At 58.2% G+C, this 41,354-nt stretch carries 29 protein-coding genes and 1 pseudogene; 16 read left to right on the forward strand and 14 right to left on the reverse strand.

Annotation, left to right across the window (positions count from 1 at the left end; translation table 11 throughout):
* Window positions 1-1,383: 1,383 nt before the first annotated feature.
* Window positions 1,384-1,938 (reverse strand): annotated as a pseudogene (locus L5014_RS32995) (SOS response-associated peptidase family protein); the annotation flags it as partial.
* A 101-nt stretch (window positions 1,939-2,039) separates the two neighbouring features.
* Between L5014_RS32995 and L5014_RS33000 the strand changes: the two are divergent.
* The 6 genes from L5014_RS33000 (at window position 2,040) to L5014_RS33025 (ending at window position 12,172) form a co-directional block, all read left to right on the forward strand.
* Entirely contained in the window at window positions 2,040-2,258 is a 219-nt protein-coding gene (locus L5014_RS33000; protein WP_238467987.1) for a hypothetical protein, read from the forward strand.
* Between the two features lie 209 nt (window positions 2,259-2,467).
* Window positions 2,468-5,194, forward strand: a complete 2,727-nt coding sequence (locus L5014_RS33005; RefSeq protein WP_238467988.1) for a P-loop NTPase fold protein — start codon at window positions 2,468-2,470, stop codon at window positions 5,192-5,194.
* Between the two features lie 368 nt (window positions 5,195-5,562).
* Complete coding sequence (locus L5014_RS33010) at window positions 5,563-9,570, forward strand: PIN domain-containing protein (RefSeq protein ID WP_238467989.1); 4,008 nt, start codon at window positions 5,563-5,565, stop codon at window positions 9,568-9,570.
* Between the two features lie 390 nt (window positions 9,571-9,960).
* The gene (locus L5014_RS33015; protein WP_238467990.1) at window positions 9,961-10,350 is read left to right on the forward strand and encodes a hypothetical protein; all 390 of its coding nucleotides are present in this window, start codon (window positions 9,961-9,963) and stop codon (window positions 10,348-10,350) included.
* 271 nt (window positions 10,351-10,621) lie between these two features.
* Complete coding sequence (locus tag L5014_RS33020; protein ID WP_338019370.1) at window positions 10,622-11,092, forward strand: surface-adhesin E family protein; 471 nt, start codon at window positions 10,622-10,624, stop codon at window positions 11,090-11,092.
* 459 nt (window positions 11,093-11,551) lie between these two features.
* Window positions 11,552-12,172, forward strand: coding sequence for a hypothetical protein (locus L5014_RS33025; RefSeq protein ID WP_238467992.1), 621 nt, complete (start codon window positions 11,552-11,554; stop codon window positions 12,170-12,172).
* 289 nt (window positions 12,173-12,461) lie between these two features.
* On the opposite strand, the gene L5014_RS33030 is transcribed toward L5014_RS33025, so the two are convergent.
* The 4 genes from L5014_RS33030 to L5014_RS33045 form a co-directional block, all read right to left on the reverse strand.
* A complete protein-coding gene (locus L5014_RS33030) occupies window positions 12,462-15,584 on the reverse strand; it encodes a type I restriction endonuclease subunit R (RefSeq protein ID WP_238467993.1) in 3,123 nt (1,040 codons plus the stop codon).
* A complete protein-coding gene (locus L5014_RS33035) occupies window positions 15,581-16,891 on the reverse strand; it encodes a restriction endonuclease subunit S (protein ID WP_238467994.1) in 1,311 nt (436 codons plus the stop codon). Before L5014_RS33035 ends, L5014_RS33030 begins: the two co-directional genes overlap by 4 nt.
* The gene (locus L5014_RS33040) at window positions 16,881-18,467 is read right to left on the reverse strand and encodes a type I restriction-modification system subunit M (protein WP_238467995.1); all 1,587 of its coding nucleotides are present in this window, start codon (window positions 18,465-18,467) and stop codon (window positions 16,881-16,883) included. Before L5014_RS33040 ends, L5014_RS33035 begins: the two co-directional genes overlap by 11 nt.
* Before the next feature lie 334 nt (window positions 18,468-18,801).
* Entirely contained in the window at window positions 18,802-19,092 is a 291-nt protein-coding gene (locus tag L5014_RS33045) for a DUF6471 domain-containing protein (protein WP_238467996.1), read from the reverse strand.
* Between the two features lie 247 nt (window positions 19,093-19,339).
* Here L5014_RS33045 and L5014_RS33050 point away from each other — a divergent pair, with 247 nt between their 5' ends.
* From L5014_RS33050 to L5014_RS33085, 8 genes are all read left to right on the forward strand, one after another.
* Window positions 19,340-20,110 carry a hypothetical protein gene (locus tag L5014_RS33050; RefSeq protein WP_238467997.1) on the forward strand — a complete coding sequence of 257 codons (771 nt, stop codon included), beginning with the start codon at window positions 19,340-19,342 and terminating at the stop codon, window positions 20,108-20,110.
* Window positions 20,107-22,140, forward strand: a complete 2,034-nt coding sequence (locus tag L5014_RS33055) for a transposase (protein WP_238467998.1) — start codon at window positions 20,107-20,109, stop codon at window positions 22,138-22,140. The genes L5014_RS33050 and L5014_RS33055 overlap by 4 nt, the downstream gene beginning before the upstream one ends.
* 20 nt (window positions 22,141-22,160) lie before the next feature.
* On the forward strand, window positions 22,161-23,120 hold the full coding sequence (locus L5014_RS33060) for a TniB family NTP-binding protein (protein ID WP_238467999.1): 960 nt from the start codon (window positions 22,161-22,163) through the stop codon (window positions 23,118-23,120).
* Window positions 23,120-24,967: a TniQ family protein gene (locus L5014_RS33065; protein WP_238468000.1), complete on the forward strand. Its 1,848-nt coding sequence runs from the start codon at window positions 23,120-23,122 to the stop codon at window positions 24,965-24,967. The genes L5014_RS33060 and L5014_RS33065 overlap by 1 nt, the downstream gene beginning before the upstream one ends.
* A gap of 146 nt (window positions 24,968-25,113) precedes the next feature.
* Window positions 25,114-25,449 (forward strand): hypothetical protein, encoded by a 336-nt coding sequence (locus tag L5014_RS33070; protein WP_238468002.1) that lies wholly within the window; start codon window positions 25,114-25,116, stop codon window positions 25,447-25,449.
* Window positions 25,430-25,747, forward strand: coding sequence for a BPSL0761 family protein (locus tag L5014_RS33075; RefSeq protein ID WP_238468003.1), 318 nt, complete (start codon window positions 25,430-25,432; stop codon window positions 25,745-25,747). The genes L5014_RS33070 and L5014_RS33075 overlap by 20 nt, the downstream gene beginning before the upstream one ends.
* Window positions 25,680-26,099 (forward strand): hypothetical protein, encoded by a 420-nt coding sequence (locus L5014_RS33080; protein ID WP_238468005.1) that lies wholly within the window; start codon window positions 25,680-25,682, stop codon window positions 26,097-26,099. Before L5014_RS33075 ends, L5014_RS33080 begins: the two co-directional genes overlap by 68 nt.
* 368 nt (window positions 26,100-26,467) lie before the next feature.
* A complete protein-coding gene (locus tag L5014_RS33085; protein ID WP_238468007.1) occupies window positions 26,468-26,671 on the forward strand; it encodes a hypothetical protein in 204 nt (67 codons plus the stop codon).
* 38 nt (window positions 26,672-26,709) lie between these two features.
* Here the strand turns inward: L5014_RS33085 and trfA are convergent, their stop codons facing one another.
* Window positions 26,710-27,801 carry a plasmid replication initiator TrfA gene (trfA, locus tag L5014_RS33090; RefSeq protein ID WP_238468009.1) on the reverse strand — a complete coding sequence of 364 codons (1,092 nt, stop codon included), beginning with the start codon at window positions 27,799-27,801 and terminating at the stop codon, window positions 26,710-26,712.
* A gap of 1,262 nt (window positions 27,802-29,063) precedes the next feature.
* Complete coding sequence (locus L5014_RS33095; protein ID WP_238468011.1) at window positions 29,064-30,836, reverse strand: SWIM zinc finger family protein; 1,773 nt, start codon at window positions 30,834-30,836, stop codon at window positions 29,064-29,066.
* A 351-nt stretch (window positions 30,837-31,187) separates the two neighbouring features.
* Here L5014_RS33095 and L5014_RS33100 point away from each other — a divergent pair, with 351 nt between their 5' ends.
* On the forward strand, window positions 31,188-31,646 hold the full coding sequence (locus tag L5014_RS33100) for a hypothetical protein (RefSeq protein ID WP_238468013.1): 459 nt from the start codon (window positions 31,188-31,190) through the stop codon (window positions 31,644-31,646).
* A gap of 90 nt (window positions 31,647-31,736) precedes the next feature.
* Here L5014_RS33100 and L5014_RS33105 read toward each other — a convergent pair whose 3' ends face one another.
* From L5014_RS33105 to L5014_RS33130, 6 genes are all read right to left on the reverse strand, one after another.
* Window positions 31,737-32,639 (reverse strand): plasmid partitioning protein RepB C-terminal domain-containing protein, encoded by a 903-nt coding sequence (locus L5014_RS33105; RefSeq protein WP_238468015.1) that lies wholly within the window; start codon window positions 32,637-32,639, stop codon window positions 31,737-31,739.
* Complete coding sequence (locus L5014_RS33110) at window positions 32,636-33,538, reverse strand: plasmid partitioning protein RepB C-terminal domain-containing protein (RefSeq protein ID WP_238468017.1); 903 nt, start codon at window positions 33,536-33,538, stop codon at window positions 32,636-32,638. The genes L5014_RS33105 and L5014_RS33110 overlap by 4 nt, the downstream gene beginning before the upstream one ends.
* Window positions 33,535-35,100, reverse strand: a complete 1,566-nt coding sequence (locus L5014_RS33115) for a recombinase family protein (protein WP_238468019.1) — start codon at window positions 35,098-35,100, stop codon at window positions 33,535-33,537. Before L5014_RS33115 ends, L5014_RS33110 begins: the two co-directional genes overlap by 4 nt.
* 161 nt (window positions 35,101-35,261) lie before the next feature.
* A complete protein-coding gene (locus L5014_RS33120; RefSeq protein WP_238468021.1) occupies window positions 35,262-35,705 on the reverse strand; it encodes a hypothetical protein in 444 nt (147 codons plus the stop codon).
* Between the two features lie 580 nt (window positions 35,706-36,285).
* Window positions 36,286-38,871, reverse strand: coding sequence for a bifunctional aconitate hydratase 2/2-methylisocitrate dehydratase (acnB, locus tag L5014_RS33125; RefSeq protein ID WP_238468023.1), 2,586 nt, complete (start codon window positions 38,869-38,871; stop codon window positions 36,286-36,288).
* A 749-nt stretch (window positions 38,872-39,620) separates the two neighbouring features.
* Window positions 39,621-40,100, reverse strand: coding sequence for an AraC family transcriptional regulator (locus L5014_RS33130; RefSeq protein ID WP_238468025.1), 480 nt, complete (start codon window positions 40,098-40,100; stop codon window positions 39,621-39,623).
* Window positions 40,101-40,595: 495 nt separating this feature from the next.
* Between L5014_RS33130 and L5014_RS33135 the strand changes: the two genes are divergently transcribed.
* Window positions 40,596-40,790 (forward strand): hypothetical protein, encoded by a 195-nt coding sequence (locus L5014_RS33135; RefSeq protein ID WP_238468027.1) that lies wholly within the window; start codon window positions 40,596-40,598, stop codon window positions 40,788-40,790.
* A gap of 23 nt (window positions 40,791-40,813) precedes the next feature.
* Here the strand turns inward: L5014_RS33135 and L5014_RS33140 are convergent, their stop codons facing one another.
* Complete coding sequence (locus L5014_RS33140) at window positions 40,814-41,131, reverse strand: hypothetical protein (RefSeq protein WP_238468029.1); 318 nt, start codon at window positions 41,129-41,131, stop codon at window positions 40,814-40,816.
* Between the last annotated feature and the right edge of the window lie 223 nt (window positions 41,132-41,354).

The following is a 41,354-nucleotide window of genomic DNA, read 5'->3' on the forward strand; positions in this document are numbered from 1 at the left end:
CGACTGCGGGAAGCCGCCGCCAGACTTGCCGTCACTGAGGAATCCGACGCATAATCCGCTCGTCCTGCCTGGGGGAATTTAGCCGCCCACAAGTGGAGGAGTTTGAGCTGCCCATCGGGGTCCTCAATCTCACGGAATTTCGGTTCCCGACGAGATTACGGACGGGCGCGAAGTTTTTGCCTATTACCTCAGTGCTCTCGTCCTTACTTCAATCTTGACTTCGCTAGACTTCAATGCAGAACGCAAAAGTCTCAAGGCCGCACATGGTGCAGTTTATGATGTTCGTATGCTTTCGGGGGTTGGAATCGAATCTCCCAAAGTGTTGTACACATTCTGGGACATAAAATTCAGGGCGGATGATGTAGCGGAGATTCAACTAAAGTGCCTTATGCTCGTATGGCGTGATGGTGAGCGCCTGCGGATTGAACGGGCTATCACATGTGGGGAAGGGGCGAGCCAACTATCAATCGCTGGTAGCCTTTCGTATGGCATTCGACCGCTGATTTCAGCCAGTAACGATTTCTCCGGCGACGTCTCGGAAAACAGACCGTGGCCACGTGAACATATTCCATACGCTGTTCACTATGTGGAGGTTACGCATCCGGGTGGCGGCGTGCTGAAATGTCAGTGGCCTGAACTACTCCCCGCCGGCAAGAGCAGTGAAATCATTAACTTATCGTTTGACGATAGTGGCTTACCGGTAGCAGCACACATAGACGGCCGCAGACTTTTGAACGGATTGGCCGACTCGCTCCCTGACCGAACTCACATCGACTGATTTCGTCCAGTCCGCGAACATGCACAGGGGCGTTAAGTGAGCATGCACCGAAGACCGAGCGCCGACATCAGGTTTGAGTGAGGGGGATACGACTGCGCAGCTCGGTCTTTCACAGTCACTGAAAGCACTTGCTTCATTACAAGGGCGCGAAGCAACCGGACCTTCTGAGTTCGCCTTCTCGCAAGTCGTGGCCGGCCTCAAAATATTTTTTGCAAACAATCTCGCCTAGCCGAAGCCAGTTTTTCGAGCGCATCCTGCAAATGCAAAATCATGACCACAGTCTCGCGGTATACGTATTGCTGCCCGTGCCGCGGTGCAGCCGCGCGACTGGTCGGACATCAACGGCAGCGGTCGTGGGACAGCCGGTACTGTGGGATAGTCTTGAGACACCGGACAGGGTGGCGAAGTTAGCGCCCTGAGACGAACGGCTGACGGGCGACGCTGGCTCCGAGGGGCATCTCATGATGCTTGAACGTGCCTGAAGGCCCCGCTCAGGATAAGGCGGGGCTCCTCTCCACCAAGGGGCATTCACAAAAACAGAAGATGTTCGCTAGAGAGAATGCTCAAACATTGCAAGGTGAAACAAGGGGGCGGAGTTGGTAGGTCTACGCCGCGAGTCGGTGTTCATAGAAGGGGAGTTGCCGGTCGTCCAGGATTGCGTAGAGCGAGGCAAGGTCCTTTGGGTCGGGATGCAACCAAGCTTCGACGTGCTCCGGCTTGATGGGGATGATGCAACGGTCATGGCCCGCCGCAGCGACTTCCGGAGGCGGTTCGTCGGTGATTGGCGCGAACGACAACAGATTCGGTTGCCCTAGAGCAGTCCAGCGGGACCAGAGGCAAGCTACAAACATCGGCTCACCATCCTCCGGGCGGAACTCAATGACCAGGTTCTCGTCCTTTTCGCCATTGGCCAGTGTCCTCCTTTCTGCCTTCGCCTTGCTCACGTTCTCGTAGAACACGTCAACCATTATGATGCCGTGGGTATGCCCGAAGAGCGGTTTCCAGAATCCACCAAGATTGTCGCGACGCGCGTTATACGTTCCCGGATACTTGACGTCGTAGTTCGCGGGCTTTCCGGCAATGCGGCATTGATAGCGCATCGGCTTGATAACTCGCTCGCCATCTTCGACGACGAGAAGGGGCGCGTAGTAGCCCGGATACGGTATATTTAGAGCGCGTTTCGGCAAGGAACCTCCCGAAGGTGTCAGACCGCCGCCATTGCCACAGGCACGTGGGTCGCCGTCGCATAGGGAAAGCGTGGATGCAGCAACAAACCTATCGAGGATATGTAGTCTGGGGTCATGCTATCGCGCATCAGGAAGGCTTGCTGTCGCCTGACCGATTTGCAGCGAGCGGGACTGTCACTCGCGATAATCGGTTTGTCGAAGCCTCCGGTGTGTTAGGTATTTTCGACACGGAGATAGAGGCACAAGACGTGGGTATCTCATGGGCACTTGCGTGGGTTGACAACCACGGCTGACAAAATTCACACCGATACCTGCATGTGACAAAGAAGGCTCAAAGCACGAAAACGGATGAAAACGAGCCTGTGAGAGACCAATTTGAACTTCGGCGCAAACCAACTGCCGCTGCCGTGCGGGCGTTCGGCCGCAACCGCGCCGACGTCTAGCCCATAGCGTGTGTGGCGATACTCAGAACCCAATATCAGACCTTCGTTGAAGAGGCAAAGTGCTAACCGTACCAAAACTGCTCATTGATGAACCGGCAACACGAGACATATTGGGCGGAGCGCACCAGCGCATTGCTCAGACTATCGCCTCTTTAGTTTTGACTTCCGAAGGTGGCCAGACAATTCGCCTAGATGGTACATGGGGCTCCGGAAAATCTACCGTAGTGCGACTTTTGGTTGACGCACTCGAGCAACATCGGACGTCAAGTCAAGCGAACGACCAGTCCGATGAAGAGATTGCAGTCTTTATGTACGACGCATGGGTGCATTCTGGCGACCCAATGCGCCGCTCTTTCTTTGCGGGGCTCGTATCAAAGATTGGCGTTACCGGTTGGCTATCAGAAGCGACCGGTTCCCATAGTCGCGGATACTGGAAGGACCGACTCGACCGGTTGAGCCGACGCTTCAAAACCACACACAAGAGGTCATCGCCCGTATTCTCGACGACCACAAAACTTGTTCTTTCCGGGCTCATCGGTCTGGGCGTGGTCTCTCCTTTCCTAGCTACCCTCGAAAAGCGACTCGCCGACCACCTTCACACTTTGCCCCTGGTCGCCTTCACGGTTCTGCTCGCAGGTATCGCGTTTGCCGGATTGCACTTGCTATCTGACAAAGCAATGGGTCTCGTCATCCGTCGCTCGTCCGAAGACGAGACCGTAGATGTACGAGAAGAACCAGAACCAACGTCCATCGAATTTCAGGAAGCATTCGGCGAGCTGATGGACGCAGTGCTGTTGCGACCGGGCCGGAAGCTCGTTATCGTTGTCGATAACCTCGACAGAATCGATGCGGCAGAAACAAAATCCGCTTGGACGTTGCTACGCTCGTTCCTCGACAATCCAGAGTTCTCCAAGCGTGCGTGGTTCAGAAAATTGTGGGTAATTGTCCCGGTCGCCGACGAGAACAAGTTGAAAGCGTCGGTAGCGAACGGACATGGAAGCAATACGTCAGACGCTCGTCAGAATGGGCCGTCGTTCTTTGAGAAAGTCTTTCAAATTAGACTATCTCTTCCGCCGCTTATGCTCCATTCGTGGAAGAATTTCCTTCATCAGTCACTGACAAGTGCTTTCGGTGAGGACCTTTCCGGCGAGTATGAAGACATCCTACGACTTTATGAAGACAGCCGCGCTGCACAAGTCACACCGCGAGCGATTGTCTCGTTCGTCAACGATTTGGTCGTTGCCAGATTGGAATGGCAAGACAAGGTCCCTCTCGCCGTACTCGCTGCCTTTATTTTGTACGGCTCGCAATTTCCCGCTGCAGACAATAGCCTGCCGAAAGCAGTAACGAAGATACTTCGGCAGTCTGACCTCGCTGGTCAATTCGCGATGTTGCATCATCGCGCGAACTCACTCAGTGAGGCTTCATACATCACTGTTCTGCCCCAACTTGAAGCTGCATTGGACGCTTCCGACTCGGAAAGAATCAGTCTGCTTGTTCAGAGTAGTCCAGCAACCGAGCACATTCTTGACCGGTTCATACGCGAAGGAATTCCCGAGCTTGCGTCGCAACAGGGGCGACTATTGCAAGCCACTCGAGCGCTAATCCCACTCATTTCATCGTCCGAAAGCGTAGGGAGCGCGGTCAAGCTATCTGCAACGACCGTAGCGCACCTCCGCAGCAACGTCCTTTCTGCGTTTGCAGATAGCCGGTCGCTTCGTCTCAATATTCCCGACCTAAAACTGGGCCTGCAGGCACTCCTTGATTTGTCGCCGAACAGAGTCGAAACCGCTCAATTGATTCTGCACATGCTTCGCGCCATAGTTGTAGTGTCTGCCGACTCGAAAGAATACTTAAACAACGCCGTTGCCAACCAGTTTGATACCTGGTCGTCTAACTTACGAGATTGTTTGACACTGACCGAGGTACGGGAACTCACCAGCAAATCCGACTTCGAGAATATCGTGCTTCCAGTCGACTCTGAATCGTGGTCGCAGCTTTGCGCGCGATACGTAAATTCCGAAGACGAGTGGATTCTTAACCGTTGCACAAGTCGAAGCGGTTGGACGTCAGACCTTGATTGGCTTCGCAGCCAAGCCTCCTCGGGATTCTCAGATGCGGCACTGAGCCTGCTGACACATCATCGCAGGCAGGGACGCGATGATTTCGTCGACGAACTCGGAACTGCAGTTGTTGGTCTCGTGCAAGACGCAAAGACCGACATTGATGCTGTCGTTAAAGGGGCGATTTTTCTATTCCAAGCAGACAGGGTTCGTGCGAGACCATATATCAAGGAAATTTCGAGCACGACATTCCCGATAGCTTTGACGCGATATGCGAATGGCAACGCATTTACAGAGGCTCTCGCGGCAACCATCTATCTTGTAATCTTTTCCAACGATGGCGAATTTGGCTTTAGAGCGTCTAGCGGCCTTACATCTGACGCACAGAAGCAAGGAATGCATGGCCTCAACATTTTCAAGATGTACACAAATGGACAACCTGGGTTGGACAAACCGCGAGCCGAGATTTTCGGTCGCGTGCTACGCCAGATGAACGCGTTTGAGATTCTGGATGTTTGTGCCGAGAAATGGGGGGTCAATAAGTTTGTGATGGAAATCGTTTCGGCACTTGCCGCCGATGTCAATTCCTCACCCAGTTCCTTGAACGGCGACGAACAGCACTCGTGGGAAAGTTGGTTTCGCAACGATTTGCTTCGCCTCGAATTTCAGAAGGCGAACGCTCTATACACGAACAGTCGCGAGACAACCGGTACCGTGGGATAGCCTTGAGACACTGGACGGGGTGGCGAAGTTAACGCCCGAGGCGAACGGCTGAAGGGCGACTCTGGCTCCGAGGGGCATCTCATGATGCGTTGGAACGCGTCTGAAGGCCTCGCCCAGGATAAGGCGGGGCTCAACTTCACAAAGGGGCATACAGAAAAACAAGAGATGTACACTAGAGAGAATGCTCAAGAAAGGAAGGTAAAACGAGGGGTTAGAGGCATTCGTCCGTCTCATGTATCGCCGGCTGAGAGTCACCGTCGCAATAAAATTCGCCGGCACGCCGTGCGGGAGATTTTTCAGCTTCGACAGTTTCCCGTTTGGGATGACGCGCGGTAAGCTTATTCACTAGATACGCAAAACGAGAGCACATGATTCCGTACAGCACCGGGGTGCAGCCGCCGCGTACAGCCGAAGATTTTGAGGACTTCTGCCATACCATTTACAGCGAGGTCTTTGACGACCCTACTACAACGAAGAACGGCCGTTCCGGGCAAAAACAGAACGGCGTCGACATCTTCGCGATGCGCAAGGAGAAGCGCTATGGGGTTCAGTGCAAGCGGAAGACATATGCCTCCTTGACGACCAAAATCGTTGATGAAGAGGTCGCGCTCGCGGACACCGGAAAAGTAAAAATCGAAGAGCTAATTGTTGCGACCACGGCGCCCAACGATGTCGCACTGGTCGAATACGCGGCAAATTTGTCGGACGCTCGGCACGCGGACGGGAAATTCCGCGTTAGCGTGGCCTTTTGGGACACGCTTGAAAACTATATCCGGCGGTTTCCTCGACTTCAGTTCTTGCTCGCTCCGCATATGCCGGGGGGAGCCTTCTGGGAACAACGTCAAGCCTTCGCTGAACAAAAGATTGGCTTCGAAAAGTTGGCGAGTGAAATGCGGACGACGTTGCAATCCGCCGAATCGTTGGCGCGCAGCATTCCGGAGGCCCGAGCAAGCTCGCTCGATAAGGTGATGGATGGGCATCTCGACGGAGTAAAGGCGCAGTTGCTTGCCGGTAAGTTCGATGACGCACTCGCCAATCTCAGCATTCTCGGAAGAGACCTGAGCGTACTCGACATTCATCAACGCGCCCGTTGGCATACGCAGCGTGCTCTCTGTTACTGGCAGAAGGATGACTTCGCCGCAGCCGCCGAAGAATTCGCGGCCGCCTATCGCCTCACGCCAGATGACGAGAAGATTGCCGGCAACGCTATCCGAGGCAAGCTGCTCCTCGGAGATTACCCGGCCGCTCTATCTCTCGGTGACGAACTACGTCGACGGTTTCCTGCGTCGGAAGGGGTGTTCACCGCGTGGGCGCAAGCGAGTGATAGAAGCGGCCTAACGCCGGATTGGAAGGCGGTGCCGCTTGAAATGCGAGAGTCTGCGGACGTCTTACACGTTTTCGCTTGGCTTGCGGTTCTTGCCGGCAACTTTTCGGAAGCAGGTCGGATGGCTGCTGCCGCCCAGCAAAAGGGAGACAGAAGTTTTGAAGTCAACTCGCTACGGCTGCTAGCGACGGTAAACGAGGCAACACAAGACGGCGTGCTCGCGAGTAACGGCATCATTGCGCCTGCGATTAAAACATCTCTGGCGGAGCAGATTCCTTCTTTCGAGCCAGTCGACAAGGTTTTGTGGAGCAGGCAGAGCGTTCATTCCCTGAGTCAGGCCGTCGGTTGCCTCGGTTATGCGTACATGATGATTGACCGTGCCGATTTGGCGCGTGAAGTCTTGCGTGAAGCTGTGAAACGTTTTCCTGGTGACGGCCAGCTTGGACGGGTTTGCCTTGAGAGTTGCTTCCGAGCTGAGTCAGGTGACGATGCCTTCGATTTCGGCAAAGAAAACATCGCCAATCTCGATAGCGAGGGCCGGCTTATCGTCGCTGAGATGGCTGCACGACGTGGCGATGTGCCAGTTTTCGAAGCGGTTGTACACGCGTTGAATGAAGAGGAGGAAGGTAAGCGTTACTCGGAAGACCTTCAGGCTTTCGGATGGCTCCTTCTTGCTCGACAAGGTAAGACTGCAGAACTGGCTGGCGCTCTCACCGAGGTGACTGCACAAGAATTGAAGTCGACTAGCGCGAAAGTCACAGCGCTTACCATTGCGAAGCAGGAGCAAATGCCTTGGGCTGATTCGGCAATTGACGCCCTATCTAAAGACGTTACACCCGCGGCCTCGACACGCGATGTTGTCATGGCTGCGCAGCTTTTCCTCTTTGCGAATCGATTCGACGATGTCGTCTCGTGCCTCGAAAAGCGTCTACCGACAGGGTATTTCAGCGAGCCCCACCGGTTGCTCTTCAGCGCACTGGTTCAGCGTGGCTCGCGAAAGCGCGCGCTGCAGATGCTCAACTCTTTCCCAGAAGCCGCGCTCGAAGACTCAAGCGTCCGAGAGGACGCAGTGGAGTTGGCCCGTGACGCCGGCGATTGGGAGCGACTGTCCAAACTCGCAGAGCTGCACCTGGCGGCACATCCTCAACGCGTAGACGCGTGGGGATTTAGGGCATCAGTCTTCATCGCCCAAAAGCGCGCCGGCGCTTTGCGCGAATTCCTCGCACAAGATATTCCCCTGATGCTGGAGGGCCCACTTCGGTATCGAACCCAGCTGGCGCGGTTGGAAATCGAATTCGGCGCCCAAGAGCGAGGTTTCAAACGCTTGTATCTTGCTTTCCGGGAGGCACTAACCAGCGCGGAAGCGGCGTCGGCCTACCTCAGCCATATCCTTATGTTGCCACCGGAGAGCGTGCCGACCGAGCCGACGCTGGTCTCTAGCGGTTGCGCGGTCACGCTCACGGATGAGTTTGGTGAAGCGAAGACCGTAGTTGTTGACCCAGACGGGCTTGGTAAGGTCTCGGACACGAGCAATTTTTTCTCGACCACTTCGCCTGTCTTCGAGTCGCTCAACGGAAAGCGTGTCGGTGACGAAATCGTCGTCTCTGATGGAATGGGCGCGCCCCAGCAATTCGTCATCTCCGGCATCACGTCGTCTTACCGCTGGCTGGGGCATCTTGCGCAAGAACTCATTCGAAAATCAGTCGGAAAAAGTGCAAGTCTGAAATCTGTAGACTTGCATAAAACTCCCGATGGTGAGTACGACCTGTCACGCATTTTGGAGATGCTCAAACAACGGAGCGACCGCGTACGCTACGTGTTCGATGCGTATCAGCGTGGTCAGGTCACCGTGGGTATGGTGGCCAAACTTCTAGGAACATCAGCCGCCGTGGTATCTGGAGATTGGCCGCAGAGCGTGGAGGCGAATCTGTATGTCTGCAATGGAACACCCAAGGAGCGCCTGGAGGCTGAGACTCATCTGAAGGCTAAAGACCAGGCCTTGGTAGTTGACCTTGCGACTGTGAACGAATTGTTGGCAGTCGGTCTCGAGAAAGTATTGGCCTACAGTCGCGTCGTATATCTCGCCGCTTCGGCATCAGGCCAACTAGACAACCTTATCTCAGAGGAAGAAGGCAACAAGAGCAGAGCGAATATGGCGGAGCAAGATGGCCGTATCGTCCTGACGGAACTCGACGAGTCCTATCACGAGAAGCGGCGTGCTTATCTCCTTCGCCTGCGCGGGTGCGTGGACAAATATTGCCAAGTCGTTCCCGTCTATGGAGTTGAAGACCCCCCTCCTGACCTTCTAAAGTTCCGCCAATTAATCGACGAAGAATCGTACGATGCGCTCCTCCTTGCTCTTGAGAAGAATGCTCTCTTTCTTACGCTGGACGGTCGTCTTCGGGAGCTGGCCAATATCGTCGGCGCCATCAAAGGAGTTTGGCCGCAAGCATACGTCACTGCCGCAGGCAACGCAGACTTGTGCTCAACCCGAGAGTATTCGCAGTTTGTGTTCACAAGCCTAATCAAGCGTCGGACGCACGTCGCGATAAACGCGATGGATTTCATGTGGCTACTATCGCAGCCCATGGACTTCCAGCACTTTGCGATGCGTGCGTTATTGAAATATATTGCCAACCCGTCCGTAGAGTGGAGAAGCGCTGTACTGTTTGTCGGCGAATCGCTCAATCGCGCGGCATTAGGTGGTGCGACGCTTGCCGCCCTAGGTCGAATTATCGAGACCTTCGTGCCGCTGCTGTTCGCGCGCGGGGACGCAAATCCGACCCTCGTGCATACCTCGCTTGATTGGGGCGTCGTCCAGATTGTGAAAACGGGATTTGAACCCGAGCGTGCGCATCCGATGGAGGCGCCGAAGGTGGCAGAAGAGCAAGCTTTGTGGCAGCGATTTCTTTCCGCGTCGATAGCTAAGGCTCGGCGTCTGGCGATTGAGCGAACAATAGATGAGCTTGCCGCGTGTTCGCTCAACGTTGCCCCCGTGTACTGCTGCGCTCGACCTATGTACAGGTTCAGCGAGTCAACCAACGCAGTCTAGGGCACTTTGACAAGCGCGTCGTCGGCAGCGGGTACGCGCCGTATAAGAGCATCGTCGGGCAGGTGCGAAGCCTCGAAGGTGTCGGGGCTCATCTTGGTGTGCGAGCTGGTCGGCTAACTGTTGGCACCACGCCTCACGGCGGTGAACAGGGCAGCGGCAGCTAGCAACGCTTCCGGCGGGGCTCGCCGGGGCAGCTTGAACTCGGTTCGCAAAATGAGGCGCCAACGTGCGGCGCGCCTCCGGGTGCTTAGCATTCGCACTAAAATCGCATTATTCTGAACGGTCGCATCAGTAAAGAGGCTAAGATTCGACGGATTTAATCAAGCCTCCATTGTTGCCCAACTTGGAGCGGCAAATGAGCCGCGCTGTTACATACTATCGGTGGCGCTAATGAAAGGATTCAAGCAATTCTTGAAAGAGGTTGAGGAGAGGGAGCGAAAACTGTCCGAGCTTTCCCTCGCGCTAGAACATGAGATTTACAAACCAATTCCGGGAACTCGAAACTCGTTTCGCGTGGACCCTGCGAATACCAATACGTTGACGCAACGTCACGCGCACGTGTATGCGAAGCCACACGGCGAGGGAAGGCAGCTTTACTCAGTAAACCTAGACGGCACTGGACACGATGGTTCTTCTGGAATTGCCATCCCCTCAAAGCACGCAGAGCATCTCCGCGGCCTTGGCTTTGCTATTCCTGCAAACTTGACGCTCGAAAGCCTCGACTATGAGACTCTTAGCTTCGACCTCTATGAAATCTGCATTCTTAGCGATGAGGAGTAAGAGGTCTGCTTAGGAAGGACGATAAGACGAACATTTTCACCCGGCAACTCGATGCCGGTTTATGAGGCACGGGCGAATTGGGCGACGCTATTGTGTGACCGCAAGCTCGTTGATTACAGCTTGCACAAGTGACGACCAGACTTGGTATGTTCAGAGAAGAGGCCATATGCAGCTAGGCTGGCCGCACCCATAAAACGACGGATATGCCAGCAAGTCTTAAAGCTTCTCTGCCCGCTTGCCGTTAACGTGTATTCTATTTAAGGAGTGGTCAATGGTTAAGCGTTTGCGGGGAATATTGGTGACCGTATTCGGGATTGCATGTTGTGCGTGTGCTTCGACGGGTTCGGTCGCAGAATGGTCCTCGTATAACTCATCGGCATACGGCATGTTGCTCGCAAACAAGGAGTCGCTTGTCAGGTCAGGTGATTCCGCCCGCGTCTGGGTGGCCCACGGCGCGACGACGCTGAAACCAGGGCAGGCCGTGTACATGAAGGGGCTATACGCCTTCGATTGTCGAGAGCATAAGTACCAGCTCCTTCAGGAGGTCGGCTACGACAGAGGCGGTCAAGCTTCGAGTATTCCTGTCGAGCAAGGCTTCCAGAATGTTGTGCCGGACTCAATGCAGCAAGCAATCGAACAGTTTGCCTGCAAGCCTACAAATGGCTGGTGGACGCCCGTGGTGCGCGTTCCTGAGACGCTTGAAAAACGTATCCAAGCCGCGAATGAGGGCTTCTTTGACTGATTGTTTTCCGACGCGAGAGCACTTCGGGGCCGTCATTGTGAATGCAGTGGCGTGGCGGACTGTCGCGGGCCGGAAATCGCTCTAGGCGATGACCTCGGCAGATTACGGCTTCAATTGCTGTCGCTCTGGCGGGCGAATCGATGTCCTTTAGCCGCGGCGAACAACGGTCAGATTTCGAGACATACCGGCTTGGGGAATGCCATCGTACTCGCATTTTGGCTTGTCGAAGCTCTCAGCCTGGACAACGGTGGCACCTAACTTCGTGCGAAACAAGCAGAAGGTCACCCCTGTAGTTTGTAATTGTCCAGCATGCGATTGTTGGGATGAGAGTTCGCATTCCCGTTGTTGATGAAGGTGCAACAAATGAGGACGTCTACAAACCGGTCGGCTATCGCTCGTCAACTACGCATCGTTTTAACATATTAGTGTCGTGCCACTGCAGAAAGGAAACTGAAGAAAATGACAGCATCGTTCACTTGGTGGGAGAAAACCGTCGAGTACGCGTTCATTCTCCAAACTGAAAAGAAAGTCGACTTCGCGGCGCCGCTTGCCGGTGTCGAGGAACGCGCCGGCGACGGTATCTTCGCAAGCGATTCGAGGTTGGTTCTGATTGAGTTTAAGCGCAGTTACGACACACTGTCATCGGAGCGTGGGAAATTTGCGAACTTTGCGAATGCGGCGGCGACACTCAGCGCTCGTGACGCTCATCATTTCATCGTTTATGGCTATGAAGTACAGAAAAGAGATGACGATAAACCGTGGCTAGGCCTAGCTGCCGAAACCTACTTCTCAGCGAAAGAACCCAAAACGCTCAACGCGATGTTTGACGCAGGGTTGTCGAAGGACAGTTTTAATGCTTATCTGGATGAATTTCTAAGGTTAAAACGTCCTGACGGCCGGAGTAGCGGTACCATCAGCCCGACCGCATACGCTTCGGTCTTCGGAGTATCTAAATCCCAAGGTGTGAAAACAGTTGCGATGGAGGATTACCTGATACACGAACTAAAATATGAGTACACGATGGAGCCGCCCCAAAACGCTCACGAGATTAGGCTGCCGGGGATGGGGGGCAGGTTCTAAATATCTGCGGTCACTGGATACGAGACGATTCCTCGTCGATGACGGTCTCGCCGTCTTTGTTGACACTTCAGTGCAAATCGCCACGCGGAAAGCGTTAGCGCCCGCGTGCTCGCTGACGAATAAGAAATGCTACTTCATCTACCGTCACAATTTACCTTTGGTATGGCGCTGCCAGAGGTGCGTCACGATTTCCTGCACGACCCGCACGATATCAAGGTCGACTCATACCCGTAGAACCTAGAATCGGAAAGGCCGCAATTCAGCAGTTGCGATGGCCCGCTTTTGCTCTCTATGCTCCGACCCAGGCTAGTGAAAGCGATTCCGCCTGCGACAGCACTGTGTCCGTCGCCTCCTCCTGCCGGTCCGGCGGGTATTTGTAGCGTTTGAGCAGGGTTTTGACCATCACACGCAACCTTGCACGCACAGTTTCCCGCTTCGACCAATCGACCGTGACCGAGCCCCGCAGCTTCATGACCAGTTCAACTGCGATTTTCTTGAGCGTGTCATTGCCCAGCTCGCGCACAGCGGCTTCGTTGGTCGCCAGAGCATCATAAAACGCCATTTCATCGGGGCTTAGACCCAGCTCCATACCGCGCTGAGCCTCAGCTTGGAACGTCTTCGCCATCACAATCAGTTCCTCGATGACCTGGGCGGTCTCCACGGCACGATTGCGGTAACGCGTCAGGCTCTGTTGCAATAGTTCCGAGAATTTCGCGCTCTGCACGACGTTGGTCTTAAAACGCGACTTGATTTGGTCTCTTAGCAGGCGCTCCAGCAGCTCGACGGCTAGGTTGCGTTGCTGCATGTGGCGCACATCCTCGAGAAAGCCATCGGAGAGTATGCTGATGTCGGGACGCTTCAGTCCCGCCGCAGAGAAGATGTCGATGACCTGGTCGCTGACCACGGCTCTGCTGATGATTTGCCGCAGCGCATGTTCTTTCTGCTCGTCGGTTAGCGCCTTGTCAGCGCCGTCATGCTTGATAAGCGCGGCCTTCACGGCCTGCAGGAAGGCTAGCTCGTCGCGATAGGCAAGCGCACCGTCAAGCGTGCAGCACAACGCGAACGCTTTGCTCGCGGCAAGCACGGTGTCGGCAAAGCGTTTCTTGCCGTCGCCTTGACCGAGTACATGGTTTGCCACGTCTGGCAGTAGTTGCCATGCCTGGGTGCAAAACGCCGTGTAATCGACGCCGTGCAGCATGTCGTGCAGAACGTCCATCTTCTCGGCTAGGATAGCCAAGGCTTCGTGCGCGTCGATGGTCGGTCTGCCGCGTCCGTGGGCCTGTGTGTAAGTCGCGAGTGCCGATTTCAGCTCGTTCGCAATGCCGATGTAATCAACCACCAGGCCACCAGGTTTGTCTTTGAATACCCGGTTCACGCGCGCGATGGCCTGCATCAGGTTGTGACCGCGCATCGGCTTGTCGATGTAAATCGTGTGCATGCACGGCGCATCGAAGCCGGTCAGCCACATGTCGCGGACGATGACAAGCTTGAACGGGTCGTCTGGGTCTTTGAAGCGCTTTTCGAGGTCGTCGCGTACCTTCTTCGCGTAGATGTGCGGCTTAAGCATCGTCTTGTCGGACGCCGAACCGGTCATCACTATCTTGATGGCACCCTGTGTCGGGTCGTCGCTATGCCATTCCGGGCGAAGCTGGATAATCGCGTTGTACAGATGCACGCAAATGTCGCGGCTCATCGCGACAATCATTGCCTTGCCGTCCATGACGGACTGGCGGTTCTCGAAGTGGCTGACGATGTCGGCAGCAATTTTCTGGATACGCGGCGGGGCACCAACGATTTTCTCCAGCGCAGCCCATCGACGCAGCGTCGCGACCCTGGTCTCGTCGCTTTCTTCGTCCTCGGTAAGTTCGTCCACCTCGTCATCGAGTGCGTCAGCGTCTTCCTCCTTCAGCTGTAGTCTGGCGAGACGGCTCTCGTAGTAGATGGGCACCGTAGCGCCATCCTTCACCGCCTGCTCGATGTCGTAGATATGGACGTAGTCGCCGAACACGGCGCGAGTGTCGCGGTCATCGAGCGATACCGGCGTGCCGGTGAATGCGACAAAGGTGGCTTCTGGCAGCGCATCGCGAAGATACTGTGCGTACCCATAGCGGACACTCATGCTTTCGCTTCTGCCGTCCGTATTCGGAAGGCGGGCGTCGAAGCCGTACTGGCTGCGGTGGGCCTCGTCGCAGATAACTACAATATTGCGGCGGTCAGAAAGCACGGGAAACGTGTCTTCGTCCGCGCCGGGGGTGAACTTCTGGATGGTCGTGAAGATGATGCCGCCGGACGGGCGATTTGCTAATAGGCGGCGCAGTTTAGGTCGAGTGTCCGCCTGTACCGGGGTTTCGCGCAACAGTTCTTTCGCCCCCGCAAACACTCCGAATAGCTGGTTGTCGAGGTCATTGCGGTCTGTCACGACCACGAGCGTCGGGTTACCCATGTCTTCGTGGGCCATCAGCGCACCAGCCAGACAGGTCATCTCAATGCTCTTGCCTGCGCCCTGCGTATGCCAGACGACACCGCCTTTGCGCGAGCCGCCGGGGGCTGAGGCTTGCAGCACGCTTTGCACGACCGCACGGACGGCGTGGAACTGATGGTAAGCGGCAACCTTCTTGCACAGTTGACCGTCGTCCTCGAACAGAATGAAGTGATGCAGGTACTCGAGCAGGTAGTCGCGCCGAAACAAGCCGCGCGTCAGAGTTTCCAGCTCATGCATTGCGCCGAGTGGGTCGGTCTCATGGCCGTCGATGGTGCGCCATGCCAGGAAGCGTTCTTTGTTCGACGTAAGGGAGCCCGTGCGGGCGGTGGTGCCGTCCGAGATGACCTCAAGCGCGTTGGCGTTGAACAGGTCGGGGATGTCTTGATGGTAAGCCTGAAGCTGGTTCCAGGCGGCCCAGATGTCGGCGTTCTTTTCGCCGGGGTTCTTCAGCTCGACTACGACAATCGGCAGGCCGTTGAGATACAGGACGACATCGGGGCGACGAACCTGCTTCGGCCCCTGGATGGCGAGCTGGTTGACCGCGAGCCAGTCGTTCGCGGCGATGTCAGTGAAATCGACTAGGCGCACGCGGTCGCCGCGTGTTTCGCCGTTTTTCTGAAACTCGACCGGAACGCCGTCCACGAGCCATCGGGAGAGCCGGCGATTGGCGTTAACGAGGCCGGGGATGTTCGGAGTCAGCACATGACGCAGCGCGTCGTCGCGTGCGACGGACGGAATGTGCGGGTTCAGCTTCGCGATGGCGGCGGCCAGGCGGTGGCGCAGCATCACGTCGCGATAGGTGTCACGTTCGGTACCTGGCGTCTTGGCATCCGGGGGAGAGATATCCGCGCCACGCGCGGCCTGCCAGCCGAGGGCGGCCAGCCATTCAAGCATTGCCTGTTCGACTGCGTCCTCGGTTATGCCGCTCATGCTAACGCCTCGTTGAGTTGGGCCTCCGCTTCTGGGAGGCGAAGTTTACCGGATATCAAGCGTGGAAGAAGCGCGTCACGCAGTTCGGCAAGCGTTTTCGCCTGATTGTCGTTTAACGAAATCCGGGCCTGTATATTGGCAAACTCGGCATTGATAGCAATGGCGATACGCTCGTCAGGAGGCGAGACCAGTGAAAACTGCTTCAGTCGCGATAGCTCTACACGTTGACGACCACTCGTACCCGTCATCGCCTGAATAGCAAACTGCCGGAATGGCTCGTACCTAGCCAGCAGATACGCACAGTATGTTGGGAACTTCGGCCCTGAGCGCAATACGATGAATTCAGTTGAGCCCCAGCCAATTTCACCTTCCCCAAGAAAATCAACAAATGCCGCTTTGCCGTTTTCTAAGCACGGGGTGATTTTTGCGAGCAGGGCATCTCCATTCATGAACTTGCAACCTGAGCCGAATGGCCGTGTTCCCACGCGCTCTAATGGACAATGTCCGACAGTCGGCGTGTTTGCCATTTCCAAATAAACGGCGTCTGTTCCTTTGACCAGCGAGCGAGTTGGATTCAATTCGAACGCATCGCCCAAAGTTGTGGTACTCCATCCCTTGGGAATTGCACCCAATGCCGAATCCTCGAACGAATCGGGAAATAACGCTGCCGTTCCCGCATCCATACCGTCGGGCTCGCGGCCCTCTGCTTTCGCACGCACCGGGTCGAAGTCGATGAGCCAGCTTTTGAACAGGACCTGGGCGATAGATTCGAGCGTAGCGTTAGTCTGCCGCAGGAGGTCGATGCGGTCGTCGAGAGCTCCGAGCACCGAGCCAATTTCCCGCTGCACGTCAATGAGAGGAGTCGGAATCTTCAACGATTCCAGAACGGGGATGCGAACATTACTTACCGTCGACCCCGTTCCTTCATTCCAGCCTATCTCGTGCTGTACTTGAGGAGATTGGAGGGCGTACAGCAAATAGCGGCCATCGACCACATCCGGGTTTGGTCGCAAAAGTACTTGTCGCTGTCCAACACAACATTCGAGCCCCTCGGGAATCATGCAAACTTCTCCCATCGGGGCTTCTCGGGTGAAAATTATGTCACCCTCAGTTGGCTTCGCACGTCGAATTCGATGTTCAAAATGCTCGGCATCAGTGAATGACGGTGACGACAAATCTAGTCGCCCGCCCTTGATATTCTGGTTTCGAATGACGAGATATCCTGAATCTGTCCATACAGGTGTACTGTGCGGACAGTCAGCGATGAGGCTACACAAATCTCGAAGTGGGCGTACGTCAGACGGCATATCCGACGCTCCCCAGCTTATCCCGAATTACCGCATCCAACTCCGCCGCCTTCGCCATTTGCTCAGCAAGCTGCGACGTCAGGAATTCCATCTTGTCGCCGAACGCCTCGTCGTCATCCTCGGTTTCTTCCGCACCGACATAGCGGCCAGGCGTGAGCACGTGCCCATGCTCAGCAATCTCGGCCAGTTTCACCGCGCAGCAAAAGCCCGGCACGTTGACATAGGGCTCATCGGCGCCATCCTCACCATCGGCACGCCAACGATGCACGGTCGCGGCAATCTTCGCGACGTCCTCGTCGTCGAAAACCCGCACTACTCGCGATTCCATGCGTCCCAACTTGCGTGCGTCGATGAACAGCACTTCGCCTCGCCGGTCACGAACCGGCTTCGCACCAGCAATCGGGGCACCACTCTTGTCTTTGGCTAAGAACCAGAGGCACGCCGGAATCTGAGTGTTCAGGAACAGTTGCGGCGGCAATGCAACCATCACATCAACGACATCGGCCTCAACCATGGCACGCCGAATGTTGCCTTCGCCGCTCTGGTTGCTGCTCATACTGCCGTTGGCTAGCACCACCCCCGCCTGACCGCGCGGACTCAGGTGGTGCATGATGTGCTGGAGCCACGCGTAGTTCGCGTTACCAGCGGGAGGCGTGCCGTGCGCCCAGCGCCGGTCATCTGCGAGACGCTCACCGCCCCAGTCGCTGATGTTGAACGGCGGGTTCGCCAGTACATAGTCGGCACGCAAGTCCGGATGCTGGTCACGGTGAAACGTATCGGCAGGCTCTTTGCCCAAGTCCGCCGCGAAGCCGCGAATCGCTAGGTTCATGGCAACCAGGCGCCACGTGGTCGGATTGGCTTCCTGGCCGTAAATGCTGATGTCGTCGGCGCGTCCGCCATGTGACTCAATGAACTTCTCGCTCTGCACGAACATGCCGCCCGAGCCGCAACATGGGTCATAGACCCGCCCCTGATGGGGTGCCAGCACCTCGACCAGGACGCGAACCACCGAGGCGGGCGTGTAGAACTGCCCGCCCTTCTTACCTTCGGCGGTGGCGAACTGACCTAGGAAGTATTCGTACACCTCGCCTAGCAAATCTTTCGCGCGGTGGCCTTCGCCGAAGCCTATCTTCGAAATCAGGTCCACCAGCTCGCCGAGCTTGCCCGGTTCGAGTTGCGTGCGGCCGAAACGTTTGTCGAGAATGCTTTTGAGGCGTGGATTATCAGCCTCGATGGCTTCGAGCGCGGCGTCAATCCGCACGCCAATGTCGGCCTGTTTTGCCTGCGCGCGTAGTGTTTCCCAGCGTGCTACCGCAGGCACCCAGAAGACATTTGCCATCGTGTAATAGTCGCGCTCTTCTAGCGCCTCGACATGGTCTGCAGCATCGGGCAGATACAGCTCGTCATTCTCGTCGGCAAATGCAGTAGAGAGTTGCGCACGCCGCTCGTCGAATGCATCCGAAATGTATTTAAGGAAAATCAGGCCGAGGACCAGATGCTTGTATTCTGCGGCGTCCATGGAAGCGCGTAGCTTGTCGGCTGCGGCCCAGAGCGTCTTTTTCAGGTCTTGGTTCATTGTGATGCCGAGTATCGGTGCGAAGTCAGGATGATACCGGGCCTGTCTCGAAACCGGCCTCATGTGTCGGCGCGGAATAGTCGCTGGCTGGAAGGGCATCTTTGATATCACCGCCCCCGGCGGAGAGTCCAACAAGCTTGAAAATTCCGGCAGCATTGCCTACGTTGGTAAACCCAAGCCGGTGCAATGCCGGCACGCAGTACCGCGAATGCGCCTTTTTGTCGCTTTGACCGCCCGCTAGGTCAGGCCCCCATTTTATGAGAGGGTACGGTGGGGGCAGGCGATGAAACTGGTCTGGCTGCGAGCGAATTCTTCGACATGGGGTGTCGGTCGCCTAACCCTTCGAATCCTGTCCCTGATTAAAGGAAGGCAGCGTCACTTTCTCCACGCCCATGGCACAGAGGCAGGCAATCAGGAAGGCCGCCGAGAATCGCTTACGATTGATTTTGCGGTTTACCTGGTCGGGCGACTCGTAGACGCCCAGCTTCTCGAGCATTCGCGAAAGCTGTTTGTAACGGATGCCGCGCCGCTGCATCTCTTCCTCTATCAGACCCTTCGCTTCTTCTTCCCACTGCCCGTGCGGCTCAGCTGGCAGCCGGCCACGCTCATGCGGCAGTCCTTCCATCGTTCCCCCTCGACCTTGTTTGAGCTTCTGCCTTTCTGGCGCCGGGATTCTCTCACGGGTATTTTCGGTCGTATACGACCGACGATAAGTGCCCCGCCCTACACGTCCTCAGCAAGCCAATTTTTTGCGAGGACAGAATGCTAACAACAACTTTACAAACCGGTGTGCCGGCCCGACGGGCCGCCATTGCACGCTGGTCGACCGGCCAGAAGTGCAGCCGGATGCAGACTACGGACGGAGGCGCGAAATGAGAAGCGCACCGTTTTACGGCGTCCGTAGTCGGCGGAGTGCTGCCAACCCGGGCGTCCGACTCACTGCCCGTACGTATGGCAAAGCCCGCATCGGTACCTACGCCGAAAAGGCCGCCGGCCACATCACGGTCGACTCTGACGCGGAGCGCATCGTAGCGCATCTGCTGTCCATCGACCCACGCGTGCGCTCTTTCAGGCAGCAACCGTTCACCGTCGACCTGGTCTTGGAGCGGCTGCTGTTCACGCGTGAGGAACTGTCAGAAGCTCGCAAAGCGCGCGGTGGTCGTGCAGGCGAGGCGGAGTACACACCCGACTTCGCCACTGTTCAGGCCGATGGCCTGCAGCGCGCATACGAGGTCAAGCTCGAAGGATTCGAGGGTGATGGTCGGTACTGGGCCAAGGTTGAGCGGGCTCGGGACATCATGGAAGCGTACTGTCATCCGCTATCCACGGTGGTCGTTCCCGCCGATGAACGGCACCCGGTCCTCGTCAACGCGCAACTGCTGAAGCCGGGGATATTGCGTGCGCGCGAATACGTGACACCGGACATCATCGACCGGGTCGCGAGCTATTGTGAATCGGGCCCGGTACTGCAGCGCGCGCTGTGCACCGACCTCCAGATTCCGACGGGCCTGATTCCTCCACTATTGGCGACCGGCGTGCTGCAGGCGGACCTCGCGCATCAGCACATCTGCTCGACTCTGCAACTGTCGGCCGCATATGGTGACCTGAGCCACCTCTGCCTGATTGAGGAGCTGCAGCCATGATGTCCGACCTGCGTACCGGAGACAAGCTGGCGCCCCCCGGTAAGCCGGACAGCTACTTCGAGGTGCTCGATAGTCGTTTGCATGCCGGCTCAATCCAAATCTTCGACGCAGAGAAATGTGAGTCCCGGTATGTTGATGAGTCACGCATACGAGTCGCGATTTCGGACGGTAGCCTGGTCCTGCATCGAAAAGGGATGCCGCGCGTCAGCATCGCCGCTCAATACGACAACACTGCACTGCACGACCAGGTCCGTGTGCTGAACTATGCTCTGCGGCGGATTGACGAAATCCGCGAACAACGGGGCATTTCGTTTGACGCAGCCATTCCTCTCGCCCGCGACGCCTACGGAAAAGAGCGAGTGGGGCAGCTACTGGTCCGTCCGTTTCCCTCGCGCGCGACCCTGTACCGGGCTCACAGGAATCAACGGCTCGGTCTTCCGGTCCTCAGAGGTGACAGGAATAAAGGCAATTCGACCGCCAGGTATTCAAAGGAGCTTTTCGAATTCGTCGATGACGTCATCGAGAGCGAATACCTGGTCACCGAATCGAAGTGGACCATTCTCGACACGACGAAATATATCGACCGTGAGGCTCGACGTCGCGGACTGCATGTGGCGAAGCACACTATTAGCCGCAAGTTTGTATGCGCGAGGATTCGTCACCTGACCGCTGATGCCGAATACGACCGGATGGACCCGCTCGACCGAGTCGCGGGCAAGTCATACGCGAAAAAGCGAATTCGGGCGGCGCTCCCATTCGCCCGAATCGAGCAGGACGCCCTGCACCTGCCATTCGTCGTGCGCACAGCCGATGGCACTGCCCGGACCGTCTATCTGGTACTGGCCATTGATGTCTGTACCGGATATCCCGTGGGATGGCATCTCGTCATCGGTTCGCCACGGGAGATGGATTCTCTGTTGTGCCTCGAAATGTATTTGACGCCCGCCAAGGGAGCCCGTTTCGCGGAGCTTGGCATTCTTCACGCGCTGAACATTTTTGGCACGCCCGCACAAGTGATTTTTGATAACGGCCCGGAGACAAAGGGAGGACGAATCTTCCGCCTCGAGCGGCTAGGAATGGACGTCAAGCACTGCAAAGCAAAAGAAGCTCAAGGCAAGCCATTCATCGAACGTCTGAACAGGTCGCTCAAGGAGGCACTTCAGCGTCTCCCGGGATGCACGCGCTTCGAGGGAAAGGATGGCGTGCGCGACCCGGAGGCGCTGGGCGACGAGTTGATGACCGTCGAAGCACTCGAGAAGTGGATTGTCAGGTGGCTCTATGAGGACTGGGTCAACAGCCCGCTCGAGCGGCTACGTTGGGACGAACTGCTGGTCGACTCGGTCAAGGGCAAGACGCCGCATGAACGCCTGACTTACCAGACCGAAGAAATGGGACAACCCATCACCATGCCGCCGCCGCGTCATGAATGGATGGCGGCACTCTTCGAGCACGAGGTGTGCACGTTGAACGCCCATACGGGTATCACCCTTAAACATGGATTCAGGTACAAGGGCGAAGCCATTTCGTACCTGCTGGCCAAGTATGGCGACCATGCGGAACTTCATGTGGTCTACAACCCTGACGATTTCCGCCAGGCGTATGTGTACGAGGGAAGTGACCTTCCGCTCGTCACGTTAACGCACGAACACGTGCGACCGGACACACCGGCCTGGACCTTCGCGGAAGCTAAGGCCCGAATCGATACAGGCATGAAAAACTGGACGGCTCCGGACGCGAAAGTCCAATTCGAGCGCGACATGGACGAGGCGGTCACCGGAAACGGAAAAGCCAGCAAGCGCAAGACCCGCGGTAAGCGCGAAGAAGACAAAGAAACGGTGCGTCGCGCCAGAGATGGCCTGGCAATTCAGCGCGCCATCGACCGGCCGCTTTCGGCGGCAGCGCCGTTCGCGCCCGCACCTTCACCTAATCCGTCGGTGCCGACGGTAGACATTGAGCCCGACGTCATCTCATACGACGACGCGCCCGTATGGAACATCGTGGATAGAAACACTGGAGAAAGCCTGCTGTGACACCAGCCCAACAACTACGCATGAAAATCGAGCGCTGCGAACTTCCGCACCCGGTATTCGAGGAGCACCTCACTGCACTCAAACGGCGCATCGATGACGCTCTGGCTGGCTTTGCCCCCAAAGTCGTTCGTGTGCCTGGCCCGAGTCGGGTGGGCAAATCTTCGCTTATCGCAAAGCTGTCACGTGACTACCCTGAAACCCACAACGAAGGACGGCGCCATGTCCCCGTGCTGGCTGTGAGGGTGCCCCACTCGGCAACGGTCAAACTGCTTCCCAAAAGTGTACTGCGTGCGCTGGGCATTCAGGTTCGTGGCGGCATGACAGAGAGCGCGATGTTCGACCTGATGGTGGAGCAGCTTCGCCTCGCCGGCACGCGTGTCGTCATTTTCGATGAGATATCGCACCTCGTCGATGAAGGGTCACGCGTGCCTCCGCGCGCAGCCAGCGACTGGCTCAAGACCCTAACAGACACGCCCGGGATGACGCTGATTCTCTTCGGCATTCCGCGTCTTGAGCGACTTTTTTCGGCTAATGAACAGCTGCGCAATCGGGCTTGTCCTCCACGCAATTTCCTGCCGTACGACGCCAGCGATACCGGGCAGATGACGGCATACGACGCGTGTGTCATGAACTACGCACGAATGTTCGCCGCAGCTGGTTACCCCATTGACGTGCGGCCTCGTGTGCTGACGCAACAAAGCTATCTGCTTACCGGCGGCCTCATAGGCGTGCTGGCTGACTTCATGCGCGAGCTGGCGAGCTTGATGGCGGACGAAGCACCGCGCGCCATTACATACGCTGACTGTCAAAAGGTGCTTGAAGAAGTCAACCACGCGGGGTCGCCGCACAGACTGGCCTTCCAGGATTCGGCTATCGAAGATGCGGGCGTGGAACCAGCGGCACTGAAACAGGCATACGTTCATGTCCTGACCAGTAATGCAGCATCCGTTCCAGTTCGTAAAAAATCAGGAGTTAAATAATGAGCCTCGTTGTTACATACGCACCCAGGGACGACGAGTCCGGGATGGGCTACTACCGACGCCTCGCTGCAGACAACGCCCTTTTCCACTGGCGTGACCTCGCTAGTACGGCGGGCGTCGAGCGGAATCGCCGTTCCTTGCTCACACGCACGGACGAAATGGCCCGTAACCTCGGCCTGGACCCGGCATGGACCGAAATTGCCGGACAGCAGGAAAACCTCTGCCGGGACTGGGGACGTCTGCACCGTGTTCAATCTGATGCTGTGTGTCCGGCGTGTCTGGCCGAGTCGCCTTACCTGCGACGCCACTGGGAACACGTCTATGTGACGGCATGTCCACAACATCGAATCCTGTTAGTCGACCAGTGCAACGCATGCGGGAAGCACCTGTCGCCGGAGCGGCTCTACATTGGACTGTGCTCGTGCGGTCATGACCTGAGCAGCCTGCCACGTGTGCCGGCGACACGGGCACAGCAGTGGTTGTCGGCGCTGATTGCGAGCAACGGTCGGCAGTCTGGCAGCATGAAACCGCTGCTCCACGGCGTCGACATCAATGTGCTGGTAAAGGTCATCCGCACGCTCCGGCAGCATGCGGACCCGACGCGCCCCGGGTTGCCGCGCGGCGCCGCATTGCCGAAGTTCGTCACCGAAGCGGTCGAACTTCTCTCGCCGCTCGAAGCCTTGCTCGCCGACTGGCCAACGGGCTTCCGGAATCACGTCGAGCAGCGCATTGCCGCCGGTCGCAAAGATGCCCGCACGCTGAACACGTTGCTCGGCGACTGGTACATCAGTCTGCGCAAGCTCTGCCTCGGCACTGCGCTCGAACCTCTGCTTCAAATTGTCATCGATGTCGCCGCGCAGAAGTCCGATTGTGTTCTGGGCATGGATTCGGCCAAAGACATGGCCGAAGATGCGACGGGATACATGCGCGCGCCAGCTGCTGCGAAGGCTATCGGCGTTAGCGTTTCACGTTTGCGTGACTCGATAGACGCTGGCGAGTGCAAGCACCGCGCGCGACGCACTGGCACCCGCGGCCAGCTGTTCGAAATTCCGTGCGCTGAGGTTGAGCGCATACAGCGGCAACGCGCCGGGTGGATTTCCGACAACGATGCCAGTGAACTGGCGGGCGTGCCACCCATCGTGCTCGAACGCATGAAAACCGGCGGCGTGGTCCAGTCAGACAAGCGCTGGCGCGAAGACCTGATGAAAGGCGGTCCGGTCGAACGTCAATCCGTCCTGGATTTGTATGAGCGTGTGGGCCGATGGGCGCAGCCTATTGCGGTGGCCGACGATGCGACACTCACATGGGCGCACCTGACCAGCCGGCGAATGGGTGACAGAAGGGCTATCGAGTCGCTGATGCAAGCCATCGCAAATGGCAACGTGAAAGCCGTCGCGCGTGGCCAGACGCTGGGCGAGATGACATTCCTGCGGACAGACGTGTCGCCGTATTTCGGCACACCGCTGCTCGAGGCTGGCATGTCGATTCAGCAACTGGCCAAAGCGACGGGATGGAAATGGGAGTCTATCTCACACTGGGTAGACGAAGGACTGCTGGCGTCGGAGCTGATTCAAAGACGTGGTCAGACTTGCCGGGTCGTGCTGCCGCACCAATTGGTGGAGTTCCGGCAAGCCTATGTTCCGCTGGCCGACCTCGCCCGTGCCATGGGTACGAAGTCGTCGGCACTCTCCCGCTTGCTGCACAGCGTCGAACTGGTCGGCGCGAAACGGCTTCCTGATGGGGCCGTGCGGGGAGGTCTGATTCGTATCGCCGACCTCGGCCGGCTGGCAGTTATCGGTGCGAGAGAAGGTTACGACCTTTTTGTGCCCGCATCGTCGACGCCATGAACCAGCGAGCGACACGTCGAAAGACCGGCATGTCCCGACCGGCGAATCGTGCGCCTGTAGGGACGAGGTCGGGCCCGCACGGAGTGCCGCCAGGTCTCTCGGGCTAAACCAAACGTACGGCTCTCTACCACCACCAGGAGACTGCGATGCCCATCTGGAAACCGCGCCCTACATCCGAAATGCCACGGATTCCGTTGTCTCGATGGCGCATATTCGAGACCGAGGATGGGAGTCGTCATTTTGTTGGCGTGGACATGTTCGACTGGTCCGGTCGCGTCAGTTCCCAGATAGTCGCATTCGACCGCGTCGCGTTGCAGGGTACGACAGAGACGGGTCGCATTTATGAGCTGGTCGGCAGGAAAGGCTCTTCGTTGAATGTCGAATACGTCTGGATAAGGTGGTGCGAAATATACGAGGTGGCGTCCTACACGGACGTCACCGACCGTCTGCTTGAGGGAGAAGATGATGACGACGCCACGTGAGCGCACGAAAGCCATTACTGATACCCGCGAACTATTACAGATGCTCGCCCGTGCTGACGAAATAACCATCGGCGGTCTTGTCCAGACGGTGGCGCTCGGCCTGCTCAGGCACTATCCGCTCGACAACGACCTGGACGTGTCGAGCGCTGCGTTACCCGAAATTTGGGCCGCACCTGAACACCGGCAATCGGGCTCTACCGCGGCCCCGCAGTGTCAAGGAAACGCCCCTGGTGAGAACAACGCTGGTGAAGTTCGCAGTCGAGGAGAAGATGATGGCTGCAAGGCATACGGTTCCTGACGATTTTCCGAGAGCACCGACGCTTGGAGTTGTGTCCGGTGTACAACCTAAGCTCCTGGTGCGAGAGATGGGCGGGCGGTATCACACCGGCCTTACAGACGAAGAGCTTTGGACGCGTTATGACGTGTGCGAGGACCTTGCCGGTCAACTCGCGGGATACGCGTCGCGAAAGATGTCTGTGCCAGGCCTGTCGCTGGACGACGCGTTGCAGCGGGTCGAGAAAGGTCTGAAAGCGAAGGTGGACGGCGGCCAGTGGGATTTTTCTCGCGCAGAGATAGCGTGGACGTTGAATCGCTTGCGTAAGCTGCTCTCGGCAACGCGAAATGAGGTAGGAGACAGTGGGGGTTCGTGACAATACGCGCCCACCGCAAGTTCTCACGCTATGAGTATGGATTCCGGGACGATTGCCACGAGGGGGTTGTTGTGACTATCGCAGAAGCAGCAGATTACCTGTTCGTCAGTCGTCCACACGTTCGCAAGCGCCTCGCCGCAGGAAAGCTCACTGAGGTGTTGCCGAGAGACCCAACTGGCCGCATCAATATCGACGTTGTTTCCGTAGAGTCATACCGGACTGCGAGGGACGCCGCGATGCGCGCCTATCTCGATTCGCAGGCCGGCCGAGGACAGCGACCCGCAGGGACTATGAGAGCGTGTTACGTCGGTCTGTGATTCGGTTACCCGACCGTTTAACCATCGCTCGCCGCTAATGAGGAGGGGAATATGTCTTCGCAAAACAGTCTGGACCTGGATATTGCGCTTCGGAAGATTCACGAGCTGGCTATCGCAGACGGCGATTTAGGGTTCGCCTACTGGCACGCAATCGGGCAGCTTTTACGGCGAGCAGGTGATATGCAAGACGAAATAGATTTCCTCACAAGAGAGCTGGAGCGATGTCGCGCCATCCTTGCTCGAAATTGCGGCTGAACTTCGCGAGCACTATCGTTACGTCACCTATCAGGAGGTCATGCCACCCACGCGGAGCGAACGACGTAAATGGTCTTGCCGTCCCTGGAGAAGTGATAGCTCGCGACCCGGCTGCATGCAGGTGTGGTTGGGTCCTTGAGCTTTTCAAGCGCGCGCACGAGGCTGGCTCGGAAATTACTCTTGTTGGGCCCATATCCGCAAAGCTGATGCAACAGTTCAGCCGGCAACGGCTTCGGCCGAGCGTGCCCCGCATAGAAGTTTGCTAGCCATCCCCTCAACCCATCATATCTTGCGGCACCACTTTCGACAGCTGTCCACGCGCCCGCTCCGAACAGTTCCGCCACGGAAGTCGTGACCCGAAGCGAAAGCACGTCGCTGCCTTTGAAAGGCTCAACGGACTCACCGTCCTCGAACTTCACCGACAGCAGCTTCGGCACGTCGATGTTCATGCGCTCGTGGCGAATGCGCACCTGGGCAAAGCTCAGACGAAGTAGACTGGCCCGTATGGCACTGTGCGCCTTGACGCTGTATTTGTTTCCCATGCGGCACGCGAACTCATAGAACGTAGTTTGCTGATACCGAGGGTTCTCCTCAGGACAAAGGGGTACGTCACGGTAGTATTCGAGACAGGTCGAGTAGACCAGCCGGTCGAACTGACAAAGGCCATACCCGCTGAACATCATGGTGATGTCTTTGAACGTGCCAATTTTCTCTTCAGTCACCAGGCCGGCGGAGCCGCCCGCGAGGATGTTTGCATTGCCGGTCTGAACGCGACACGTCGCGGCAAACAGGGCTGAACGGAGAAACACGTTCGGCAACGCCCGCGCCGTTGTGGACCAGCCCGGCAGATACACATCCGCGCCCACGCGGGTCGCCTGTCGCCGCCGCGAATGGTGAATCTCGCTGGCTGTCGCGTTCGCTGGCAGTTCGGCGACCGCGAGTTGCTCAAGCGACTTCCTGCTCCGGCGTTCGAGTCCGTCAGCGATGTCCTGGAGCCGCTGTGCCGCATCGAGTACAGTCATCTGCTGGTCGGGAGCAGCAGTCAATGCCGCGCTGGCCGTGAGGTTTGCGAGGGCGCGCAGTTCAGCGACTTTGCCCCCTGGATGCCTTGTCGCCTGCAACTTAGCCATTCTGCTGCTCCAGGAGCCGGGCGACGCCTTTCGTCGTTGTCTGCGACATCGCGGCGTCAACGACGCGGGGCTCATAGGATTCGGAAGGCACGTTTTGCGAAACGCACACGCCGACCGAACGGCGAGCCGGTTGATGCTGGCAATATGAAACTGGTCTGGACATGGCGAACACATTCACGTAGGTGATACCCGTGTATATGCGCGCAGGACGACCACAACATCATGAAATTGAGCCTCGCAGCACTACTTTCCAGAATATGCCCGAAAAACAGGGCAGTTATTCGCTTCGGCCGCCGATTGCGCGACTTGTACTCCGCAGCAGCGTGGCTTGTACCCTGTATCGTCGGCACGTGTACCCGACATCACCGCAACTTGTACTCTGCATCGCCTTCCACATGGCCGACGCGAAGAACAACCACTGAAGTCAGGAAATTATCGCCGGCCGCAGCATGGCCTAATATCTGTAGACTCTGTAATCGAGGTAGCCGGGCGAGTGCGGTCTGGGGCTGGCGGGCTTCCTCGTCAGCTGACTTCCGGTGCTCCGAGGCTGCACGGATGTGTTTCCAGCCAAGTCGGTCTGCATTGCTTGGTCACGCGACATCGCCCGATGTTTGAGGAAAACGGCGATGCGACGCACCTCCTCGTGAATGCAAATGACAGTCACCCGCCCTGGTCAGCAAGGCGTGCCTCACTCGAGTCTCTTGTCACGCCCCGTTCGATGGCAACCAGACAGTCATCGCAAACGCCATCTGCTACCCGAACGGGAATAGAATCCTTGGTCGACGTCTTGCTGACCAGGGCGGGCGATACTACACCGCGCGCCGTGAGTCCCGCTACCGCCCGATGGCGTGTCGCCTCGCGTTTCTGTGTAACTCACTAACCGTTCCACCCTCACCACGCTTCCCGGGCGTGCGACGCAGCTTCGGCCTTCCGGTGAATGCCCGAATGCGCGTTGACAAGCCAGTCTCTGGTACGCCGGTAATCCTCAATGTGAATCGGCGGTTCGCATCAACGACGGCCGCAAACGAACGGATACCTGGACAGCACACTGGCTCCCGCCGAAACTCCGGAACGCAGCGCCGCGCAAACAATAGCACGGCCCGACGACGTACTGCTCGTCGATGACAGGCTCCAGCCGTTCTCTGCGTTCGGCGACTTCTCCCGACGTGCATCAATAAGGCCGAATCAATCCTGGTAGTTCGCGGCCGCGTTACCGCGCACGCATCCGAAGCTGGCAGAAGCATCCATCTTCCAGGGGCGACTCACGACAATTTCGCGAGCAATTTGATGAAGTTGCGCTTCGCACGATACGCCGCCCGAATCTCCTCCAGCTCACCAGAGAACTCCGCGCGTTCATCCAGCCGTGCCCGGAGCATGCCGATAGCCCGCACGATTTCAAACGCCTCGTCATATCGGGCGTTGCGCGTGCCGCCCTCGGCAGCTATCGGCAGCAGCCGGTGATACAGGGCGATGGCATCGTGCGGATGAGTCTTGCCGCGGACAGACGCCATTTCAGGCCATAGCTGCGTGGCGACCGGGCCGGCGGTAAACGTTTCCCATGCGACGTCATTTTCCTTGCCAGCGAGAAAAATCCTGACCAGCTCGGTTCGCGTGCCGCGTTGCCAGACGGTGCGCTTCGATTTTGCGGTCGCTTCCTCTTCACTGACCAGCGCCCTGAGATGTTTGAGTGCACGCTCCCGGGTTTCTGCATGTCTGCCGGTGACAGTAGCGACCTCCATCAAAGCCGGAAATGCTTCAGCCGTCGGACGCATCTCGAAACGTCGCCACGCGTACGCGTCGGCCTTGTCGAATTCGCTGCGCCGCAGATACGCCTCGATGCAGAAGTCGAGCAGACGCTGGTCAAAGCTTTGGCCTGACTCCGCGATGCCGCGCTCGGCCCAGGCGAGCCCCTCGTCCGGACGACCGTGCTCCACACAAAGCTCCGCGACCACCTGAAACCGGTACGGGCTGGACAGGTCCTTCGAGTGGATGCGGATGAGCGCGTCGACATCTCCGTCGAGTTCGGCCAGCGCCGCCATCGCGTGTTCGAGCTGCATCCGCGGCGAGTCGTATGAGCGTCGGTATTCCTTGCCCGGTGCGAGTACGGGCATCGCTTCCCATGCTTCGTTGACGAGTTCGCGATAGCGGCGCAACCCGCTCTTGCCCAGCGGCTCCGCGTACGCCGGCAGGACGTTGTAGAAGGTGTCCCACTTGCCTTCTGTCTGGAAGCGGAAGAGCCGCTCCGCTAGCTTCACCGGGTCGGGGCCAGTTACCTTGCATGCATCGAGGTGCACAGAGGCCAGTTCGAGAATCGCCGGCATCACGTCGCCATTGGAGTCGTCAATCTGTTCGAGACTCTTTTCTGCGCCGGCAATCGCCAGCTCGCATAGCTCGACCACCTGCGCGGCGTGAGGTCCGGAAAGCCTTTGCCGCAGCATGTCGGCCAGCGACATCAGGCCGTCGCCGTATGCGCCTGACTCGCGCCAGCCCAGCGGGCGTGAGAGGAGTGTCGCCTGCTTGATGGCAGCCTTCATGCCGGGCAGGTCGGAGGCCCCTGCCGCACGCGCAGCGAACAGCAGCTTGTCGCGCAGCGCAAGGTCCTGTTCGACGGCGTCCATCAACAACTCCTGAAGCGCGTCCCTGCCTAACGTCGCCACATATTCCCGAATGACTTCCTCGTAGGTCTTCCGCTTCTTGCGCAGCTTCCCCGGCGCCGGCTCATCGGCGTGAAACACCTCTTCACCGGCGTTTTCGAGCCAGGAGAGCGCAACGGCAACAGCGTGCTTGCAGAAGACGCCGTCGTCGCCCACGGGGCAGTTGCAGTCGTATGCGAGTTCGCCATTGTCGACGGCGAGTTCGACCCGGTACCTGTGCGTGCCGTGCACGGTCGCACGAACCGATTCGTCGCGCTCGTCCAGGCGGGAGACGACGCCATCGTGGAAATAGGCCTTGCCGCGCGCAAACGTCTTCGTGTCGGCCAGCGACTGGACTTCGGCAAGCGTGAGAACCTCGGAAAGCTTTGCAGACTCGGACATCGGGTGACTGGTGAAAAACGGGAAATGCCGCGACCGGCGGCGCACAGGCACGATGATACGTCGATGGGCAAGCGGGCGCCCGATTCGGAACGTGTGCGTGCTGACCTGACGAACAACATCCTGCCCGGTTCGGCGCGACTTTGCTTCAGATTCCGGGTGGATATTCTCACGGCCCAACAGCTAACGATGCAGCATCAAGGTTTCTTACCCGACCATAAATTCTTTTGGCCTGACTTCGGAACTGGCTGGACTAACCTATACGCTCATTTGACGGGACCGGACACCCAACGACCATGATTGAACTTACCGAAGAACAAATCGCCGACGGGGAACTCCGCAAGGCTGCCTACCATGAAGCGGCTCACAAAATTGGTCTACGAACGATTTGGTGGCGCTGGCGACGCGGTCGTATGGAGAAACGAGAGCGGGAACCCGGAGGAGAGGGCGTGGCGTGGGCAGTTTCGACCTCGCACCTGTCCCGAGGAGATGCGAGCCATTGCTCTGGCGTCCTGGTCTTCCATTCCTGACCTACCCGCGAACTGGAAGGCGCTCGTCGGCATCGCTGCCCTGATGGCCGAGGAAATTCTGTACGATGGCACGGACGATGCCGGTGTAATTGCCGATGCCCTTCACCAGAGAATCTCGGATGGAGAGGCCTCAGCCTCCGACCTCGCGATGATGGGCATCGCGGATATCGAGAGCTATGAGCTGAGAGACGAACTCGTCGAAGAAGCAAGGTGGATTTTGCAAGAAAGGTGGCAGGCCGTGCAACAGGAGGCCGAATATCTGATTGAGTCCTCCACCGAGTAGCTTTTGTTCATTGAACTTCGCCTCGGTGCGGCGGAGCTAGTCGCGCAGCGCGCCTCCCGCGACGTGGACGAAAATCATGTCGCGGGTAATTTAGAGGGCCGCGCTGAATTGCTGCTGGTCGAGAGAAATGGTTGCGATGATGGACTCGAACTCCACCATCAAATCCGGATGGCGTTGGGTAACATATCGCCGTGCGGGTTCATTTTCGAGGAGCTTGGCGAGATACCCTTTCGCGAGCACCAGATTCAACACGTCCTGGCCATAAGTCTGTTCCACAAGCTTGTACTGTCCCTGCAGATTGCTCATTTCCCGCTCCATCTTCGCCATCTGCTCCGGACTGACCCCGCTCAGCTTGCGTGGCTTCTTGCCTTCCACGAGCAGCGCTGCAGGCGTCGCCACCAGCAACGCCTCGGCGTAAGCGACGGACACATTGTTCGCGGCTACCATCAGTTCAACGCATTCGACCTGCCGCATGGGCTTCATTTTGCGAATGGCGCGAACAAGCTCCGGCGAGAACTGCCGGTCTCCGAGAAGTTCGGCGGCCTCCGGGCACACACCGTCGAGGAGCGACATCTTCTTGATAATCTGGGACACGTCCACTGAAAGAGCTTTCGCCAATCGTTCAGGCGGTACGCCTCTCTCAATCACGCGCCGAATCATATAGTGCTCCTGGATTGTCGAAAGGCGATTAACCCGATTGTTATAGGTGTAGCTCTCGTCGTCGGTCGCGACAAGGCAGGTGGCCCGCTCGTGCCCCAGGTCCTGGATGGCAAGTAAGCGCAGATGCCCATCCAGCAGGACGTGTTGTCCGGAAGACTGGTCAGGCGGCGTCACGGAGAGCGGTTCGATGAGGCCCACCTCCGCAATGGAGGTTCTTATCTGCTTGAATTTGCGCGATTCCATCACGGGAGCCGGTATCCGGCGCGATGGCAAAATACTTGCGACCAGCACCGACAACGGCTCGGGAATGAATCCGAGAGACACGCCGGTCATGTAGCACTCCCGCTTGGCCAAACGCGTTCGCCAAGGTACTTGGGAAGGCTGGCCAGTCCTTCCGCGCGCAAAAGGTTGATGAAGTTCTCATCGGCAAACAGTTGCCTCAGTGCACCGACGACAAACAGCAACCGCTGTTGTGTGAATTCGGCCTTTCTGACCATCGATTTCTGACGCTCAACCTCGCGCTCATAGGTCCGCACGAGACTCGATGTCGTGACGGCGGCAGACTTGCTGGTCATATTGCGCGCAGCGCTTCGCCCGAGTGCTTTCCTGCGCTCGATGACGCGGCGAGCGCTCATCAGTTGCTTGCCGCGCAATTTGCCTGACTCGTAGGCCTCCTGGAGTGCGGCCTGTATTTCAGCGTCGTCGTCACCGGCGCCGACAATCATGAGGGCGGCATTCAGGGGAACGAGGCCTTTCTCCACCGCAACCACAAGCCTTTCTTCCCCCTGATGCAACAGCGCGAGGATGCCGTGGACGTAGGTCGCCGTGAGTCCTGTCTTTTCGGCAATGACCTTCGGCGCATATCCCTGCTCCTGCAATTGCCGAATGCCGGCGAGCCGCTCGAGTGGGCGACACTGTCTGCGCGCGATGTTTTCAGTCAGACTCATGACGAACGCGTCCTCATCGCTGACGCTAACCACGAGTGCGGGAATAGTCGTTTCCCCGAGCGTGCGAAACGCTTTCAATCGCCCCTCGCCGCACACGAGCAGATATTTTTCTATGCCGCTGGCCGTGGCTCGTGGCGTGACCACGATAGGCTTTTTGAGACCGATGGTCGCGATGTTGTCGACGATTTCCTTGAAGACCCGACCGTTGCGTTCTCGCGGATTGATGACTTCAATCTGTGAGACGGGAACCATCCGGATTTCCCCGGCCTGCTGCCGCGAGCTCATGCTACCCTCCTGAGACGGGCGCGCTCGGCCATGCCATAGAGGTAGTCCAGCGTATCAAAGCGATAACTCTCAAACTCGATGGGATTCTGGTCTGCCAGATGAATGCGGGGTTGGCAAAAATCCAGATGTGGCAACAGGTAGTAGTCCAGCGTCGCTTCATTGGTCTGGTCGAGCCGCACGGCAACCGTGATGTCCGGCAGAAGGCTCGTGTCAAAGCGCACCTTCCAGTGATTGCGGTCATTGTCATGCGCCTGGCAGCGCGCGAGCACGATGCAGGCTGTGAACTCATCGTTGACCGTCAGCAGGTCGGTTGCCGGGTCGCGTGTCACCGTGCCACCCAAATCCGCGATTTTCGTCTCGGTTTGCGCGACGATTTCCGGATGCAGATGCCGCAGGAAGCGGTTGGTTTCGATGTAACGATAATCGCGCCCGGGCGTAAAACCGACTGTCTGGTATGCACGAATCAGGCTACCGAAGCGGTATACATACACCGACGTAGATGGCATGCCGTCGGTTTCATCAATCACAACGCCTGACAGAAACCCGCGACTCCGGTACAGGCTACGCAGTCGCTCGATTAGCTCCTCATCTGAATAGCGACGCGCTCGCGCTCTCATGATGCCCTGGGCGGTGTAAAACGTCTCGCTCGGCACGATGGCCTGAAATGCACCTTCCTTTCGAATCCACATGTCAGGTGTGTTGGTTACCCGCAGTTTCTTCAATTTGAACGACACACGGTTGTACACGTTGTTGCCGATGTATTTCTCGTTGGTCAATACCTCCCGTACCGTTGCCCGTGTCCATTCCCGGTCAAGGTCAGTCCGCACGCGCATGCCGTTCAGACGCGCAGCAATTTCGTACTCGTCGAGCGACCCATCGATAAACCAGTCGTAAATCAGGTTGACGGTTCGCACTTCGTTTTCCGGCCCCGGCATGAGAATTACGCGGTCTGTCTGCAGACTTTTATGTTCGCCACGGCGCAATTCTGCTTTCATGAGACCGTGGTCATCGACTAACACGCGGCGCAGTCCGTAGCCAGCCGGTCCTCCTTGCCGGAAGCCCATCTCAATCAAACGGCACTGGCCGGCAAACACCTTCGCTGACAGCTCCCGGCTGTATTCGCCGGCCATGGCCCGCTTTACCCCTTTGACGATAGTCGAGACGGGTGAGCCGTCATTCTCAAACTGCTCGGCGCAGTACGCGACCTGGATGCCGGCGCGGCGGCATATGTACTCGTAATACGCGCTCTCGTCAGCATCCTGGAATCGCCCCCATCGACTCACGTCGTAGACGAGGATGACGCAGAAGTCAGCATTGCCGTTGACTACATCGGAGATGAGATTTTGAAGTGCCTGCCGGCCGTCGATTCGAAGGCCGCTTTTACCTTCGTCGGCATATGTGCGGACGATTTCGAATCCGCGGCGGGCTGCGTAGTCTCGAATCCGGTCGCGCTGATTCTCCGTCGAATACTGCTGGTGTTCGGTCGACATGCGGACATACTCCGCTGCACGCCCGGCAGATGAATTGGCTACGACTGGTGCATCCGCGTTATTGAATGACATGCTCCACCCCGCAACTCAGACACGCGGCAGGCATCGGGCGCAAGGGAGCGTCGAATTCGAGCGTCGCGGTTTCACATCAGATGGTCGCGTTCGAAAGCGAACGGTGACAAGGCAAAGGTAGCAGGCCCGACGCCAATGTGTATCAAGTCATCTCTTTGCAATTACATCGGTGGTGCCGTCGGTGCAGACAGCACGGCTATGTGAACGGTCCACGCGTCCATTTTTGCAACGCCGGCGTCATGCGCGTGAGAGAGCACGTAGAACCCGGAGCCCAGCGGCTTGGGGAGCCCGATGACATCCATCTTTGCAATTGGTCTGCAACTCCGGCGCGCATTGCGCAACCGCTGCATAGAGCGGTTGCGCTCCCGATACTCCGGATGGGCCGCGCGATATTCGCGCCAGTAGCTCGAGTGGCGTTCGCGCCATCGTTCCTGCGCCCGGGCCTGGTTGTCCCGATAGTCACTGTCGACGCGGAGCCGGTTGTTCTGCCAGTCGCGGCGCCGGGCGCGCTGGCACGCCTTCGAGGAGCAATATCGCTGGTGGGGAACATGCGGCAACGGCGCGAACGCGCTGCCACAGGCGAGACAAAGGCGGGTCGATTTCATGAGTGCCCTCCGCGCGGGATGCGTCAGGTGAGCGCGGACGCCACGACCGGCCGGCGAAATCACCCGCCCGAAACGAGGATGGGCGAGCTTATTAAGTAGGTGTATTGCTAACTTTCGTCTCCCACAGCTTTCTGGACGCGGCAGTCCAACGGCTCAACCTTGCATTTTCGCCAATCCGCGGTTCTTGCGCACGCAATGATGGGCGATGGTGATGGGAGAATTCCGCCAGGACGGTCCCAGACGATTATCGGGTTCTGGGCTCGAGGAGATAAATCTCACCCGTTGGTTCCAAAAATCTCATGCGACGCTTCTCAGGGACGGCAGAGCCTTGTCGGGTGGTGTGAAAAATCTCGCATTATTGGTCTTGCTACAGGTGGTTGTAGATAGCCTCACACCCCGCGAAAAAACGGACCCATAAGTTGCGAGACTTATGGGTCTTTTTTTATCGATAGACAGATTCCGGGACGACTCCACCGCCGCACATAAAAAAGCGCCGCAGGCATTCAGCCTGCGGCGCCATTACGTTGCGCTACGACGGGAACCTACAACTCAAACAACCCGCCGTAACCCAACCGCACACTTACATCTCGACGGTATTCGCCACTTCCTGGAAGTCAGCGATCTGGTCGAAGTTCATGTACTGATAGATCTTGTCGCCGTCCGCGTTGAGCACGCCCATGTCGGCCATGTACTCGTCCTTGGTCGGGATCTTGCCCAGACGCGAGCAGATCGCCGCCAGTTCCGCCGAACCAAGGTACACGTTCGTGTTCTTGCCCAGACGGTTCGGGAAGTTACGGGTCGAAGTCGACATGACCGTCGCGCCTTCGCGCACCTGTGCCTGGTTGCCCATGCACAGCGAGCAGCCCGGCATTTCGGTACGCGCGCCAGCCGTGCCGAAGACGCCGTAGTGGCCTTCCTCGGTCAGCTGCTTCTGGTCCATCTTGGTCGGCGGGGCGACCCACAGCTTGACCGGAATATCGCGCTTGCCTTCGAGCAGCTTCGACGCGGCACGGAAGTGACCGATGTTGGTCATGCACGAGCCGATGAACACTTCGTCGATCTTCGCGCCGGCCACGTCCGAGAGCGTCTTCACGTCGTCCGGATCGTTCGGGCAGGCCACGATCGGCTCGTGCACGTCGGCAAGGTCGATCTCGATGACGGCTGCGTACTCGGCGTCCGCGTCCGGTTGCAGCAGTTGCGGATCGGCCAGCCACGCTTCCATCGCCTTGATACGGCGCTGCAGGCTGCGCGGGTCCTGGTAGCCCTGGGCGATCATCCACTTCAGCAGCGTGATGTTGCTGTTGAGGTACTCGATGATCGGTTCCTTGTTCAGGTGCACCGTGCAACCGGCGGCCGAACGTTCTGCGGAAGCATCCGACAGTTCGAACGCTTGCTCGACCTTCAGATCGGGCAGGCCTTCGATTTCGAGAATGCGGCCCGAGAAGATGTTCTTCTTGCCTTGCTTGGCGACCGTCAGCATGCCTTGCTTGATGGCGTACAGCGGGATTGCATTGACGAGGTCACGCAGGGTCACGCCCGGCTGCAACTTGCCCTTGAAGCGCACGAGCACCGATTCCGGCATGTCCAGCGGCATCGTGCCCGTAGCGGCCGCGAAAGCGACCAGGCCCGAACCTGCGGGGAAGCTGATACCGATCGGGAAGCGCGTGTGCGAGTCGCCGCCGGTGCCGACGGTGTCGGGCAGCAGCATGCGGTTCAGCCACGAGTGGATCACGCCGTCGCCCGGGCGCAGCGCGATGCCGCCACGCGTGCTGATGAAGTTCGGCAGCGTCTGGTGCGTCTTCACGTCCACCGGCTTCGGATAGGCGGCGGTGTGGCAGAACGACTGCATGACGAGATCGGACGAGAAGCCCAGGCACGCCAGGTCCTTCAGTTCGTCGCGGGTCATCGGGCCCGTGGTGTCTTGCGAGCCGACCGAGGTCATCTTCGGTTCGCAGTACGTGCCCGGGCGCACGCCTTGGCCTTCCGGCAGACCGCAGGCGCGGCCGACCATCTTCTGCGCGAGCGAGAAGCCCTTGCCGCTGTTGGCCGGCTGCTGCGGCAGGCGGAACAGCGTCGACGGCGCCAGACCCAGCGCTTCACGCGCCTTGGCGGTGAGGCCGCGGCCGATGATCAACGGAATGCGGCCGCCGGCGCGCACTTCGTCGAACAGCACGTCGGACTTGACCTGGAACTCGGCGATCACTGCGCCGTTCTTCAGCGCCTTGCCTTCGTACGGGCGCAGTTCGACCACGTCGCCCATTTCCATCTGCGACACGTCGAGCTCGATCGGCAGGGCGCCGGCGTCTTCCATCGTGTTGTAGAAGATCGGAGCGATCTTGCCGCCCAGGCACACGCCGCCGAAGCGCTTGTTCGGGATGAAGGGGATGTCTTCGCCCGTGAACCACAGCACCGAGTTGGTGGCCGACTTGCGCGAGGAGCCGGTGCCGACCACGTCGCCCACGTAGGCAACCAGATGCCCCTTTTCCTTCAGCGACTCGATGAATTTGACCGGACCACGCTTGCCATCTTCTTCCGGTGTGATGCCGGGGCGGGCGTTCTTGAGCATCGCCAGCGCGTGCAGCGGGATGTCCGGGCGCGTCGTGGCGTCCGGGGCCGGCGAGAGGTCGTCGGTGTTGGTTTCGCCCGTCACCTTGAACACGGTGATGGTCAGGCTTTGCGGCACTTCCGGACGGCTCGTGAACCATTCGGCGTCGGCCCAGCTTTGCAGCACGGCGCGCGCGTTGGCGTTGCCCTTGTCGGCCAGTTCCTTGACGTCGTGGAACTGGTCGAACATCAGCAGGGTTTTCTTCAGCGCGTCGGCGGCCACGGTGCCCACTTCAGCGTCGGAAAGCAGCTCGATCAGCGGGGCGATGTTGTAGCCGCCCAGCATCGTACCGAGCAGTTCGGTGGCGCGAGCGCGCGGGATCAGCGCGCAGGCGGTCTCACCCTTGGCCACGGCGGCGAGGAAGCCCGCCTTCACGCGCGCGGCTTCGTCCACGCCTGCGGGCACGCGGTGGGTGATCAGGTCGAGCAGGGTCTGCTCTTCGCCGGCAGGCGGATTCGCCATCAGTTCCACCAGTTCGGCGGTCTGCTGAGCCGTCAGCGGCAGGGGAGGAATGCCGAGCGCGGCGCGAGCGGCTACGTGAGCACGAAAATTTTCAAGCATGGGGGGACCTGCTGGTATTTGCGTTTCAGGGGGAGGCTTTTCCGGCACTGCAAGGCTGTTCCGGGCGCGGCTTTGATCGCGATTCTAATTCCAATACCCAGCAGCGTCAAATGTCTTATGTCTTATATAAGAGTTGAAAAGTACGCAAAAAACCGCCGCTATCAGGGTCCTGGTGCTTCTCGTGGGAAATTTGGCGGCTTGCCCGGGAGCCTTGTCGCACAAGCATTCCGGGCCATCCGGCTGTCGTCAGCAGGTGCGTAGATGATCTGTGTAGCTACTCGCCATCATCGTGGATTGTTCTCTGACTGGAGATGGACCGTACCAGATCGTGAATTTTACTATGTGAAATGAAATAGGGCGTTTGAGGCCCGCCTTGGGCGCTGGCGTTCTCGAGAAAGGAACCGGTCGTGGCTCCGATGGCAGCTATCCACAGACCCCTGCGGATAACCCAAGGAAAAGCCCTGGAAATCACTGTGCACGAATCGGGGATAACTTTGCCGCGCAAAAAAACGGCGAAAAGTTGTTAGCAGCAGCCCGGCGTTGTCCTTGAAACGCCCGCAGGGTTATGAATTTTCCACAACCTTGATTACTCAGTGGTTTTTCACGGTTATCCACAGGAAACCCAGGGGCTTATTAACTATTACTACGTTTACGTATACATAAATTAAAAAACCTTAGAACCGTCGTGCCAGCAGTGATGCAAGCCGCCGGAAACACCTCCACCGGCGGCATCGAACAGAACAGAACAATCAAATCAGCCGGACATACAACTCCGTGCGCAAGTCGTCCGGTGCCACTTCGTCGGGCGTATTCAAATAAATTTCGAACGACGGCGTCGAAAAATCGATCTTGTGCCCGGACTTCGGCAGCCAGTCGTTGTAGAACCACATCCACGCATCGCCTAGACCTTGATGCGGCCCCTTGTGGAGCAGCATCGCGTGCTGGCCGCCCCGCAAATGAATCTTCTCGACGGGCGCAATGATGTCGACGTCCGTTGGCTGCTCCAGATGGATCGCCGCTTTCGAGCGCAGCTTCGACGCTTCGACCTGGTTGGGATCGTCGTAGTAGATGCCAACCATACGCGCGCCCGAGGTGCGCACCTGGCGCTCGCCGAGCCACTGCGCGAGCGTATAGAACGCGTCGCCGATCTTCATATACGGACCCACATGGCTGACGGCCAGCACGTCCATCGGTTCGAGGGTGAGGAGCTTTACGTCGCGGTGTTGCATGATGGCGTCTCCAGGTTCCACGGCCGCGCGGGCCGTGCAGGTTCGGATGCTTGAACGCGCAGGTTCATGCGCTTCAAGATAGCACCGCGCCTGGAAGACGTGCTTTTCCGGCATCAGGCACGCCGAACGCGCCTGTAGTGACTGTAAGTCAAAGCCCCCTGGGCGTAAGTCGTGATGATGCTGACGGCCGCGCACCCGGAGCGCACTACGTCAGAACTGTGCCAGTGAGCGCGCATTCACGGTGCGGCGGGCGTTTGAAGGATCGTGGAGTCGAAAAGATGCGCCTGCTGTGCCGCGGCAGAGCAGTGCGCGGCGAGGCTGCTCAGAAAAGGAATAGCTAAACAAACGCGAGCAAGCGGGAACAAGCTGGAACAACAGGTGAACGCACGGGACAATGCGCCGGGGCGCAGGAAAAGTCGCGCGGGGCGGGAAAAATGCGGCACGCGGGACGCGCATGCTGTAGGCTTTGCACCCGTAACAGCAAGGAGAGTTTGCATGTCGAGTACATTCGTCTGCCGCAATCAGTCGTGCGGCACCCCGTGGGAGCAGAGCGAGGTGGTGATCAAGAACGAGGGCCAGGGCCCGCTGTTCCGTTGCCCGCTGTGCGGCGCTCGCAATTACCTCGAGCAGTTCGAAGACGACGAAGGCAATCCCGTCTATGAGCAGGTGGACGGCAAGCCGTTCCTTTGAGCGGGGCGCGCCCCGGCGATTCGTTAAAGGATTTCGGAGGCGAGCGAGATACCGAAGATGATGCCGCCCACCAGGCCGAGCGCGCGGCCTACGAGCAGCAAGTTCAGATCTTCGTCGAGCATGCCGACATCGCGTCGCTCGCGCAGCACGGTTCGGTGCAGCAGCGGGCGCGGAAACAGCAGACAGGCCGAAATCAGCGCTGGCACGGTGAGCCGGACGGCGGCGCTGTAATGACGATCCGAGGGAAAATCGAGCCAGACCAGTAGCACAACGAGAAGCGCGGTGATGACGGCGCCAACGATTGCGCCGGCGACCAGTTTATCGGTGGGATGCCCTTGCATGACAACTGCCTAAGAGTGTTTTCAATGACTCCATCATCTGATGTACGTCAGAAAAACCCCATCGGAGCAGTCCTAAAACACCACTCGCGCCACGATTGCCGCCAGGGCAATCGCATGAAATGTAAAAGCGCCTGTCACAAAAGTTGTAAACCCGCGCCATGACGCGTTTACTCTGGCTTTTGCCCGGAGAAGACCCCATGCAGGACGTGCTGAGCATCGAGGA

It is taken from the genome of Paraburkholderia tagetis (genome assembly GCF_022213065.1).
Taxonomy (GTDB): Bacteria; Pseudomonadota; Gammaproteobacteria; order Burkholderiales; family Burkholderiaceae; genus Paraburkholderia; species Paraburkholderia tagetis.

What these genes read in the sequence shown, in the direction of transcription:
- L5014_RS33000 (WP_238467987.1), top strand. Translation starts at nt 2,040, where the DNA reads ATGCAGCAACAAACCTATCGAGGATATGTAGTCTGGGGTCATGCTATC.
- L5014_RS33010 (WP_238467989.1), top strand. Translation starts at nt 5,563, where the DNA reads ATGATTCCGTACAGCACCGGGGTGCAGCCGCCGCGTACAGCCGAAGAT.
- L5014_RS33015 (WP_238467990.1), top strand. Translation starts at nt 9,961, where the DNA reads ATGAAAGGATTCAAGCAATTCTTGAAAGAGGTTGAGGAGAGGGAGCGA.
- L5014_RS33020 (WP_338019370.1), top strand. Translation starts at nt 10,622, where the DNA reads ATGGTTAAGCGTTTGCGGGGAATATTGGTGACCGTATTCGGGATTGCA.
- L5014_RS33025 (WP_238467992.1), top strand. Translation starts at nt 11,552, where the DNA reads ATGACAGCATCGTTCACTTGGTGGGAGAAAACCGTCGAGTACGCGTTC.
- L5014_RS33030 (WP_238467993.1), bottom strand. Translation starts at nt 15,584, where the DNA reads ATGAGCGGCATAACCGAGGACGCAGTCGAACAGGCAATGCTTGAATGG.
- L5014_RS33035 (WP_238467994.1), bottom strand. Translation starts at nt 16,891, where the DNA reads ATGCCGTCTGACGTACGCCCACTTCGAGATTTGTGTAGCCTCATCGCT.
- L5014_RS33040 (WP_238467995.1), bottom strand. Translation starts at nt 18,467, where the DNA reads ATGAACCAAGACCTGAAAAAGACGCTCTGGGCCGCAGCCGACAAGCTA.
- L5014_RS33045 (WP_238467996.1), bottom strand. Translation starts at nt 19,092, where the DNA reads ATGGAAGGACTGCCGCATGAGCGTGGCCGGCTGCCAGCTGAGCCGCAC.
- L5014_RS33050 (WP_238467997.1), top strand. Translation starts at nt 19,340, where the DNA reads ATGAGAAGCGCACCGTTTTACGGCGTCCGTAGTCGGCGGAGTGCTGCC.
- L5014_RS33055 (WP_238467998.1), top strand. Translation starts at nt 20,107, where the DNA reads ATGATGTCCGACCTGCGTACCGGAGACAAGCTGGCGCCCCCCGGTAAG.
- L5014_RS33060 (WP_238467999.1), top strand. Translation starts at nt 22,161, where the DNA reads ATGAAAATCGAGCGCTGCGAACTTCCGCACCCGGTATTCGAGGAGCAC.
- L5014_RS33065 (WP_238468000.1), top strand. Translation starts at nt 23,120, where the DNA reads ATGAGCCTCGTTGTTACATACGCACCCAGGGACGACGAGTCCGGGATG.
- L5014_RS33070 (WP_238468002.1), top strand. Translation starts at nt 25,114, where the DNA reads ATGCCCATCTGGAAACCGCGCCCTACATCCGAAATGCCACGGATTCCG.
- L5014_RS33075 (WP_238468003.1), top strand. Translation starts at nt 25,430, where the DNA reads ATGATGACGACGCCACGTGAGCGCACGAAAGCCATTACTGATACCCGC.
- L5014_RS33085 (WP_238468007.1), top strand. Translation starts at nt 26,468, where the DNA reads ATGTCTTCGCAAAACAGTCTGGACCTGGATATTGCGCTTCGGAAGATT.
- trfA (WP_238468009.1), bottom strand. Translation starts at nt 27,801, where the DNA reads ATGGCTAAGTTGCAGGCGACAAGGCATCCAGGGGGCAAAGTCGCTGAA.
- L5014_RS33095 (WP_238468011.1), bottom strand. Translation starts at nt 30,836, where the DNA reads ATGTCCGAGTCTGCAAAGCTTTCCGAGGTTCTCACGCTTGCCGAAGTC.
- L5014_RS33100 (WP_238468013.1), top strand. Translation starts at nt 31,188, where the DNA reads ATGAAGCGGCTCACAAAATTGGTCTACGAACGATTTGGTGGCGCTGGC.
- L5014_RS33105 (WP_238468015.1), bottom strand. Translation starts at nt 32,639, where the DNA reads ATGACCGGCGTGTCTCTCGGATTCATTCCCGAGCCGTTGTCGGTGCTG.
- L5014_RS33110 (WP_238468017.1), bottom strand. Translation starts at nt 33,538, where the DNA reads ATGAGCTCGCGGCAGCAGGCCGGGGAAATCCGGATGGTTCCCGTCTCA.
- L5014_RS33115 (WP_238468019.1), bottom strand. Translation starts at nt 35,100, where the DNA reads ATGTCATTCAATAACGCGGATGCACCAGTCGTAGCCAATTCATCTGCC.
- L5014_RS33120 (WP_238468021.1), bottom strand. Translation starts at nt 35,705, where the DNA reads ATGAAATCGACCCGCCTTTGTCTCGCCTGTGGCAGCGCGTTCGCGCCG.
- acnB (WP_238468023.1), bottom strand. Translation starts at nt 38,871, where the DNA reads ATGCTTGAAAATTTTCGTGCTCACGTAGCCGCTCGCGCCGCGCTCGGC.
- L5014_RS33130 (WP_238468025.1), bottom strand. Translation starts at nt 40,100, where the DNA reads ATGCAACACCGCGACGTAAAGCTCCTCACCCTCGAACCGATGGACGTG.
- L5014_RS33135 (WP_238468027.1), top strand. Translation starts at nt 40,596, where the DNA reads ATGTCGAGTACATTCGTCTGCCGCAATCAGTCGTGCGGCACCCCGTGG.
- L5014_RS33140 (WP_238468029.1), bottom strand. Translation starts at nt 41,131, where the DNA reads ATGCAAGGGCATCCCACCGATAAACTGGTCGCCGGCGCAATCGTTGGC.